Origin of the sequence: Clostridium polyendosporum, from assembly GCF_018332455.1 — a bacterium.
In the GTDB taxonomy this organism is placed as follows: Bacteria; Bacillota; Clostridia; order Clostridiales; family Clostridiaceae; genus Clostridium_AY; species Clostridium_AY polyendosporum.
Genome location: NZ_BOPZ01000019.1, coordinates 1 through 57,671, shown reverse-complemented (window position 1 = coordinate 57,671; position 57,671 = coordinate 1). Strand labels below are relative to the sequence as shown.

Below are 57,671 nucleotides of genomic sequence, written 5' to 3'. Positions count from 1 at the left end.
CACATTATAAAAGCTAGAACTGATTTCTTTGATCACTTCCATGAAATAATGGTACAAACAGGACCACCTATTATAGTTAATCCAGAAGAACGTGACCCTAAAAAAAGAAGACACGTTCATTTTGTTGAAGGTGAAACTACTTGTAATGACGGTCATAGGCATGAATTCATTTTTGCTACACTTATCGAAGCTCCAACTTTTGAAGAGAAAGACTGCTAGAAATCCTTATAATAATTAATACAACTCATTAAATTAAAAACACTTATTTTCTCAAAAAGTAGATATGATAGTTTACCCTAGCCCTAATTGTTACCAATAAGAGTGAAAGGGGTCGTTCCCCTTTCATTCTTATTTTCTATCATTTCATGAAGTGAAATCTAGCTAAAACTTAGAAGATCATACCCCATTTTATTTTTCTACCAGTTCGTTATATCATAAAATATTAAGGTTTATACAAATGTACTATAAGTTTTCCAAAGCAAATAAAAAAACATTATAGCAACTATTATATAAAGTAATGGGATAAGTAGTTTCCCCATTATATTAATTCTACTTTCCTTACTACATTCATTAATTACAATATCATCCTGTACTTTATCATCCCCTACCTTTTTCACAGTTTTCACTCCTTTTTAATATCTTTTCATAATAATCAGTAGAATATTTTAATGTTTTTACTGATATACACGGACTTTTACCCACAGATGTCTCTCCTGTAAGCATAAGTCCAGTAACGCCACTTAATATAAGATAAAAAATATCATTAAGTTCATTCACTGTTGGCTTTTGCCCATTTTTTAAAGAATCAAAAATATGTGTAGCTACTATAAAATCTTTTCTACTATGTTTAATACTCTGTGCAATACGATGTTGAAATATAGGTACTTTGTAAAGGTTTGTTTCAGGAACTAAATCTCCTCTTCCGAGGACAATTCCTTCTACGTCTTCTAATATCTCCTTAATATTTTTTGCACCTTCTTCCGTTTCAATTTTTGCCCAAAGCTTTGGACAGTACCTCCTATCTGAAGAAATTAATTCTCTTTCTATAAAGTTTTTAACTTGAATAATATTTTTTTTATAGCCTACGTAAGAATAAAGAATTATATCAACAGAGTTTTTAATAGAAAAAAGAATATCATTTCTATCCTTTTCTGTTATTGATAATTGGCTTCTATCAATACCTGGTATGTTGCACCCCTTCTCAGCCCTTATGTATCCACCTATCACAACTGTTGTTTCTAATATATTGCCCTGTACCTTTTTAACATTAAACTTCATTGTGCCATCCTTCATATATATAAGTGTTATTTTATGTTTTAAAAGCTGCTCTTTTTTTATCGTGAGAGGTATAAGTTTTTCGTCCCTATTTACCCACAACTTTAAAATATCCTCATATACATCTTCAGCGCAAAAATATACCCTTTCTTTTTCTTTTACTTTAAAGTATTCTTTAAGCTTACCTGAAACTCTTATCTTACTTCCTTGTATATCCGCAATTATCTTCACTTGTGGATATGTTTCTTTTACATAGTTTATAATTTTACTTGCAGTATGATGAGGAATATGTGAAAAATTAATTCTTATAGAATTAGCACCACTTTCAATAATTTTATTTAGTGTTTCTTCAGTTAAGGTTTTAGGCCCTATAGTTGCTATGACTAACATAACATACTCCTTATGTATTAATATAATTATTGATATTAAAAAAAATATAAAAATATGTCTAATGAAATGAGTGTAAATAATAAGCCATAGAGTGAATTCACTCTATGGCTTATCAAGGAGGAATATTATGAATTTGCATTTAACAGCGACATTAAGGCATTAACTATTTTTTCACTTAAATCATTATTATCTAAACTGATCATATACTTCTCAATTGTAATAATAAGACATGGTGCCTTAATATTCTTTATAAGATAAAAATTACTTCCATTAATAATATTAAATTCCTTAAATCCTATGTTAAGCATTTCCTTTTTAAATTGAGATACAAATCTTAATTCAACTTCATTCATGCCAGAAAATATGCTTATAGAATCTTTCTCTCCACTTACTTCATTTAGTGAAACGTAGATATCAATTCTTGTTTGATTAGCTAGAAGAACTTTTTTATATAAATTCTCCCCTAAAAATGGTGTCTGTATTTCCCTGAAGTCTATAACCGCCTGTCCTCTTTTCTTTAATGCTTTAATGACCTTTACGCTAATCATCCTGTTTGTGATATCAATACCATATTTCAAGATGAGCGCCTCCTAAAAGTGCTACAGTTTCATTTAGTGTATTATATATTATTCATTATCTTCAAAAAAGTTCTATATTATTTTACTAAGTCATAATATATGAAAGAAGAAATTGTGCATAAAACAAAGAGGTGTAACTTATGAGTAAACGGATATTAATCATTTTTGTAGTCTTATTCTCTATCATACTTTCTGGCTGCAACGATGCCCAATACATAAACTTTAAGAAAAAACCTAATAAATTTTATTATACAGAAGAACTTTATAAGATTGTATCTTCAAAAGATTTTACTCTTTCAGCCTTTGATACTAATGTTTATAGAGAAGAAAATCCTAAAGGTAAGGATAAAGATATTGTAATTAATTTTATAAAATGTCTTTCTAAGGATAATTTTATAGATAAGCCTTCTAATCTTCCTGAAAAACCTGTATATAAATTATTTATTAGTTCTTCTGAAACAAAATTTGTTATAAATATATATGAAAATAACATAGTTTCTATATTTCCATGGGATGGTATGTTCTCTGAGGACTTTATAAACACAGAAAATATTCCTCAAGCATATAAGCTGTATTTATTCTGTAAATATGTTTTCAAACAGTAAAGTTATAAGATTAGTATTAACACGTAGTATTTTGTTTTCTAAATAAAATTTAATAGGCATAGAACCTATGGAATTTGAGCCAAATTCCACTTTGTAAAATGACAGTAAATAAACATAAAAAGGGCCTTATCCAAAAAGTACTTCACACGTTTTTGGACAGCCCTTTAATTATTTTGCTTTTAATAGTTTCATTAAATCAACTATTCTTCTATTCAATAAAGGATGTACTTCATATGGAGCAATCTCAGCCAATGGTTGTAAAACAAACATTCTCTCCTCTATTCTCGGATGTGGAAGAATGATCTCTTCATCGGCAGTTATAAGATTATCATATAATAACACATCTAGATCAATGGTTCTTGGTCCCCACTTTATAAGTCTTTCTCTCTTAAGATCCTTTTCTACTTGTAAAAGATATCTTAAAAGCTCTTTTGGAGTTAAAAGAGTTCTTACCTCAATGACACCATTTAAAAATTCTTCCTGTTCTATGTATCCCCAAGGTTCTGTAGTAATAAAACTTGATACCTTTACTATCTTAGTATGCTCTGAAGCTTTAATTTCTTCTATGGCATCCATAAGATTCTTCTTTTTATCTCCCATATTTGAACCAAGACCGATAAATACTTTGTGCCATTTTCTATAAACTTCTATACCTGCATACTCTAGGTGTCTTCCTATTGGAGCCCAAGGCTTTTTAAGTAATACCTTCACTCCTTGAACCAGTGGATATTCTTTTAATATAAAATTAGCTACCTTCTCTGCAGCCATTTCAATAAGATCATAGCTTTCCTTTGTAAATTCTTTTTCTACTTTATGACAAAGCTCCCCATAGTGAACAGATTTAGTTAAGTCACCAGTAATTCCAGCTTCTCTTAAATCCAATTCTAACTCTAGAGAAAGGATGAATTTTTGTCCTAAACTCTTTTCTTCCTGAAATACTCCATGATTTGCAAAAATCTCTAGATCTTTTACATATATTTTATCCAAAACTACCATCCTACTTTCTTCTCACTATAGCATCAGTCATTATGCAGGCTCTCTTATTTTCCTTAATATCATGAACTCTTACAAAATCACAACCCTTCATAATGCCTATGACAGTAGTTGCTAAAGTGCCTTCTCCCCTTTCTTCTACAGGAAGATTTAAGGCATTTCCAATCATTCTTTTTTTTGATGTTGCTAAAAGTACCGGATAGCCTAACTCTTGAAGCTTTTCAAGATTATTCATAACCTCAAGATTTTGTTCATGAGTCTTTGCAAAACCTATACCTGGATCTAAAATAATATTTTCCTTTTTAACCCCTGCATTAAGAGCAATCTGAATTGATTCATTAAGGTCGTTTTTCATATCTTCAATAATATCTGTATACTCAGTATTATCTCTATTATGCATTAAACAACATGGCACATCATACTTAGCAGCGACTTTAGCTATATACGTATCTTTCTTAAAGCCCCATACGTCGTTTATTAGATTGGCACCTGCTTCTATTGCATGCTCTGCTACCTTTCCTTTATATGTATCAATAGAAATAGGAATATCAAATTTCTCTCTTATGGCCTTTATTATAGGAACTACTCTATGTATTTCCTCTTCTTCACTTACAGGCATATGACCTGGTCTTGTAGATTCACCACCTATATCTATTATATCTACTCCCTGCTCAATCATTTCACGCACATGATCTACAGCTTTTTCTAATGAGTTAAACTTTCCACCATCTGAAAAAGAATCTGGGGTTACATTTAATATTCCCATTACATAAGTTCTTTCCCCTATAATAAATTCTCTACTACCTATCTTCATTTCCTAAACTCTCCTAAAACATTACTTTTTATTATCTTAACTAGAGTTTTAACTCCATGTATTTAATATGTAAGATTAAGATTTTTCTCATCCTCACTCCAGTTGCAAAGTGAGGATGCTTTACATGTAAAACACTTTCTTGAAAGCTTATCACTATCATAAATAATATTATTTATGATATCGTCATTAGCCTTTCTATGTGAAATTATGCCATCCAAGATAATTTTCTTTTCTTCTGCAGTAAACCCACTGTCATCCAGAAGCTCCTTTGATAACTCAGCAGAAGCTTGCTCATGAGGTATGCCTTTTTCATATTGGATCCATCTTCCAACATCATGAAGTAGTGCTATAGCATAGACTACTTCTTTGGAGATTTTTAATCCCTGCTCCAAAACCATAATATAGGCAATTCTTGCTACATCTAAAAAATGCTCCATATTATGTCTACAAAAAATTCTATCCACTTCACAGCTCTCTATTTTTTCTAAATATTTTCTATATATAGGATTATGTAAAATTCTATTTACTCTTTCCATACTTCACCTTTTTAAAATTACTGATTTATAAGACTTAATACCTCAGCTCTTAAATCTTTATCCTCTAAAAACTTTCCTCTATAAGTAGTAGTTATAGTTTTGCTTCCTGGTTTTTTAACACCTCTCATAGTCATACACATATGCTCTGCTTCTATAACAACCATAACACCTTGTGCTTCTAAGTATTCTGCTAAGGCATCAGCAATTTCCTTTGTTAATCTTTCCTGTAATTGTGGCTTTTTAGAATAAACTTCTACTGTTCTTGCTAGCTTTGAAAGTCCAGCAACCTTTCCATTTGGTATATACGCTATATGCGCTTTACCGTAAAAAGGAAGAAAATGATGCTCACACATAGAATAGAAAGTTATGTCCTTTTCTATGACAATATCATTACTTTCAACAGTAAAAGTCTTACTTAAAATCTCTGAGGCATCTTCTCCAAGACCTGAAAAAATTTCTGCATACATTCTTGCAATTCTATCTGGAGTCTCTAAAAGCCCTTCTCTTTCAGGATCTTCACCTACAGCCTCTATTATCATTTTAACCGCTTCTTTAATTTTATTCGTATCTATCATATTATTTTCCCCCTAAAAATTCTCTATAATATTCAACAATTCTCTCAGTTAAACTGCAACTATTCATTATCTTTGAATTAATAGAACTTATTTTCATTATCCCCATAATAGAGTTAGTTAAAAAAGCTCCATCACATTCTAAAAACTCTTCTAAGGTAAATTCTCCTTCACTCACATTGAAATTAGAAATCACCCATTTTCTTATTATACCGTCTAAAAGACCACAACTTACCTTGGGAGTGTAAATTTTCTCTCCTTTAATAAAAAATATGTTTGAACTACTTCCTTCAGTCAAATAGTTTTTTTCATTTAGAAATACTACCTCATCAAAACCATTAAGCTTTGCTTTTTCTTTTTCAATTATATTTTCTATATAATTTACAGACTTTATATAAGATAACATAGAAGTTGAATTTCTTCTAACCTCACTTAAGCCTATCTTAAAACCAAGGTCATACATCTCTTCATTATAAGGAATCTCTCTAGTAGTCATTACAGTATTTTTCTCAGTAACCATTAACTTTAAGGCACAATTTCTTATATTGTATTTTTCTATCTGTTCTAAAATGATTCCTTCTTCTAATTCTCTATTTATTCCAAGTCTTTTTGCTCCTTCATTGAGCCTTTCTATATGTTCTTGTAAAAATAGAGGTTTATCCTTCATAAGTATGGTTTCAAAAACCCCTCTTCCAAAGAAAAAGGAGCTATCTATATGCACCTTATTTGAAAATTCTCCATTTACTATTATTTTCATAATTATAACACCCTCATTAATGCTCTTGCTTTATCTAAGGTTTCATCATACTCCATCTTTTCATCAGACTCTATGGTGACTCCACCTCCAATACCAAAGTACGCCTTTCCATCCTTTTTTACAATAGTTCTTATAACGATATTAAAGTCTGCGTTTCCCCTAAAATCAAAATATCCTATGGAACCTGTATATATATTTCTTTTTACCCGCTCAAGCTCTTCAATTATTTCCATAGCTCTTATTTTTGGTGCTCCAGTAATTGAACCTCCAGGAAAACATTCTCTCATACACTTTACTGTACTACAATCTTTCTTTAGCTCGCCTTCAACAGTGGATACAAGATGGAATACTGTTGCATATTCCTCAAGCGCAAAAAGCTCTTTGACTTTTACTGTATGTGGTTTACAAACTTTACTTAAATCATTTCTTTCAAGATCTACAATCATAAGAAGCTCTGCTTTATCCTTTTCACTGCTTAAGAGTTCCTCTTTATTTCTTTTATCCTCTTCAACAGTTGCTCCTCTCGGCCTTGTTCCCTTTATAGGTCTTGTTTCCACTTTTCCTTGTTTAATTTGAATAAATCTTTCTGGTGAGGAACTTATAACCTCAAAACCATCTAAGTTCAGAAAGGCTGCAAAAGGTGCTTTATTAATAGTTCTTAATCTTTTATATATTTCAAAAGAACTTTCATTATTATAACACCACATTCTCTGAGTTAAATTAGCAATATAAACATCACCATTTTTTATGTATTCCTTCATTCTTGCTACTGCTTCTATGTACTCACTTTCAGTAAAGTTTGAGTAGAATTTATTATTGCTTTCCTTAAAAGTTTCCTCAACAATTCTGCATCCTTTGCCTATAATGTCTTGTATATCTCTTATACTTTCTTCCCTATGTTTAAGCTTTCCAAGCGCTGTTATGTACTGCTTATTATTTAATAAGTCAAATATAATTATATTATCATAAAAAACAAAGTAACTCTCTGGAATTTGAAAATCCTTTTTTGCTGTATTAGGGAGTTCTTCTATATTCCAACCAATATCATAAGAAAAATACCCTATACAGCCCCCTACAAATGGTATATTTTCAAGCTTAGTATCTTCACCTGTTAGGTTTATATTTTTTAAGTGTTCACGCTCTATAAACTCAATCTCTTTTATTTCATACTCTTTTAGAATTCGTTCCAATTCATAAAAGGGATCTGCATCCTTAATAACTTGCTTTTCTATTTCAACTCTATTTTCTATGCTTTTGAAGATAGCAAATGGATTTATTCCTATAAAAGAGTATTTTGAAAGCTTTTCATCTTCCTTTGAGCTATCAAGAAGTATAGTGTTTTTATATTTTTCAAATAACGAATATACTTCAACAGCATTTAATTCAGTAGATATTTCTTTTATAGTAAGCTTCATATTTTAAGCTCTCCTTCTTTTGCATAATTCTATAAAGTTATTTAATATTTGATGTCCACACTCTGTAAGTTCTGCTTCAGGGTGAAACTGCACTCCTTCAATCAAGTATTCTTTATGTCTGATTCCCATAATCACACCATCAGTAGTAGTAGATGTAATTTCAATCTCTTCAGGTAATTTATCCCTACTTATTATTAAGGAATGATACCTTGTAACATTTAGAGGATTTTTTATATCTTTAAATACACCTTTTCCATTATGTGATATCAAGCTCACCTTACCATGTATCGGCTCTTTTCCTCTAGTAATTTCTCCACCAAAGTAATAACCAATACACTGATGCCCTAAGCATATCCCTAATATAGGTATTTTGCCTTTAAAGGTATGTAATATTTTAAGACAAAGTTCTGCATCCTTAGGTGCTTTGGGACCAGGAGATAGTATAATTCCTTTTGGATTAAGTTTTTCTATTTCCTCTATAGTAACTTTATTATTTCTAAAAACTACTACATCTTCTTCCAGCTCCTCTAAATATCTTACAAGATTATAAACAAAGGAATCATAGTTATCTATCATTAAAAACATTTTTTCACCTCTTAAGTTATAATAACTCTAAACCAACTGGAGAAAGTAATCTCTATTTCAAATAATTTCTTAAATTTGAGCTAGATTTTACTTTGTAAAATAGCAGCAAATAAGTTCAATTATAAACTTGTCTATATATAAAGATAAACAACTTCAATCTTTAAACAATTCATGAAAATAGCCTAGATATGCAATGCTTTTTCATGAATTATAATTTTAGTTATGAAGTTGTGTGTCTAGATATATAAGTTCAATCATTAACGAGTTTTAGGGAAAAGTCTCAGCATTCAATACTTTTCCTAAAATTTTTAATTTAATTATGAAATTGTGTATCTACATGTTAAAATTATTATATCAGAAAATAAGCATAAAATAAGTATAAAATTAAAATTCCTAAGGTGTTTTAAATATTTCCAAAAGATATAGTTATATAAATAAACTGATTCACTGTAGATAAAGGAGTGATTACTTTAATTATGAACACTAAATATATTAACGTAGAATTTCATTGTCACACAAATGCTTCAGATGGTACATTTTCCCCCTCTGAAGTGGTAGAAAATGCAAAGAAAAAAAACTTAGAAATCCTAGCGATAACTGACCATGATACCATTGATGGATTAGACGAGGCCTTAAAAAAAGCAACAGAACTAAATATAAGACTTATACCTGGAATAGAACTTTCCTGCACTCACAACGGAGAAAGCATTCATATTTTAGGATACTTTAGAGATGATTCATATAATTCTAATGAACTTAAGGATTTTCTTAAGGAATTGAAAAATTCAAGAATTGAGAGAGCAAAAAAAATTGTAGAAAATTTAGCTAAATACTTCGATATACACTTAGATTGCAATGCGGTCTTAGAAAAAGGTGAAGGTGTTGTAGCAAGACCTCATATAGCCCAAAGCATAATCGAAGCTGGATATTCATATAGCTGGGAGTATATCTTTGACAAAATAATCGGTAATGATAGTCCTGCTTACATTCCATATAAGAAAATATCTGTATCCGAAGGCATTTCACTCCTAAAAAAATATAATGCTGTAGTTATTTTAGCGCATCCAAAGCTAATAAAAAAGACTCCAGTTGAAGATTTCTTAAATTTTGATTTTGATGGTTTAGAGGCTATATACATTCAAAATTTTAAGAAAGATACTGATTACCTAATTAGCCTTTGTAGAAGAAACAACCTTTTAATTACCTGTGGTTCTGATTTTCATGGTGTCCACGAAGGTGATGCTAAACATGGAGATTTAGGAACAATGAGTATTCCTGTTGAAGATTTAAATAAATTTTTAGATTTTTACAATATAAAAGTTTGACAAAAATAGTTTATTCTAATTCTTAAAAATTTATTTTCACAAAAAAGTAAATTTCAACCTCTATTTAGCGATTAGATTTCTACTAAATAGAGGTTTTTTTCTTTAATTATTTATTAAATTTACAAGATGTTTTTCAAATCTTTAACTAGTTCTTACTTTTATCTCAGCCGCGCTACTTATGATGATTATTAATATTTACAAAAATCATTATTTTAAATCATTAACCTTTATTTTCCCTCACTCATCTCCCTAGCTATAGTTGCTTCAGTTATTTTGTCATACTTTTTATCTTCTATATTTTCTTCTTTATTCTTGTCATCTATATACCATCTGCATTTAGTTGTTGGATTATTTATAATGCCTAATATTACTAAAATTGAAAGGATGGTACTTATTATTTCTTTGTAGTTATCTGGTAATATATTTAAACCAAAAGCCTGAAATATCATAGGTATAAGTGCACTTATTGATACCCAAAGACCATAATTTTTTAATCTAGACTTATCCATAATTATTCCTCCTTTGAATATATTTTATATATTATATTCATATTTATAATAAAGGTACGAGCATAAATACTCCCCCTCCCTCCAAAATATATAACTTCATAACTGAATTGATTTGCTATCACTTAACGAAGGGAAAAAGACTACTTTATTGCATAAAAAGAGCCTCTGCATTCGCAAAGGCTCTCAATTTATTTTCTTCCAAATATTTTTTTAAACCAAGGTTGATTTCTTTCCACTTCCTGCGCTTCTTCAAGCTTAGTAAGTTTTGCATAAAGCTCTTTGTAATATTTTTGCTGAGCTTGCTCTAAAGCATCTCTTAACTCCTGATTTTGTTTTTCTAAGCTCTCCATACGATTCATAATACTATCTAGTGCAGGCGTTACTTTACTTTCAACTCCTTGTTCTATAGTACTTGCTAAAAAATTCATAAACTTTTCTACATTATCAGGCTGCATTACAAGATCACTTCCAAGGCTATCCGTATTCGTTACTGCTACTTCTCCCTGTTGTTCTAACACTTTTTTTATTGCCTTATAATTAAGTCCTTGTTCTTTTAGTTCAAAAACTGACTTAAGTGTTACTAAATCTTCATGTGTATAAATACGCTCTTGAAACTCATTTCTTTTTATCTCTAAGCCCACAGCCTTTTCTATGTATCTTAGATTATGCACTTCGCACTTTAAAATCTCGCAAGCCTCTCCTATAGAATACATTTTTTCTCTGCTTTCTATCATATTTCCACGCCCCTTTATTAATTAAATAAAATTTATCATCTTACTAATCAGTGTCTAAAGTTTAGTAGCTTAAAGCCTCCAAAAACTTATTTTCTAATGCCAAACCGTTCAAATTCTGTCAGGTTAATTATAACATGAATAAACATTCAATGGAAGTATTTTCCTAGCATTATTCATAAACCATACACATTATTGTTCTATTTAGGTTATTTCTTTAGAATGCAGCAATTAACAAACTATTAAAATTGTCATATTTCTTTATTTATTCCAATAAAATATATTGAGAATAAATTTTATAAGGTGATATTATGATTCTTATTAAAGACGTGAAAAGAGAGGCAATTGCTAAACTTAGTGGAAAATGGGGGGTAAGCATCGGTGTCCTAGTATTATACATTTTAATTTCAATGGGCCTATCATCGCTTACTAATGTTATTAAGGTATATACAGGATCTACTCCTCTCTATATTGTATTGACGATACTATCAATAATTATTACTACTTTAATAGCTTTTGGTATTATAAACTTCTTTGTTCTTTTGTCTAGAGAAGAAGCTGTCGCTGTTGGAGATTCCTTCTATGGTTTTAAAAATTCTTCTCTAAAAGCTATTGGTGTTATGATACTTTCTCAGATATTCATCTTTTTATGGACTTTATTACTTATTATCCCTGGAATAGTAGCATACTACAAATACGCCTTTGCACTATACATTTTGAGAGACAATCCTGACATGGAAGTTACTGAAGCTATCAAAAAAAGTAAAGAGCTTGTATATGGTTATAAAGGTAAACTCTTATTATTCCAACTCAGCTTTATAGGATGGATACTTCTTTGCATAGTGACCTTCGGTATAGCTGCTCTTTGGGTTGCGCCATATATTAATACAGCAACGGCAGTATTTTATAATAAACTCTTAGAATTAAAAAAGATTTCTTGATGATAAATTATAAAAAAATGATGCAGTTCAGTTGAACTGCATCATTTTTTATGCTTCTATTAGAAATGCGTAGTATCCCTTCATGGTCTCATATATATCAGCCTTAGATGCTACTTCCCATGGTGCATGCATGTTTTGAAGTGCTACACCACAATCTATAACCTGCATATTATACTGTGCAAGAATATAAGCTATAGTACCACCGCCTCCTTGGTCAACCTTTCCAAGTTCTGCAGTTTGCCAAGTAACATTATGTCTATCCATAATAGCTCTTATTTCAGCCATGTATTCTGCATTGGCATCATTAGATCCAGACTTTCCTCTTGCTCCCGTATACTTACTAAACACAACTCCTCTTCCAAAGAACGCAGAATTTTTCTTTTCCATTATTGATGGATAATTAGGATCAAGAGCAGCAGTTACATCAGAAGAAAGCATTTTCGAATTTGAAAGGCATCTCCTCAATTTTAATTCACTATAATCCCCTACCTTATCCATAATTTCAGCCATTGTGTTCTCAAAAAACTTCGAGTGCATTCCAGTAGCACCAACACTTCCAATCTCTTCTTTATCAACTAAAAGTACAACACATGTTTTATCTATTTCTTCAATATTTAGAAGTGCTTCAAAGGAAGTATAAGCACATACCCTATCATCCTGTCCATAGGCCATTATCATACTTTTATCTAAACCATAATCTCTAGCCTTTCCTGCAGGTACAATTTCAAGCTCAGCAGATACAAAGTCTTCTTCCACAATTCCATACTTTTCATTTAATAACATAAGAATGTTAAGTTTTACTTTTTCCTTTGCATCTTTATCTTTAATAGGTATGCTGCCCACTAACACATTAAGATCTTCCCCTTCGATTACCTTATCAGCTTTCTTTCCTAGCTGCTCTCCTGCAAGATGAATTAAAATATCTGAGATTCCTACTACTGGATCACTCTCATCTTCACCTATAACCACATCTACTACAGTGCCATCTTTCTTGACAACAACTCCATGTATAGCAAGTGGAAGTGTAACCCATTGATACTTTTTAACTCCTCCATAATAATGAGTTTCCATAAGAGCTAGTTCTGACTCCTCATATAATGGATTTTGTTTTATATCTAATCTTGGAGAATCTAAATGTGCTCCTAATATTTTAAGTCCCTTTTCAAGAGGTTCCTTACCAATTACAACCAGCATAAGAGCCTTTTCCATGTTATTGATATAAATTTTATCTCCAGCCTTAAGAGTTTCTCCTTTAGCAATTATATCTTCTAAGTTTCTATATCCCTTTTCCCCAGCTATTCTTATTAACTCAGTTACACATTCTCTTTCTGTTTTACATTGTGACATAAAATTTTTATATCTTTCACTAAGTTTAAATACATTCTGTACATCATTACTAGAATACTTTTCCCAAGCATTAGAAATTTTCCTTTTAATCTCATTACCCTGCATAATTAATCCTCCTCATAATCATATATTATATGATTTTCTAATCTACTCTACTGTTCCGCCATCTTAGCCATTCTACTTTCAATAACATTAACAGGAGTAGTATCAGACATTAAACTATATCTATAGTTTGCAGCAGCTGCCTCAATAATAACCGCTATATTTCTACCAGGTCTAATCGGAACAGTAAGTTTTCTAATCGGTACATTAAGAATCTCTTTAAACTCAGCATTTATACCTAATCTATCGTAATCTCCATCATCTTTCCAATGCTCTAAGTGTATTCCTAGCCTTATTTCTTTAGATACTAAAACAGAACTTAGTCCATAAAGAGCTGAAACATCTATTATTCCCATTCCCCTCACTTCAAGCATACCAAAGGTTATAAGCGGAGAAGTACCGATAAGTTCTCCATCTATTTCCTTTATATCTACTGCATCGTCAGTAACTAATCTATGTCCTCTCTTAATAAGTTCAAGAGCTGTTTCACTCTTACCTATTCCGCTTTCACCTGTTATAAGTATTCCTATACCATATACATCTACAAGAACACCATGTAATCTAGTCTCTGGAGCCATTTTATCAGCTAAGTAAATTGTCATTTTACTCATAAATCTTGTTGTTATTGCACGGCTTCTTAAAACCCAAGTTTTACTCTTTGTTGCAGCTTTTATTAGTTCTTCATGAGGTTCAAGATCTCTTGTCATAATTAAGCAGTTAACATTAAAACTAAAAAATTTATTAAGCCTCTTCTTTCTTAAATCCATACCCATATCATCTAAAAAGCTCCATTCTGCCTTTCCGATGACCTGTATTCTTTCTGGTGCAAAATAGTTATAAAAACCAGCTAATTGAAGTCCTGGCCTATTTATATCACTAACTGTAATAGGTACATTACTTTCACCTTCAAGTAAAATCTCTAAATCAAAATCCTTAATAAGTTTCTCTACTGTTACAATACCCATTTAAACCACCCTTTTTAATTCTTTGAAGTCTTAGGCTCAATTGTCTCTAATTGTGCCCTAAAATTATTCTTAATCTTATCTATATATATTCTTCTTAATCTTTCTTGTTCTTTTTTCTCCTCTTCTGTTAATCCTTCTTCTTTATTCTTTTTGTATAAAAAGTTTATTCTAGCAATTAATTCATCTATCTTCATTTCAATTCTCCTTTTCTGAAAATAAAAAATTTAATTTTTATTAAACTATAAAAAGCTTGAACTTTCAATACTCTTCTATAGTTCTAAAGATAAACAGCTTCAATGCTTAATAAAACTTAGCAGGCATCCATCCTATTAAATTTTAACTAGATTTCAGTTTGTGGAATGACAAAAAATCAATTTAGTTATGAAGTTATTTATCTATTTATTGTACTTAAAATTTTTTCTATAAAATATAACTCAAAATTTATTTTACATGGCTATACAACATTTATCAACGAAAAGTTTAGTGCTTTTTCAGCATTATTGCTTACTCTAAAATTTACTTTTTCTATCTTATTATTATTTTTATATATTTCTATCATACTATTTTTATATTTATTTATACTTTTCAACAAAATTCTATAAACAAATGTAAAAATATGACTAATGAAAAAAATTTACAAAGCTGCATATTTTGTTATAATAAATATATGATATTTTACTGGGAATTGGAGGCGATAAAATTTATGAGTAAACTAGAGAAAAGAATTAAACGAAGAAAAGCTATATTGAATTTTTGCTTACGATATTTGAAACCAAATAATAGGGTTATTATAGCATTAAGTCAGAATTTGGACGAGCTTCTTGTAAGATATCAACAAATATTACTTAGAGCACATATTAAAAAGAATACTAATTCGAGATTATGGAGTAGCCAAATTGCATAAAACAAAAAAATGCCTCTTAATCAAAGAGGCATTTTATTACAATATTAAAATAAAAATACTTCCAACATGCCGTCACACTTGTTAATTCATACCTGCATCTCGCAGATGGGTTTCTCTCATCTTACTTCAGCCATCTTCTGCCACATCAGTAAAATACTTTTTACCTGTGGAGTATTCCTACTTGAAGTCCGACATCTATAAAAATATTGAAAATCCTAAAAAATATTGTAGGTTGAATATACAAGCTTCGCGCACATCTCAGAATCTTCTTGGCTTTATTATAGCATACCTATATACAAAATCAATATTATGTTTTTTCCATAAGCATCTATCTTCTAGAGTCCTAAATCATCGAGAACCTCATCCAAATCAACTTTATTATCCTCATCGTAGAATATAGCTATAAATTCACTATATTGATAGTTATTTACATCTACATCAAAAGATACAAATTGAGCCTCTACTTCAAATTCTTCCGTTGTATCTTCTATTATATCATTCACATTATCAATTGCAATATCACTAAGATATGGTATAAAATATTCACTATACCACTCATCACTTTCAGCATCATAGTCACTTTCTTCATTTGAATACGCTTTAGCAGCTTCTATTTCTTCCTTGTCAAAGTCATAGAAGAATCTTGATACAGTGATATTATCCTTGTACTTTAGTTCTTCTACATCGCTTAAATCATTTTCAGTTAAAAACTTTATTAACTCTGATTTTTTCACAACAATTCATCTCCTTACCCAACATAGACAAGTTTCTTTCCTAATGATTTTTAGAAAACAGTAAATCTTTTACAAATCTATTTTACAATTGTTATATACATTAAAATTAATATAATAACTTCTTATATTCTCTCTTAACAGCCTCAAACTCTTCGTCATCTTCAACTAAATTAAGTTCTTGCTGCTCATCCTCTAATTCATCTACTCTGAAAATATAAGCATCATCTTCATTCTGCTCTCCATCAAGAGGTGATAATATTAAATATTCTTGCTCCTCTAAAAATATTCTTGCTACTGCTTCAAAATCTACTTTATTTCCATTTTCATCTTTAAAAGACATTATTTCTTTTTCTTCCATGTTACTCACCCTTCTTTTCTTATTCTGTCACTATAATTATATATTTAATTTAATTTTATTATAACTTATACCTAATAAAATTAATTAAAATATCAATTTTTCAACCAACAAAAAAGGAGAAACTTCGTCCTTAATCAAGTGACAAGGTTCCTCCTGTTATATTATATAAAGCTTATTACAATTTGGCAATTCTAGTTATTTTATTAAACTTAAAAAATTGTCAATAAACTCATCAGCTCTCTTGTAGTCATCTTCTGAGGGAACAAAATAAAACTTAAAACCTTCTACTGTCTTCAACTTTAAACTCTTTAATCTCTCAGTAAGCATTGGAACTCCTTCACCACTCCAGCCATATGAACCAAAAGCAGCAGCTGCCTTACCTCTATTGATTATTGGATTAACAAGCGAAAGTAGGTCCCATGACGGCTTAACAGCATCTTGATTTATAGTTGGAGAACCAATTAAGAAACCTACTGACTTCTCAATAAATTCTACAGATTTTTCTAGTGGTATTGATGTTATTTCATGTACTTCCACTTCAAAGCCTTTACTTTTAATTTTCTCCTTTAGGTATTCAGCTATTTTTTCAGTATTACCATATGCTGAAATATAGAATATTTGAATCTTATTTTCAACTAAATCAACTTTAGCCCACTCTCTATATAAATCAAGATATTTTTGAACATCATTAACATGAACTGGTCCATGACTTGGTGCCATAATATCTATCTTTAAGTCTTTAATCTTATCTAAAGCTTGATTTACAAATTTCTTAAACGGGCCCATGATTACATCAAAATAATACTTCATTTCCTCATAGTAATCATCTGAAAAATTATCTGTTATACTTCCTTGTGGACAATAGTGACACCCTGTGAAATCACAAGTAAACATTACTGACTTATCCTCAATATATGTGAAAATAGTATCTGGCCAATGAAGATTTGGAGCTGATATAAATTTTAACGTAGTTTTTCCTAAACATAAATCTTCCTTAGCTTCAGCCCCATTAAAAGACTTATTTAAAATATTATTTAAGTAATTTAAAGCAGCCTTTGACCCTATAACTTTTGCATCAGGATAATCTTCAATAAGTTTTATTAGAGAACCACTATGGTCAAGTTCCGTATGCTGAACTATTATGTAGTCTACATTTTTATCTCCTATAATATTTCTTACGTTATCTTTAAATTCATCATAAAACCCTGTTTTTACAGTATCCACAATTGCTATCTTCTCATCATCAATAAGATATGAATTATATGTTGTACCTTTTTTAGTTTCCATTATTATGTCGAATATTCTCAGTTCAGGATCTTTAACACCTATCCAATAAATATTATCTTTCAACTTTTCTACTGCCATTATAACCACTCCCAATCATCTTTATTTATAATTAAATTGTATCAAATAAACATATTGTTTACAAATAATTATTTTTATTAAATAATTATACTATTTACGAATGGAAGTATTTAATTGCTGAAACTACAACTAAATATTAATAAGTGAGCTAGGTTCTCCGTTATAAAAAACATACTCATAATGAAGAGCTCTTGTAAGTATTACATAAAGCAATTTTTTATCTAATTCTGTCTCTCTATAAGTTTGTTCATCACAATTAAATATTATAGAACAGTCAAATTCTAATCCTTTTGTTAGATACGAAGGAATAATTATTCTATCTAACTTTATACTACTATCTGCTTCCTTAATTAAAGTCCACTGGTAATCACTATTCTTTTTCATTATATCTCTTATCTTTTTACATTCTTCAAAAGTTCTTCCAATTATGGCTACACTATTTTTACCATCATTAATTACCTTATTAACAATATCATCAATAGTTTTTGCAAAATCCTTAAAATTATTATATTTAATTATCTTAGGTTCTTCTCCGTGTCTTAATACAGGCACTGCAGGTTCTATGTTATTTTCTTGCTTTTTAAGAACCTTATTAGCAAAATTTATAATTTCTACTGTAGAACGATAACTTTGTGTGAGAGGTATATAACTACAGTTGCCACCAAAAACTTCTTCAATAACTTTGTTCCAATTTAAAATTCCCTTATAATAATAAATTCCCTGACCTATATCACCTACAATAGTTAAAGAATTTCCTTGTGAAAACATTGAAATTACATAAAGCTGTAGAAGAGAATAATCTTGAGCTTCATCAACAACAATATGCCTTAACTTTTTATTTTCACTTATTCCTTCTATTTTTACCTTCAAGTACATCATGGCAGCTAAATCATCACTATCTATAATTGATTTTTCATTATTCTCTTTAAATTTATCCTTAATATAAGACCATAAGCTTTTAGGAATTATTCCTCCTGTTACATCTTCATAGATGGTCTGATCTTCAAAAAGCCTCAAGTATAAACCTTTTGTGTCAATTCCTTTCCAATTTTCAAAGTAACTATCAAATTCTTTTTTAGAATTAGTTTTTATTCTGCTTTTTAGATTATCTCTATCATCATAAATTTCTATAAGCTTTTTTCTTCTATCAACAGAATCCTCCATTTGTTTCTTAGTACGAGCCACTTGATACTCATATTGAAAATCAACCTTTTCTAAAATATTAAAGATTTTCTCATTTAGCTTTAATGAAAGATATCTTTTTATTTCATCTTTACGTCTATTAATAGGTAAATGACTTAGATCTTTTGTATAAAGCTTTTTAATATCCTTATCAGTAATCAAGGTATAACCTTCTACCTTGATAGAATCAATTTCTGCAAAATCTCTTTCAAGTACTTTTAAATATCTATCAAGAATTTCTTTAAATACCATAGAGCCTTTAACTTTGCTGCTATTTGTAATATATTTAACCGCATCCTCATCCTTGCTTTCTAAAACCTCTTGAAGTTTCTTATCTTTAGAGTAAACTCTTCCTTTTACTTTAAGATGTTCCATAGCTAATTCATCAAAGGTCTTTTGTTTAACTTCTCCTACCCCTAGATTTGGAAGAACTTCTGAAATATAATCTAAAAATAATTTATTTGGAGCAATAACTAAAATATCTTTTCCTTCTAGTTTATCCTGGTATCTATAAAGTAGATATGCCAACCTATGAAGAGCTACTGTTGTTTTACCAGAGCCAGCAGATCCCTGAACTATAATTGGAATACTTCTCTCTGCTCTAATAATATCATTCTGTTCTTTTTGTATAGTAGCAACAACTTCTTTAAGCTTGCTTCCTGTACTTTGCTCAAGGTTAATTTTCAAAAATTCATCAATAAGAGCGTTTCCTTCTTCTTCTGCTAGATTTGATTTTAAAATAATTTCATTAATCCCCTCATCAAAGATATCTTTAATTTCTTCATTTTTAAATAAAAATTTTCTTTTTAATGATAATTGGCCTTCTATAACTCCAATTGGAGCTTTATAATAAGCTTCACCTTGTGTTCCACTATAATATAAATCTGCTATAGGCGCTCTCCAGTCTATAACAACTTCTTCACCTTGGGATGCATTCCCTAATCCAAACTTACCTATATAGAAACTTTCAGTTTCTCTCCTATACTCTCTAAAATCTATTCTTGCAAAATAAGGTTGATTATACGATTCCTTATAATACTCAAGATTTTTATGTACTATATCATAAAGCTTATTAGAAATCTCAAGTTCCTCACTGTAACTTCCTCTTGCAACCTTTTTTAACTCTCCTATTTTCCTTAAGAGTTTTTCTTCATCTTCACCTTGCTGACTTATTTCATTTTTAATCCACTGTTTAGTTTCTTCTAAATGCTTTCTTTCATAGCGCAAAACTTCTTCTTTTTTCATATATAGTATCCCCTTTTTAGCTACATAAGTTTACAATTTTTAAATTTAGAAACTCATAAGAAATAAAAATCAGGATTTTTTCTAAAATTCATGAAGAATTAACCTTATGTACCATATTATTAAAATTTAATTATATATTTTTTTATAATTTGTTGTCAATAAAACCCAAGTAGTTTTCATATAATTTATTATAGACATTTATTATAATGAGGTGGAACAATGAAAATATTAATTCTAGGAGCAAACGGTCATATAGGAAATTATCTTTCAAGTTACTTAAAGGCTGAACATGAAATTATTCCTTTAAGTAAAGGTGACTTAGACATCAGAGAAAAAGATTCAGTTATAAATATAATAAAAAGCTTTTCGCCAGACATCGTTGTACAAGCAGCTGGTATTTCTAATATTGACTACTGCGAAGATCATGAAACTGAATCCTATAGTGTTAATACCCTTGGTACGCTAAATGTTGCATATGCTTGCAATTCCCTTGATATCCCAATGGTATATATATCTTCTGGTTATGTTTATGGAGACTCTAAAGAAACCCCTTATTTTGAAACAGATAAATGTAATCCTATTAATGTCTATGGTAAATCAAAATTAGCAGGAGAAAAACTAATACGAACTATCTGTAAAAAATACTTCATAATTAGAACCTCTTGGTGTTTTGGTGGTACCAAATGTTATATTAAGAAAATACTTGATAACATTAATTCTCCAGTTTTTTTAACTTCAGATAGTATTGTTAACCCCACATACATCGAAGACTTAGCTCGATGTATATCCCAAATAATTCATTCTGATTTTTATGGTGTTTACAATTGTGTAAATACAGGTTATGTATCAAAACGTGATGTAGTACAGTTTATTTTTGAGTATTTAAGATCTAAAAAAGATGTCTATAGTATACCTTGCGACTTTACAGCTTCTTTAGCTCCAAGACCTAATTTTAGTGCAATGGATACAAAGCTCATATACAACTGCTTTGGCGTAATTATGCCTACATGGCAGGATAGCTTAACAAAATATCTAGATAGTATAATAGTCTTTAAAAATTATAACTAAATAATTGCATAACTTAATTTATAATTAAAGATTAAAATTGTTTATCTTTATCAATAAACCTTATTCCATCAATATAAACATCAGTAAAATATATAATATAGAAATGAGTTAATACCAAATAAAATTTAATAGGAATGGAACCTATTAAATTTGAAACAGATTTCACTTTGTCAAATGGCAACAAATAACACTAACAAGACGTTGAGCCTGCTGAGAATGACGAAAAAAAGGGACTACCATCAAAGGTAAGTCCCTTTCTATATATCATTAACTTAAAATCTATTTAGTATTGAAAAAAGTTTAATTTCTATTCTTTAAGCTGAAAGCTTTTCCTTAAAGTCTTTTCCAGTAGCCTTTGATACAGCCTCTACTAGTGCATATGTTATAGTTCCATCAATTGCATGATGAAGTATTGTACCAATAAATACTGTTATAAGTATAGCCTTTAAATTGAATCCTGGAAAAGGCATAACAGCTATTGCCTCAAGTAATCCGTGAATTGGAGCTGTTACAGCAATAACTTTTGCATAAGAAACTCCTTTTTTTATCATATACGCCCCAAGAAGACCAACAAAAATATGCATAGCTGCTCTAGCAACAACAAATAGTGGTGTTCCTGCAACAACAAATCCTATTGCTGAGCCTATTCCAACAACAACAGCAACAAAAGGTGAAATTAACATACTTAAAAACATTGGCACATGTGATGCAAGTGTAGCAGTAAAAGGAGGTATGTTAACCCTTAAAAAGCTAAATTGTATTGGTATAAGTATTGCTAAAGCTATTAAAATAGCTGCATAAGTCATTTGTTTAATTGTTGTGTTTCTCATTTTGTGTACCTCCATCTATAGTGTATATACACTAGTTTACACCTAACATTTACATTTGTAAACAAACTTTATACAAACTAATACTTTCCCAATGTTATAATTATTCTAATAAATTATAGGAAGACGCTCTCCACAATTCGGACAATTACTATTTTTAAGAGTATTTCTAACCACATATCCGGTTCTATCTATAACTTTTTCCTTGCACTGGTGGCAATATGTTGAATTATCTATCCCTTGAACGTTTCCAACATATACGTAATTTAAATGCTTCTTTGCTAATTTTTCTGCATTTAAAATAAAATCTATAGAGGTAGGCTCATTAGTCATCTTATAATTTGGATAATATCTACTTAAATGAAGCGGTATATTAATGTTAATTGAAGATAAAAATTTTGATATTTCTTCAATCTCTTGCAGTGATGTATTTTCTCCTTCTACAAGTAAAGTAGTAATCTCTACATGACAGTATTCTGATGCCTTATTAATAGTGTTTAATACAAAGTCTCTTTTTCCATTACATACCTTTGAATAATATGATTCATTCCATCCCTTTAAGTCTATATTCATTGCATCAACAAATGGTAAAAGTTCTAAAAGTGGTTCCTCACTTATATAACCATTTGTTATAATTACGACCTTTGTTTTCTTATTTCTTTCTTTTATAGTTTTTGATGCTTCAAAGATATATTCATACCATATAGAAGGTTCGTTATAAGTAAAAGCAACGCCAATGTTATTCTCCGTTTCATTAATTATACTAACAAGCTTTTCTATCTCTAAATACTCACTTTTCGGTTTATACTGTGAAATAGAATAATTTTGGCAAAAGGAGCACTTAAAGTTACATCCAAAACTACCAATTGATAGAATATTTTTACCTGGATAGAAATGATAAAGAGGCTTCTTTTCAATAGGATCTAATGCAATAGAAGTTACCTCGCCATAGTTTAAAGTATATAACATTCCCTCCTTATTCTGCCTAACACCACATAACCCCATTCCTCCAGGTTGTATTACACAAGTATGTGGACATAACTTACATCCTAAAGTTCCATTTTCTTTCTTTTTATAAAACAGAGCTTCCTTATTCATAGGATCCTTCCTCCTTATGTCTCATCACCTCAAATCGTTCAATAGTATAATCTTCTGTAGGTGAGATATTCCCTTTTCTTAAGGCAATAAAAAGCTGTCTTTCAACAGTATCAACACCTTCAAGATCTGGAAGAAGAAGTCCTCTTCTTGAACCCATGGATACAATAACTCCATATCTTTTGGGATCAAGCTCTTTCTTTGAGGTTTTCTCCGGAGCAGTTAAAACATCTACTGATATATCTATATCCAAAAGCTCTGATTCTCTTAATGGTGAGAACCTTGGATCATCAAAAGCTGCTGCTAACGAATTTTTTATTATTTCCTCACCAATAGATGAAGTTACTGGATATATGGTACCTATACAGCCTCTTAATTCTCCATGTTTCTTAATAGAAACAAATGCTCCTCTTTTTATCTTCTTCATTTCCTCAGGAAGATTATCTGGAACCTCCATAGCTTTTCCATTTAAAAAGTAATAAACTATGCTTTTTCTTGCTAATCTTACATAAGTATCAGAGCTTTCCACTCTTTCGCTATATTTTTTATTCTTTAGATCTAAAAGTTCCCTTAAAGTATCCCTCTGACATTTTGTAATGTTAAATTTCATTACACCGTACCCAACACCAAGGGTACCTTCATAGGATAAAACTTCACCTTTAATTTCATATCCATTCATAGATCCTAACATTATATAAATACTTCTTAATCCACATTCACCAGCTTCTCTTATAAGTTTTCTATCAAGTTCAAAAACTCCTGTTACATTTCCATTAGAAAGAAGACCTAGAAGCTTTTCATCAAATTCTTTTCCATAAGAACTATAACTATATGGACCTTCATCCTTTAATCGGTGAGATAAATCACCTGATGCAATTAAAACTACATTATGATTTCCAACTTCTACAGATTGACGTATTGCCATTCCAAGTTTATATAATTCAATATCTGAAAGCATACCATAAGTAATATGCACGAGTTTAAACTGTTTATATTTCTTAGTTAAAAAGTAAAGAGGCACTATAGCCCCATGATCAAGTTCATATTTTCTTTGAAAACTTTCAAGAAGTTGAGTATTTGCTGGTACTACTGCTACCTTATATTCTGTGGCATATGAAATTATTGAGTTTACTAACTCTAGGTCTATTTTAAATTTCATTTCTACCCCGGTTGCTCTAAATTTTGATAAATCTCCTTCTATACTATCTTCTGCTAAAAGAGCAACAGCATCATTAAACATAGGCCCATGAGGAGTTATTATTATTACTGTATCTGGAGCAACTTTCTTTACTTCTTCTCCAATTTCCATACATGCCTTAAAGGTTTTTTCTATTTTCTTTTCCTCACCTTTACCAACCTCAGGAACAATTATAGGTGGATGAGGCATTAGATAGTATCCAAGGATTTTCCCCATAAAACTCACCTCTTCTTTTTGTAAAAAATTCTAATAAACTATACTACTTTCCTTACTTTATTAATATATTGTCCGAATTCCTATGCTTTATCCATCAGCCTAATAAGCAATGCAGATACTAAATGACGGGAAAATTTAAGATACTAAAATTTGTAGAGAAAACTAGAAAACTAAAAATTACTCAATCTAAGCATAAAAATACTTTTTATGCTTAAATATTTTTATTATAACTAAAAATACTAAAGGTAAGGAGGTGATGTCATGGTAACTTCAATAACAACTAGAGAAGTTGTCCAAGAACTTAATCAATATTTACAAGGGATTTATATGGGCGTTGATGCCTTCGAGAAATATGTTGACAAAACAAAAAGTGAAGAAATCAAAGGAGCTCTTTCAGAAATTCACTCTACTTATAAGCGCCATGCTGGTTTAATAACAAATAGAATTTCTGAGCTAGGAGGAGAACCTATAACTAAGGTTAGCCTTGTTGGAAAACTTAGTGAAATATATGAAGATATAAAAGAGCTCACGGTGAACACAGACTTAGAACTACTGGAAAAAGCCTATGATGCTTGTAAAACAGGATTCATTATGGGCCAAAAATTTTTAAATGAAAGTAAAAATCTTGACCATTCCAGTTATCAGTTAATTAAGGAACTGGTACATGATAGCGAAGAATGTGCTACACGAATATCAGGGCTTTTTGAATTGGTTATAAATAAACATTAAAGGAATTCAGTTTTTCTGAATTCCTTTAATGTTTAATGGTATGATACTAAATTTACTTTTCTTCCTCTTCATCAACAAGCTCGTACATTTCTATGGCTTTATCAACATACATAACTCCATCTAAGTGGTCGATTTCATGACAGAAACATCTTGCCAAAAGTCCTGAAGCTTCATACCTCATGTTCTCACCATTTTCATTTAATGATTCAACTACAACCTTCTTTGGTCTCTCTACAAGTCCTTCATATCCTACATAGCTTAGACATCCTTCATATCCTTCTTCTTTTCCTTCTTGCTTAACTATTTTAGGATTTATTAAAATTAATGGCTTTGAACCATCTCTAAGATCTATAAAAACAACCTTCTTATTTACTGCAATTTGAGGTGCAGCAAGTCCAACACCATCTACTGAATAAAGAGTATCCTTTAAATCTTGTATTAAATCTAATGTTTCTTTATTTATTTCACTAACTGGTTCACAAATCTTTCTTAAATGCTCATCTCCAAGCTGAATGATTTTTCTTATTGCCATAACTTTCTCCCTTCAAATAACTTTTGCTCTTAATATTATTACATAATATAAAGTATTTTTCATTAGAAATTTTGTTCCACATTAAAAAATGCAACTAAATCATTACCTCTCGGCCTCGTTTCTATAAAATACAGTAAACCTGTTTGCAGCACGCAAACAGGCTCTACTTTTAAAAGTGTGGATCTATTTCGTTTTTTTGAATTCTTCTTAAGTCTTTAAGTCTTAAACGAGTTTCATCCATGATTTTATCCCATGATTCACCATCGATTATCATTTTTTTAGCAACTTTGTATGCTTCATCCTTACCTTTAATCATAAGTACACCCCTTTTCCTTTGTTTAAGAATATATAAGCTCTTGAAAATAAGCCTTATTTTTTAATACTTTTTTAAAAGTCTTATTTTAATAAGAACTTATATATCTCTACATTTTTAGTTTGCAACGGAAAAGAACTATATATTCATTATAAAAACTAAGTACTTAGGATACTAAAAGTTAGTAATGTTATGATATTTATTAAAGCTCTTTTTCAAAACAAACTAGATCTAACACTCTTCCAAACTTTTCTCCTACACCTTTAAAATGTGCACACTTTTCATAACCACATTTTTGAAAAAGAACCTTACTTTGCTGATTTTCATCTGCAACTACAGCAAGAAGAACCTTTATATCTGAATTTCTTGCTTCTTCTTCGATAAAGTTAAGAGCTTTTGTTCCTATGCCCTTTCCACTTAACTGTGGTGAAAGGTATATTGTAACTTCTCCACTTCTTCTGAAGGCACCTCTATTTTTAAATGGTACAGTCAAGATATATCCTATTAACGTATCCTCATGAAAAATTCCAAAGGTTTTATACCTCTTATCTGGATGAAATAATATACCCTTCATCTCATCATAACTAATATCATCTATATGAAAGGTTACAGTTGTATTTCTCACATAATAATTATATATCTCTCTTGCAGCCTCAATATAATCTTCTGTAAATGGTATAAATTTTATATCCATATTACATTATTCTCCTAAAACCATTCTAGCAATCTCTACTGATTCCTTAGCATCTCTTGCATAAAAATCAGCTTTAATCATTTCTGCATATTCTTTATTGAGTACTGCACCTCCAACCATGAATTTACAATTGTGTCCCTTTTCTCTTAAAAGAGCAATAGTTTCCTCCATACTCCTTACAGTAGTAGTCATAAGCGCACTTAATCCCACCAATTGTACATCATGCTTTTCTACTGCTTCTAATACTTTTTCCTTTGATACATCTTTTCCTAAATCAATTACATCATATCCATAGTTTTCCAACATAGCCTTGACAATATTCTTTCCAATATCATGAATATCACCCTTAACAGTAGCTAATACTATCTTGCCTTTAGATATACTTTCACTTGAAGAACCTGCAAGTTTTGCTTTAATAACATCAAAAGCCTTCTTTACTGTTTCTGCAGACTGAATAAGTTGCGGTAAGAAAACCTCTCCCTTTGCAAACTTATCTCCTACATAGTCCAAAGCAGGAACAATATACTCATTTATTACTTCAGTTTCTTTCTTTTCCTTTAAAAGTTCCTCTGTAGCCTTAGCTGCTTCTTCTTTTATACCTTTTACAATTATGTCATAAAGGCCTAATGTCATTCTCTCTGTTACATTGCCTAAAGCTTTTGCCTTTTCCCCACTAAAATCCGCAATATAATTATTAGAACCTATATCCTCACCACTTAGCACCTTAAAAGCTTTAACTGAATCCATCATATCCTTATCTAATGGATTTATTATTGGAAGAGTTAATCCTGCTGTCATTGCCATTGTTAAGAAAGTTCTATTTATAAGATCTCTTCTAGGTAATCCAAAGGAAATGTTAGATACTCCTAAAACTGTATTTACTCCTATTTGCTCTCTAAGATATGTTATTGCCTTAAGAGTTTCAAAAGTTTGGTCTTGGCTAGTAGATGCTGTTAAGGTTAAACAATCTATGTAAATATCTTCCTTGCTTATTCCATACTCTTCGGCTCTTTTGATAATCTTCTCTGCAATTTCAATTCTTTCTTCTTTGCTAGTAGGAAGTCCTCTTTCATCTAAAGTTAGTCCTACCACTGCAGCACCATACTTCTTAACTAAAGGAAGTAAGGAATCTAATATTTTATCCTCTCCATTTACTGAATTTAGAATAGCCTTTCCATTGTATACTCTAAGTGCTGCCTCAACAACCTTCGGATCAGTAGAGTCAACTTGAAGAGGAATTGGAGATATAGATTGAACCTCCTTTATAACCTTAATTATCATTTCTTCTTCATTGATTTCAGGAAGCCCAACATTAACATCTAATATATCTGCTCCTGCTTCAATTTGAGAAATGGCTTCTCTTAATATATAATCTAAATTTTCGTTCTTAAGTGCTTCTTTAAAAAGTTTTTTACCTGTAGGATTTATTCTCTCACCTATTACTCTAACGCCATCAATAATTACAGCCTTTGAATAAGAACATATTGCACTTATCGGTTCTACAACAGATATTACTGGCTTTAAGTCCTTAAGCTTTTGGCTTAATTCTTTAATAAAACTCTCATCAGTACCGCAGCATCCACCTACTATTCTTACACCTTTTTCACAGAAACCTTTTACTTCTTTTGCAAAAATTTCTTTTGAAATATCAAATACGGTTTCTCCATTAACTACCTTAGGCAATCCTGCATTGGGTTGAACCATAACAGGAATCTTACTATATTTTAATACTTCTTCTACAATTGGTCTTAATTCTATTGGGCCTAAGGAACAGTTGATTCCTAGTGCATCTACTCCTAACCCTTGAAGCGTTAAAGTCATTGATAGAGGATCGCATCCTGCAAATGTTCTACCAGTACTTTCAAAAGACATAGTACAGAAAACAGGAAGTTTTGTATTTTCCTTTGCAGCTAGCACTGCTGCTCTTGTTTCTCCTAAATCTGTCATGGTTTCTATAAGAATTAAATCAGCACCATATTTTTCGCCTAATGTCATAACAGTTTTAAAATATTCATAGGCTTCTTCAAATTTTAGTGTACCCATAGGTTCTAGTAATTGTCCTAATGGTCCTACATCTAACGCTGTTAATACCTCTGCACTGCCTATAGCTTCTTTTGCATTTTCAACTGCAGCCTTTATTATTTCTTCAAGAGAATAACTACAATTTTTTAATTTAAGCCCGTTTGCACCAAAGGTATTAGTTGTTATAACCTTAGCACCTGCTTCTATATATTTTTTATGTATCTCAATAATATTACTTGTTTCCTCAATGTTTAGAACCTCTGGAAGAGCTCCTCTTTTAAGCCCTCTATTTTGAAGCATTGTGCCCATAGCTCCATCGAAAATCAATATGTTATCTTTTAAATACTTTTTAATGTCCACAACTTCCACCTACTCTCCTAAAATTACAATCTTTAAATTTAGAACATATTGCACAAGTTTTTCTTTTTTTTGCTATCTCTCCCTCTACAACTCCCATTATTGCAGTCACAGACTTTCTAGGGAGCATTATATTATCATTAGTTACTGTAAGACCAATAGCTGCATTACAATTTAATGTTCTTATTAGCTGCCCTTGAACATCTATGGGAAGATCTCCATAGCCAGGACTATACCTCCAATTTAAGTTTTTTCCTTTACTTTGCACTTCTTTTCTTAAATTAGCTTCCAATATATCGCATACCTCTTCTACTGCTTGAGTGCTGCAAGCATCTAAAACAAGAGCTCTAGCTAAATCTACTTTTTCATAGTATCTTATCTTTCTATCCACTTCACTACCTAATGTTACAGCCATTACTACAGAGCACATACTATCTTTTAAGTGATCATAAATATCCTTTCCTGTAAGAACCAAGGAGCTATTTTTCAACTCAACAGCTCCTTCTTTCTTATTTAACTCAAAGAAGTTATATACGAATCTAGGCTTCACAATGATTTTTATTTCTTCTATACATTCATCTATGAGTTTTTCTGTTCTATCATCAATCTTCTGCTGCTTGTAGCCTAGATATCTCAAAACTTCATTTCTATCTATTGTTAAATTAAAATTATTCATTATCCTCACCATATATATTTAGATTAAAACCTTTTTCTAAAACATATTTTGCATATTCCTTAGCTCCAAATAATGAAAGATCTCTATAATTACCACACTGAAGATCATTTGCAGCAGGTACTTCTTCTGCTTCTAATACTTTCTTTAATCCTTTTTCAAGAGCCTTTTTAACTTCCTGTGGTTCTCTATCGCCCCAAAGAATTAGATAAAATCCTGTTCTACATCCCATTGGTGAAATATCAATTATTCCATCGATCTCATCTCTTAAGAAACCAGCAAGAAGATGTTCTAGCCCATGTAACGCCCCTGTAGGTATGCTCTCCTTATTTGGTTGTGTAAATCTTAAGTCAAACTTTGATACCTTATCTCCTATTATCCCTTCTAATGTACAGCATTTTCTAATATAAGGTGCTATTACCTTTCTATGATCTAATTCGAAACTCTCTACCTTTTTCATAAAATTCCCTCCATTTATACTGATTTTTCACTATTTACGCAATTTAAAATCGTACTTATACTTTCCGTAATTTTTCTAGCTACATACGGATTATTCATAGTGTATAAGTGAATTCCCCTAACACCAGTTGAAATTAAATCCACAATCTGCTCAATAGCATAAGCTATTCCAGCATCTCTTAGAGCCTCTGGGTTATTTTCATATTTATTCATTATTTTAATGAATTTTTTTGGCAATTCAACACCACAAAGAGATATTATTTTTTCTATCTGCTTTTTATTTGTAATTGGCATAATACCAGCTTGCACCGGAACAGCAATCCCTCTTTGATTAGCTTTATTCAAAAAATTATAGAATAAACTATTATCAAAGAAAAGTTGTGATATTAAAAAATCTGCTCCACAATCTACCTTATACTTTAAAGCATCAATATCCTTTGATAAATTCTCACATTGAATATGACCTTCTGGATAACAAGCTGCTCCTATACAAAAACCTTTTCTATCTTTAATATGCTCAACTAATTCATACGCATAATTATATTCCCCAATATTTTGTACTTGATCACTAATATCTCCTCTCAACGCCAATACATTTTCTACATTGCACTCCTTTAAATCATTAAGAATATTTTCTATGTGAGCTTTTGTAGAATTTATACAAGTAAGATGAGCTAAAGCTTCAATATTATACTTATTTTTTACTAATGATGAAAGTTCCTTTGTTCTGTTATCTATTAAACTTCCTCCTGCTCCATAAGTTACACTTATATAATCTGGCTTAAGATCCCCAAGTGCTTCTAAGGTACTATAAATAGTATTAACTGATGAAGTGCTTTTAGGAGGAAAAATTTCAAAAGAAAAAACTACATTTTTGGTATTAAAAAAATCTTTGATATACATATAAAGCCCCCTTATATTTTCATTAAATCCTGAATGTACATTCAATGTAACTCAACAACTACATCATGACCTCACTGTACAAAAAGTTTCCCCATGTATAATAGACTATATTAAATTATCTTTAAAATAGACTTACTATAGTTTTTTTTATAAAAAAAAACCTGAAGGATATTCCTTCAGGGCACAAGCCACTAAATATCCTTATCTCTCAGCATTAGCTGCAGGATTTAGCACCTTTACGATTTCTCATAAGGTTGCTGGGTTTCACCGGGCCAGTCCCTCCACCTCTCTAGATAAGTTCCGTATTCATTTAGATAAATTATACAACATAACATGTTATATGTAAATACTGTGTTTAATTTTATTTAAATTAATAAAAATATTTTAAAGCTATCTTTAATATTGATATAATTATATTATACTTATACATGTTTTTACCTATTTTACAATTCTATGAAAATTCAATATTTAACTTATTTTCTAATTTTCTAAGATTATTTTAAATTAGACTTATTTATTTTATATTAACAACACTAATAAAAAGGAGATGGCTAATGAGAATACAAGATGAAATTAAGATTGTAATAGAAGAGAAATTAGATAAACGTACAAAATTACTTATAAGCTTAATAGTTATTTTAGGATTCTTAGTTGTAATTAATATAACAAGTATCCTTGGAAAAACTGTAAATAGTTCCTCCTCTGAGGATAAGTTTACAAGTATACTATCTGATTCTTATCAAACACCTATACAAGTTTTAAAAACTTATAATGATGATAAGTTCTTATATGCAATGTATAGAAAAGATTCTAAATATGGATTAACTGTTTTTGAGAAACATAAATTTCTTCATAGTAGATTTATACCTTCAAAAAATATAGAGAACTCTAATAATTCAAAAATAGGATATATAGTTATAAATGACGAAAAAGCCTCAAAAGTAGTTTTTTTTGGTGACCTTGAAAAATCTACTTCTTCATTTATAGATGTAAGCTATAATGAAAAAAGCTTAAGAGCAAACCTTGATTATGATGATAATAAAAGGATTATAAAAGTTTTTACCTTTGAAAAAGATTCTTCTTCGGAAGCAGAAATAAAAGTTTTAGATAAGAATAATAATAATTTGACAGAATCATTGAAATAAAATTTAATAAACACACATCTTGTTAATCTTTAAACAGATAAAACAATATCTTGCTTGCAAAATATCTATATTTTACTTTAAACACCAATACTATACTTCTATTGTGAATTAATAACTTCGATTATTTAAAATGGGATGTCTTAATGATAAGAGACATCCCATCTTATTCTTTATTACTGTATTATTAATTTAAATTCAAGCGTAACCCTTGGTTTTAATAAATAATTACATTAAAATTTTCTTAAAACAACATAGAATTTCATTTAATATGATTATGTAAAAGCTAAAAAATTAATATAACCTACATTGTTCTACCAGGTATTATAGCATCGACTATCCCTATAACTATTGAAGCTATTATAGCTCCTAATAATGTTACTCTCATTCCTGGAACTATAAATTGTGCTGCATATAATATTATTACTGAAATAACAAAACCTTTAAATCCTTTTCCAAAAGGTGATGCATCAACTCCCATTACTCTTTCTACTGCATAATCTATTAAACTTATTACCAATGCTGCTAATATATATGACCATAATCCTACTATGCTAAAACCTGGTGTTAAATATGATGTTATAGCTAATACTATTATAGTTACTATAAACCTTACTATAGCTCCAAGTATGCTACCATCATTTGAAACTCTTTTATCTTCGTGACCCATAACTTGACTACCTCCTTAAATTTAAATGTTTTATATATAGATGATACTTGATAATGTTATATTTTTTAATACAACATTTGTAGATAGTTTGTGCTAAAAGTCAAAAAATATAATATAAATTGAAAAATACTTTTAATTTAAGCAAAAAAACACCTTATGTAAAATATCTTAAAAGAAAAGAAGAAAATAAAGCTGAGTAGACATCAAGTCTACTCAGCTTTATTCAGATTTCACTTCTCGAAATGACAGTAAATAGATGAGTGTTATAATATGCTTTGATTTATTATGATAAAACACCAATCAAAATAATAGGTTACTAAGTAATGTAGTGTTTGTCTTACTCTTCTTCTTTTTCCTCATCTTCTCTTAAAAAAGGAAGCAAGAACAACAAGGGTAGTGGATTGTAATAATAATTATAATATGGATAATTATAATATGGATAATTATAGTATGGATAATTATAGTATGGATAGTATTGACGATCTTCTTCATCTCTATTATAACTTAATTTAGCTTTATCTTTCATTTCATAAGCCTTCATCATTGGATGCCCCTTCATCATTGGGCAAGTATGCATCATTGGACATACATGCATCATCGGATATGACTGCATCATCATTGGATTATATGCATTTGACATATAACAAGGCTGCTTATGCTTCTCATGTTTTTTAGATGTTTTATCATCGCAATGTTCATGTCTACACCAGTCATTACTATAGTCATTACTATAGTCATTATTATAGTACATAAACCCCTCCATCAACATTAAATACACTATTAGTATATTAGAAAAGAGCAAAACTGCTACACTTCTTTTTTTGAAGGTTACTGAAAATTAAAGACTACTGCCCGTATCTATACACAAATTTTATAGTGTTGCCTATCTCCACTATATGTTCTTTGTCAGACCATAATACAAAATAATTGTATTTATTATCGTGTATTTTTATTTCAGTAGGGTATCTAATAATTAATTCACTCTGCCTATTCATTAGTTGAGATTGATCATTTGAAGGACTAATAAGCCTAGCCTCTTGCCCATCAATACTCAGTTTACTAATCCTTGGAGAAGTTCCATAGGGTTTTAGATTACTGTTTATTTCATATTCTGCTACTTTATCAATAGAAGTAGCATCTCCTAATATAGCACCAACTTGAAAAAATCCATCACTTCCCTCATATCTATTGGAATACTTAGGATTAATTCTCCAATTACTTGGATATCTTAATGATATCTTATAAATATTACTAGAATAACTGTTCCAAGAATCATCTACTTTCTTTATTGCATTAACTTCTTGATAATAAAATAAAAAACTTAAAAAAACTATTCCTAATAGAATAACAAATACTCTTTTTTTCAAGTTTATCACTCTCCTAGTACATTATCTGAAAATCTTGACTATAAGTTTTGAAAGAAAAATCCACACTTTATTTAAAAAACTATAAAAATAGAGTTTTTTTATTCATATGAATTTTAATTCTGTTTATTTATTAAAAGTATTTGTTAATCTTTTTATTTAATTCTCTAATGTTAAAATTAATTTATATTTTTTATTATATAAATTCCTATTAAACAAAAAATAGCTTCACTTTATTGAGAATTAATGAAATCCTAACCCTCAATTAGTTAAAGCTACATATAAATCTTTTGATCAATAAATAAAACTTACTAGGCATAGAACATATTCACTTTTACCCAAATTTCACTTTATGAAATGGAATTAAATAAAAGTGAGTAACTTACTAAAGTCTTAATAATAATATTAAAATGGATAATAAACTTAAACAAGTACTTATTAAACATATATAGGATACAACTTGTCTCGTAGTCAACCCTTTTTGTTGAAGCCTGTAGTGAATTTGACTTCTGTCTGCTTGATATACAGGTTTTCCTTCTGCAAATCTTTTAAATATTACAAAAATGTTATCAAATATAGGTACCCCAAGAGCTAAAAATGGTATTAATAAGGATATTACAGTTGCTTGTTTAAAAGCTCCATCTAACGCTATAATAGACAGCATAAATCCTAAAAAATTTGCTCCAGAGTCTCCCATAAAAATTTTTGCTGGATGGCGATTATACTTTAAAAAAGCAAGAATAGCCCCCACTAAAAGTATAGACATAATAGCTGAATCACTTTGATTTTTTGCAAGTGCTACTACAAAAAGTGTAGCAGCAGATATAGCAGAAATGCCCCCAGCAAGTCCATCCATTCCATCAGACCAATTTATTACTGTAGTAACTCCAAATATCCAAGTAATACTTAGTATAAACTGCAGGACTGGTGGCAATAACACATATTGTCCATTAAAAGGATTTGTTATTCCTAAAAACACAATTCCAGCTTTGTAGATAATAACTGCTGCCAGTATTTGAATAAATGCTCTTGGCATTATTGGAAATTCTTTTCCTCTTGTTTTGAAAAAGTCATCTGCAAGTCCTATTAATAATATTAATAAAGAAGAAAAGAATACTGCTAAGCTTTCAATTCTAGAATTATGAACAAATATGAAAAAATTAACAAAAAACCCTATAAACATCCCTATTCCGCCAATTAAAGGAATTGGTTCTTTGTGTTTTTTTCGTTCAGTTGGCTTATCTGTAAATCCGAATTTATTAGCAATTCTCATCAATGAAGGTATAATTAAAAATACTACTAGAAATGAAATGATCATTGGGTAAATATAGTTAAACATAATTTTTCTCCTTTTCAACGTCAAGAGACAACATGTATATTATAAAATATGCACTAAAATATTTAAAGACTATTATTATTATTATCTCTAAAAATATTTAAGATACCTAACATCAACATGCTAAATTTTATCATAAAAATATTTACAAATAATCATATTTTTTATACATTTCTGAAAATAAAACCAGGCACCGAGCCTTATGAGCTCTAGTTAGATTTTACTTTGTGAAATGGTAACAAATAAAAAAGGGCCAAACTTAGGCCCCCAATTATCCAATATTTACTTTTGCTTTAACTCCATTATCCTCAAGACCACGTTTTAATGAATATGATAGAGTTGAAATTATTTGTCTTCTCACTTCTTCCTCAATTTGCTGTTTAATTAGTGGGCTGCTTGCTAAAATTGTAGCTGCTGCCTTTCCTTTATTCTTTTCTAGAACTTCTTTATGGTTTAGAAGTTCAATATCGATGGTAACTTTAATCATATTTACTCCCCCTAAACAATTGTATTACTATATATATGTTTAAGAAGGTAAAACAATTATATGTATATTTTAACCTTTATATTATTTTTGTTTTGATAAAACTGTGAAAATGTGACAAGGAATTAGTCCATCAGCCTTTTTTTCGTGCTTTCCAATTAATTCTCTAGTAATTTTATTAATCATCTCAAATTCTTCTTCAGTTAAATAAACAGTTCTAGTGAGAATTGAAACATTATTACTTTGATGACCTTCACTTATTCTTCCACTTACAGATTCAATGACTTCAGACCTTGAAGTATCATAATAATCATTTATAAGATTTAGTACTTCTGATTTATAAACCTGTTTTGCCTGATCTGTTATATTTTCTCCAACAATATCATACCTATCAGCAGTAAGATAATAGTACTTAGCAATTATTCCTTTAATCTCTTTAGTTCTTATAAGTTCTATAATTCCTGCCCTCTCAAGTTTCTTAATATGATAGTGAATCTTTGCAGGAACTTCACCTAAATTATCTGCAATTTCTTTAACAGTAGCAGCCTCCATATTGTTTCTAAGGAAAGTAATAATCCTTAACCTATATGGATCAGAATAGGCCTTAATTTGTTCTAATGTAGTTAACTTAATAACGTCCTTCAAAACTGCTCCCCCCAATATTTTTCCATTTTTCCTTCTCCGTAAACCTATCTACTCTTTCCTTCTTATGATTTAGAATGTTTTTTAAAATTATGTTTTCTTAAATCTTAGACTATTCTGTCCTAAATTTTAATCTAGTAAAATACCTATATTTTTTCATATAATCCTATAAAACCTTTTTAAGTATTATATCATAATAAGCTCAAATTACAAACAATTTATTAAAATTTATTATTAATTATTAATAATAAGTCAAAAAAAACCCCTTTTTATACAACTTTTATATTATGGCAATCATACTTATAAAAATTCCAAAACAGACAAAAAATATTATAGGTAGCTTGACTTTATAAATTCCAAGCTACCTCTTCATACAACTTATCCTCTTTGTTCAATCATAGACTTCACTTTCATAAGTCTTGTTAATGCCCCTCTTTCATTTTCATCAAGCTTCATTCTTATATATTTTATGGTTTCCTGAAGTTGAGGAATCGTCATATATTCAAGAGCATTGACTCTCCTCCTGGTCTTTTCAATCTCATCAGCCATAAGCTGACAACTCTTTTCAACCTCTGCAAGTTCTAATAACTTTGGAAGAATTCCATAAAGCTTTGATATAGTATCATCTAACTCTGAAGATGTACTAAAAAAACCGTAAGGGTAGATACTTCCCTCTTCTCCCTCTAACTGTCGTTTAAAGTTCATCACAGGAACATTAACACTCATAATATTTTTCTTTCCAACCTCAACAGATATCTGTTCCTTTGGATAAGCTATTGCTTCTTCAAGAAATTCTGAACTCATAACTGCCCTTGCCATAACAAAATCCTTCAAAGAACTTTGAAGATCCTCTTCAACTTGTTTTCGTAACTCATTGTTGTGTTTTACAAGTATTATAAATTGTCTCATAAGTTCATCTTGTTTATCCTTTAAAAGTTTATGACCTCTTGTAGCAGTAGATAATCTTTTTTTGAGCTTAGTTAGTTCCATTCTGGTTGGATTTACACTCAATCTTGCCATGTGCTATTCTTCCTCTCCAGCTCCCATATACTTCTCAAGATATTCATCTCTAATTCTCTTAAGTTCCGTTCTTGGAAGTATTTTTAGAAGCTTCCATCCAAGATTTAGGGTTTCTTCAGCAATTCTGTTTGTAGCAAAGCCTTGAGATACATACTGCTTTTCGAAAGCTTCAGCGAACTTAGCATACTTCTTATCAGTATCTGAGAGAGCAGATTCTCCTAAAATTGCTGCAAGCTCTTTCGCTTGTTTACCTTGAGCATAAGCTGAAAATAATTGATTCATAGTATCAGCATGATCTTCCCTAGTCTTCCCCTTTCCTATACCTTTATCCTTAAGTCTTGAAAGGGATGGTAAAACATCTATTGGGGGCATAATCCCTTTCTTATAAAGTTCCCTTGAAAGAATAATTTGCCCTTCTGTAATGTATCCAGTAAGATCTGGAATTGGATGAGTTTTATCATCTTCTGGCATTGTAAGTATAGGAATCTGTGTTATTGAACCTTCTTTTCCTTTTATTCTTCCAGCTCTTTCATAAAGTGTTGAAAGATCTGTGTATAGATATCCTGGGTAACCTCTTCTACCTGGAACTTCTTTTCTAGCTGCTGAAACTTCTCTTAAAGCTTCACAATAGTTAGTTATATCTGTCATTATAACAAGAACATGCATATCCTTTTCATAAGCAAGGAACTCAGCCGTAGTCAATGCCATTCTTGGTGTTGCAATTCTTTCAATTGCAGGATCTGATGCAAGATTAATGAAGAGAACAGATCTATCAATTGCACCTGTTTCTGTAAATTCTTCAATGAAAAATTCTGCTTCTTCAAAGGTAATACCTATAGCCGCAAATATAACAGCAAACTTAGAATCTGAATTAAGAACCTTTGCTTGTCTTGCAATTTGAGCAGCAAGCTGAGCATGCGGAAGTCCTGAACCCGAAAATACTGGAAGCTTTTGCCCTCTAACAAGAGTGTTAAGCCCATCAATAGCTGACACTCCTGTTTGAATAAACTCTGAAGGATAATTTCTAGCAACTGGATTTATAGGTTGTCCATTTATATCTAATCTGTTTTCTGGAATTATCCTTGGACCATTGTCCTTTGGTCTTCCTATACCATCAAATACTCTTCCCAACATATCTTCTGAAACTCCAAGTTCAAGAGGCCTACCTAAAAATTTTGCTTTTGTTCCTTTAAGGTTTATCCCTGCAGAACCTTCAAAAAGCTGAACCATTGCTTTACTTCCATTTACCTCAAGAACCTTACCTCTTCTTATTTCACCTGTTTGTAGTTCTATTTCAACAAGTTCGTCATATTTAACTCCTTCAACGCCTTCTACAACCATCAAAGGTCCTACAACTTCAGTAACTGTCCTATATTCCCTAAGCATCTAGAACCCCTCCTTCGCTGATTAGTTTATCAACTTCCTTCTTAAGCTCCACTGAAATTTCATTTATCTTGCTTATTTCAGTTTCTGGAACATACTTACTTCTTGCAATCTTATCTCTAACAGGTAAGTTAAGAATCTTTTCTAAATACACACCAGCCTCAAGTCCTCTGCTTGCTTCTTCCTCAAATTGAAGAACGAGCTTAAGTATCTTGTATTGTTTATCTAAAGATGAATATGTGTCTACCTCATCAAAGGCATTTTGTTGTAAATAGTCTTCCCTTAAGGATTTAGCAACTTCAAGTTTTAATCTATCTCTTTCTGAAAGAGCATCTATCCCTACAAGCCTAACTATTTCTTCTAAATTTGCTTCTTCTTGAAGTAGTGCCATTGCATCTGTTCTCAAAGACGACCAACCGGGTGCAACCTGCTCATCCATCCATACGCCCATCTTTTCTAGATAAAGTGAATACGAATCTAACCAGTTAATTGATGGAAAGTGTCTCTTATATGCAAGCTGAGCATCTAATCCCCAAAACACCTTTACTATTCTTAAAGTACCCTGAGTAACTGGTTCTGAAAGGTCTCCTCCTGGAGGTGATACTGCACCTATAGCAGTAACTGCCCCCTGTCTACCCTCTGAACCTAGACATATAACCTTTCCTGCTCTCTCATAGTAGTCAGCAAGTCTTGATCCTAAATATGCTGGATATCCTTCATCTCCTGGCATTTCTTCAAGCCTTCCTGACATTTCTCTTAATGCTTCAGCCCATCGTGATGTTGAATCAGCCATTATTGATACTGAATATCCCATATCTCTAAAATATTCAGCTATTGTTATTCCTGTATATATTGATGCTTCTCTCGCTGCAACTGGCATATTTGAAGTATTAGCTATAAGTACAGTTCTCTTCATTAAACTTTCCCCTGTTTTAGGGTCCTTTAGCTCAGGAAACTCATTAAGAACGTCTGTCATTTCGTTGCCACGTTCTCCACATCCAACATAAACTACTATTTCAGCATCTCCCCATTTAGCTATTTGGTGCTGAACGACAGTTTTTCCAGCTCCAAATGGTCCTGGAACTGAAGCGGTACCACCTTTTGCTACTGGGAAGAAAGTATCAATTACTCTCTGTCCAGTAGTCATTGGTTCAACGGGGTTAAGCTTTCTTGAATAAGGTCTCCCTTTTCTTACAGGCCATTTCTGTACAAGAGTTAACTCCTTAACTCCCTTTGAGGTTTCTATAACACAAACTATTTCGTCAATAGTGACTTCTCCACCTTTTATTTGCTTTATAGTTCCTTCTATTCCGTATGGAACTATAATTTTATGAAGTACTACTGTTGTCTCCTGAACTGTTCCTATTACATCACCAGTTAAAACTTTATCTCCAACTTTAACTACTGGTGTAAAAGCCCACCTCTTATTTCTATTTAATGGCTTTACAGAGACCCCTTTTATTAAGTAAGGACTATTTGCCGCCTCCATGAATGCATTAAGCGGCCTTTGAATTCCATCAAACATTGACTCTATAAGTCCTGGTCCAAGCTCTACTGATAGAGGCTCTCCAGTAGTAATAACAGGATCTCCAGGCCCTATTCCTGATGTTTCTTCATATACTTGAATAGATGCCTTATTACCTCTCATTTCAATTATTTCTCCAATAAGGCCCTTATCTCCAACCCTAACAACATCATATAGATTAGCTTCATCCATGCCTTCAGCAACCACTAAAGGTCCAGAAACCTTTATTATCTTTCCGATTTTCAAGTTACCAACCTGCCTTCCTATAAAATATTAACGCCAACTGCTTTTTCAACATTATCACTGATTCTTTTCATTCCTATATTTAGAGTTCCTTGATTACTTGGAATTAATATTACAGCAGGAAGTGTCTGTCTATTGTACCTTTCTATAGTCTCCTCTATCTCCTTTGCAACATGCTCTGTCACAAAAATAACTGCGTAATTCCTCATTGCTAATCTATCTATAGTCTTTCGTGCTTCTTCATGTTCTACTACTGGAAAGACATCTAGACCAAGAGCTTTAAAAGCTAGAACAGAATCCTTATCTCCTACAACTCCTATCTTCTTATACATAACAATCACGCAGCCTTTCTCTAATAACTTCCCCGGCAATATTATTGAGCTTACCAACCATTATAATTCTTATAATCTTAATTTCACTTTCCTTAGCAAAAGTATATGCAATAAGTGGCTCAATACCAAAACTTACATACTTAGCATTTTTCATAAACTCCATGATGTAGTTATCACTTAATTTTTCAAGAATATTCACTGAACCATTCTTTGAATAAGCTTCAATTCCTACTCTTAAAATCTCAGCATAATTTGTATAAAATAACTTCCCAGGAATATTTTCTACTGAGTCACTTAAAAGTGCTAGAAGCTTATCCTTATCTATTGTTCCACCTTTAATAATCACTGAAAGAAAAAACTCTCTGCTTTTATTCTGCTTTTTAATTCTTAAAAGTGTTCTTATATTTGTAAGATCTATCCAACTCTCTATATACTTTTCTAAAAATCTATCTCCAATATTCTTTGATATTTGAACCATTTCCTCAAACATATATTTATCAAAGATTATATCAATTCTTTGAGGGTCTTTATTGGAAGTAAAATCTATTACAACCTCCTCTATACTCTTTCTCATTGTTGCTTCTAAATCTCTGTAGTATTCATTATCCACAGCATATTTAAGCTTTGAAACCTCTACTTTACCAACATGTATAATCATGTTAGAAAAATCCTTATCAAGAAATTTTTCTTTTAACAATACTTTTAAGTTGTGGTAATCGTACTTTATTGCCATTACATCTACTACTTCTTTAACAGGGCTTATGTTGTAAATAAGCTGATACACCCTTTTCAGTTCACCACTTAGAATCATTTCATAATCTTCAGCTCTTTTAACGTTATGCATTACATTTGCATATTCAGTTTCCTGTAACACTCTTAAAACCTCTTGAGCAGATGAAGCGTCAATCATTCTGTCAAACTTAGCTTTATCAAGGAGCCTGGTTTCTAACACCCTAAGTCTTGGAATAACTTGGGCAAACTGCATTTCATTCATCATGCACCCTCCTTAATCGAATAATACCTTTGCTACTTCATACTCCAATTCATCCTTTATTGAGCTGACAAGAGCTTCAAAAGTGTTGTTAATTTCTATTCCATCCTTTTCCAAAATAAAACCACCCTTAAAACTTCTAACTTCTTCACTTAATGAAATTATTCCTTTTTTGCCCTTCTTTAAAAGCTCACTATTTAATTCTATTAGAAAATTGTCTGTTATTAATGTCCTTATCTCCTGATTTACTATAAGCTTCTCATCACCTGAAATATCAAGAGAAAGGGTTCTCTCTTTTATATAATTTAAATAGTCATTCTTTGAAAAAGCACACAACTCTTCTACTGCACTATTAAATACCTTTTCTATTATTTGTTGCTTCACTTCAAGCTTTTTATTTCTAACTTGAAGTTGAGCATTAGAGAGTATTCTTTCTTTTCTAATTTCGGCTTCTCTAATAGCTCTTTCTAAAGTTTCTTTTTCTATTTCTTTAGCCTCATGAATTTTCTTTTGCAAAATCTTATCTCTTTCTTCCTTTGCTATGGTAAGAATCTCTTTCTCCTTAATGTTTGCTTCTTCTAAAATCTTTCCTGTTAAATTATCTATTCCAGCCATTACACTCACTCCAAACTAATTTACAAATAGTACCATGAACAATGAAGCAACAAATCCTAAAACCGCATATGTCTCAACCATAACTGCATAAATAACACCCTTCATAACATCATTGGGTCTCTTAGCAAGTATTTGAACACCTGCAGCTGCAACTTTACCTTGCCATATAGCCGATCTCCATCCTGCTATTCCAACTGGTAAGCAAGCCATAAAATATTTCAATCCTAAACCCAAATCTGGAGCTGAACCTCCAAATATACCAATCTTAGTAAATAACAACAGCGCTATAACAAATCCATATAAACCTTGTGTACCTGGTAAAGCTACTAATATAAATGTCTTACCAAATTTATCTGGATCTTCTGTCATTAGTCCTGCAGCAGATTGTCCAACAATCCCTATACCTTGTGCTGAACCAATACCTGATAGACCAACTGCTAAAGCAGCACCTAATAAAGCCATTATTAACCCATTGCTTGTTGATGAAAAAAATTGAATCCATGAATCCATAATTAAATCCTCCCTTTATTTTATTATCTTTATATATTTGTCTGAAAGCTTAAATGGAGTAAATTTCTTTCCTCCACCTTCATAAAACTTACTAAAAAATTCAAGATATTGTAACCTTGCTGCATGAACATATGATCCTAATGCATTTATTACAAGATTAAATGTGTGTAAACCTAAAAATAAGACTGGTGCCAATACATATTTAATTGGTGAAGGAAACAAATTGATTATTAAATTTAAAGCATTAGCAATAAAACCTGTTGCAAGCCCTAATGCTAGAAGTCTTGAATATGAAACTATATCGCCTAAGTATCCTGTTATGCCATAAACTCCATATATTCCTCCACCAATCTTTCCACCTAAAGTTGGTGAACTTCTACCCTGTGTTAATAGTAGACCAACTATACCAACAACAAATAGTACAGTTCCAATTTTCCCTCCAACCCTCATAAGCATTAAGATTGAACCTATTAAAGTTAAATACCATGTTAATACATCATATATGGCGTCCTTCATATTTCCTGATTTTATTAAGATATACCCCTTAATTCCCAAACCTATAAAGATATGGAATACACCAAATATCAATGATAAAATAAATATTTGTGCTATATCTGTAGTTGTATCTAAAAGCTTTGGAGGGTTAAATCCAAAATAATTAAATAGATCTCCAAACCAGCCTCCATAGAGTGCCCCCCAAAACATTGTTGAAATTCCCGCAAACATAAATAGCTTAAAGATATTTCTTCTTTCTTTATTGTTAACCTTTGAGAGTGCGAATGCGGATACTGCAATCATTATAAGACCATATCCAGCATCAGAAAGCATCATTCCATAGAACATAAAATAAAATACTGCTAAAATTGGCGTTGGATCCACTTCTGTGTAAAGAGGCATACTATACATCTCAAGAATACTCTCAAAAGGAGTTGAGAAGCTATTATTTATTAGTTTTATAGGAACCTGTGATGCTTCCTCTTCATCAACTTTATTGAAGGCTATATAATACTCATTTCCTATAGATTTTTTAACTAAGGCTTCAAGTTCCTTATTGTTTTCAACAGGGTTCCATCCACATATAGTAATAACCTTTTCACTCTTTAAAAAATTATTGGATGCATTAAGTTTTAAAATAAGGTTATTAAAATACTCATATGCAACTAAAAGATGTTCCCTTTCACCATCAAAATTCTTAATACTTTCTTTTATTTCTTTCTCTTTAATTATTAATTGTTTTATTTTAGAATTATAACTTTCTATTATTTCAAATGGAGAAGCCTCATAACTTTGAGAAAAAGTAGAAAAACCAAACTTTTTTAATAGTTCTTGAGCTTTTTCTTCTTCACTATGATGAACTAAAGCAAATATATAAATGTCCTGATTGTCTCTATTTAAAATTTCTACGCAACCGTTCATTATCTGTTTATTAAAATCCCTTACTAATATATCTTCATACTGTTTTGAAGTTGTCCCAAGAAATGGTATTGAAAAATTTAATTCTCTTAAGGATTTTAATGGTGCATCAAAGTTTGTCCAATTAAGAAGTGCACAAATCTCACCTTCTAGTTTAGTTTTCTGATTATGAAGATCATTAAGTATTACTTCCTTCTTCTTTAATTCATCATACACATCATTCCAGCTATTGCTTTCCATAACAGCAGTTAATTGACTCAAGGATATCTCCTTCTTATCCTCTAGGAGTGAAAGAAACGTACTTTTTTGTGGGGCATAAGTTTGAAGAAAATCTAATGCAAATCTTATCTTAGATAAATTCTCTTCATATAATTTATATTTTTCTCCTACTTCATCCTTTGAAAGTCCTTTTAAATCTTCATAATTTTCTACAATATCTTCATTTTGAAGATTTATAAACTGTACACCTTCAAATCCTTGAAGTACTTCTAGAAGTCTTTCCTTATGTGATTCAAAGAGAAGTAATATAAATTTATTCATTTTAACTATTGCCATGAATATTCACAATCCTCTCAACCACTAATTTTATAGCATTACTTATCTTTTCCTTCGGTAAATTACAAATTCTATCAGCTTCTTCATTTCCTTTGTTAATTATTGGTTCAGCTGCTTTATTACCCAAAGTTATTGCTTCATCCATAATACTCTGAGCTTTTGCCTTAGCCCCATCAACTATCCTTCTGTATTCCTCATCAGCTTCTAGATAAGCCTTTGAAATGATTTCCTTACTTTCTGTCTGAGATTTCTTAATAATAAAATTTGCTTCACCTTCTACCTTTTTTACTTTATTAATTGCTTCTAACGCCAAATTATCACCACCTTTTACATTAACTAACTTTAATGGAATTTATTTATTAATACTTAATGTAGTATTAATTACTATATTTCTTATTACTATTATACATCTTCTAGAACTTTTTTCAATTAAAATTATGTAAATAAATTGCACTAATAAAAAAATAATTAAGGTTATCCTTTTATTAACAAGATTAATAAAATAAAATTTAATAGTCATCGAGCCTATTAAAGCTACACAACTTCAATCCTTATACAATTCAGTTATGAAGTTATGTAGCTAGCTTGAGTCAGATTTCACTTCGTGTAAAAAGTTCTTAAATGACATCAAATACAAAAAAGGTAACTTGCTTTAGCAGAAATAAATATAGCGAAAAATAGTTAAGAACACTAATTGTATATAGATACGCAACTGCATACTTATGTAATACTCAGCATTCTTAATTTTTACTCTAGTTTATTAAAGCCTATACAAGTTACCTTTTCTCATATTGTTTTTAGGACACTATACCTTTATAATTTACTTTAGATTATAAAATTATCAGAACTCACATTATCCTTAATTAATTTATTTGTTCATATTCAGTAATACTAATTATATTATTAGGATTTTTTACATCAAATATAAAATAACTTGGTGAAAATTTTATACCGCTATCAGATATATATTTATTTATATCTAATCTGAACTTTTCTATATGATAGTTGTTGCTATCATATTGTTCTTTTATTGAGTCCTTAATTCTTCTTTCCTCATTCTTATCTAAATCTCTGATTAAAAAATCTGGGAGCCATTTTTTCTTATTAAAGCAAAGATAATCATATTTTATAATCTCTTTTAATGCTTCTTGATTTTCACTATTTAGTTTTTCCTCATTAAAATCAAGAAACACCTTGTAGTACTCAACATTGCCTATATTTCTTTTAAAATATCCTTTCTTTTCAAAGAATGAACCTAGCTCGAAGTAAAAATCAAAAGGAGTTTCAAATTTATGATTAAAGAACTTTATTATGTTATTAAATTTTCCAGAATTATAATATTTATCAACCATCTCTTCAGCCTTTTTAAGTTGAAGGAGTTCTTCATAACTAATATCCTTTGATCTTAATATCTCATAAGGAGCATACGGTGAATAAACTATTCCCCATTTTAATGCCTCTTCCCTCATAGAGGACCCTTTTAAAAGCTTTAGAAATCCAAGTTGAATTTCTTCTGGCCCTATAGAGTGAACATCATTAAAGGACTTTTTAAAAGATTGAAAATCCTCTCCTGGAAGTCCTGCAATTAAGTCTAAGTGCTGCTTTATATTACCTCTTTGTGCTATCTTAGATACTCTTCCTTTTATATCATTAAAACTTATATGTCTATTAATATTAGCTAAAACCTCATCATTTGTTGTTTGCACCCCAACTTCAAACTGAAATCTTCCATACGGTGCCTTACTTAAAAGCTCTATCTCATCATCTCTCAATATATCTGCTGATATTTCAAAATGAAAGGTTGTATTAGTATTCTGCTCCATTAGATATTTCCAAATCTCTTTAGCAAAATTATGATTACAGTTGAATGTTCTGTCTACAAATTTTACAAGTCTAACACCTTTATCCATGAAATACTTTAATTCCTTCTTAACTCTTTCTACATTTAAAAATCTAACACCTTCTATTGTAGATGATAAGCAATATTTGCACCTAAAAGGACACCCCCTAGAAGCTTCATAATAGACTATTTTATTCTCTATAGAATTGTCATCCATGGTATAAGGAAATACTAAATTATTCATATCTATTTGAGGTCTAAAACCATTAAATTTAACATCATTCTCTGTTTTATAATATAATCCTCTAATAGTTTCTAATTTTCTTCTTTCCAATTTATACTCAATAAACTCTTTGTAAGTTTCTTCACCTTCACCTGTTATTAAAAATTCTCCTACATGTTCCTTTAAGAAATTTTCACAATCAAAAGAAACTTCTGGGCCACCATAAAGTATCTGAATTTTATCATTTACTAATTTTATAAGCTCTGCAAGCCTATTTATATATTCCATATTCCAAATATAACAAGAAAAAGCTACTACATCTGCCTTTTCCAACATAATTTCCTCTAGAATATTCTCTATTCTATCATTTATTGAAAATTCTCTAATGGTACACTCATAATCTAATTCACTTGTAAATTGCTTTAAGTATCTAACTGCAAGATTACTATGAATGTATTTAGAATTTACCGCTGTTAATAACACTTTCATCTAATGTTCTTCCTCTCTTTTTAGCTTTAATAAAGTATATTTTATCCCAAAACTTAGTTTCTTCTATTTCGAAATAATTTTCAAGTATTTTTTTCAATAGCTCTGTAGTGCATTCATTGATGGGATTAAAATCTTTATAGCTAAAGGTTTTGGTCTTATCTTTAGGCATAAGAACTTTGATGTCAATATTTATTATTTCTTTTGATCTTTTTTCTATGTCCCAAATATAAAGTAATCCCTCATCACCAATATGCTCCCAAACCTCTTTTATTAACTCTCGCCTTTCACTATTTCTCCAAATTTTGCTTAGGGTAAAAAAGAAAACTCCTGTTTTAAAGTCGTTACTTTTCTCTGTATTTAGGATATCTACATAATCAATACATATTTCATCATCTGAATTTTTTGTTAAATTGTATATTACCCCATGATTCTCCTTACCAATATCTAATACATCTCCATCAAATTCTATGTCTTTCATATCTAATATATATTCCATATAGCATCACCCTTATTTCCATATTATTGAAGTTATAATTCTATAAAGAAAAAAGAATTCCTTTAAATTTGGAATTCTTTTTATATAAATATATATAACTTCAATCATTAATAAGTTTTAGTGAAAAATCTCGACATTCAATACTTTTTCTAAAATTCTTAATTTAATTATGAAGTTATGTATCTTTATAGTGACTTATTAATAAATGTGTATCTATAACTTGAGTCAGATTTCACTTCGTGAAATGGCAGCAAATCAAACTAAAAATATTTTTAAAAATATAAAGGTATTCTTGTGACTTATAAATTCAATCACAAAATTGTTTACCTACATGTTCCTCATAAAAATTTAAAAGGTATCCTGCAGTGGATATTTGAGCCTGCTTTAATATTACTCTGGAAATTTCAAAATATCTCTCTTCCCTATCTTCTATTTGATTGAACCTATAATAAGCATTATTAGCTACTTCTGCATTATTTTTCATAAAGTCCTTAAGTTTTGTTTGTCTTAACGTTCCTGAATTTTCAGAAAAGTCATAATGATTAAAAAGCTTTAGTCTAATCCAAGATTCAAAACCTTTGTGACTTTTTAGAAGTCTGTTGTTCACATGATGGGGTACTGTAGCATCTTGAATTAAATGAGCAACAGCTCCTACAAAAAAAAGAGCTTTATTTAAATTTTCTCTTTTTATATTTCTAATAGCTTCCCTATTGTATCTTACACCTTCATCTAGAGCATTGGAGAAGCCATATAATCCTCTTTCCTCTGAATAGTGAAAAAAATGATTTATGCTTTTAAAATCCTGATCAGCCCAGACAGCACCTTCATTCAATGGCTTAATATTTTCTTTAAAGAACTGAGCGGCATCCTCATAACCATCATTATTAAGAATGTGAATTGCCTGCATATTAATATACTTATGCACTATACAACTAGTTTTTACCACAACCTTTTTAATCGGATTAACCGTAACCATAACTCCTCTTACAAAATTCCCATAAGTTTGTTCAATCTTCTTTTTCATTGGTTCTATCAACCCCTATTTAATCTTATCATTTATTATTAAAATTACTACTAATCCTATTATTACACAAATAGCAAAAATCATAATCTCCTTTGGAATATTAATAGTACTTTTATTTATATCAGACTTTACCTCAAAAATACATTTTTTTGTCTCATCAAGAATTAAAAGTGAGTTTTTTGAAAACTTCATTTCATTAATCTTATCACCTTTCTCAAGCTTAAGTTGTTTAGTTAATATTCCATTATTAGTAATGTTATAAATAATTCCATTACTACTATCATAAAAAAACATAGAATCCTTTGCTGCCAATGCTCCTGCTTTATCTACTACAAGTCCTGCTAAAGAAGAAACAGAGCTGTGTTGATAAAATGGGGCACTAGGATTTGTAGTTGGATGTTCTTCTAAAATAAAGGATACCTTTTCTTCACCTTCTTTTCTAAACCTTGGTGAATTTATAGGATCTCCTCCACTATAATCTGGCCAACCATACCATAATCCATATTTAAGTTCATAAATATAATCCTTATCCCCAGGAACCGGTCTAAGTCCTCTGTTCTCCATGCCACCTACTACTGCATATATTTTACCTTTTGAATTCATATCCCATCCTTCAATATTCCTTATCCCCCAACAAAACGACTCTCCTTTTTTACTTAAAGTGTTAACCCTTATAACCGAAGCATTACCTGGAAAATGAGCTGGGATTCTCTCGCCACTAGTATTTATAGTGCCATAAGGAACAAAAGCACCCGTTGAATTATTATTGAAGTTCTTTCCTTTTAAAACAATAGTCTTTGGAGTTAAATCATGAATAGGACTATTATTCATCCAAAGATTATCTGGCCCAACAACGCCGGAATTAGTGGCAGATCCAATAGATATATATAAATAATTTTCCTTAGCAAGAATCTTGCTATATTTATAATCGCCAAAGTTAGGTAGATTGTCCATAATAATCTCATGCTTTTTATTCTTTAAGTTATATGAATAAAGCTTTGTGGAGGAAATATAGTATAACTTTTGTTTATTATATATTATTGTTGTTATAGATAAATCTTTATCCTTAAATAATGTGAGACTTTTTCCGTAATTGTCTATTACCTGCACTTCAGTACTTGTAGCAATATAATAGTTTCCCATATCATCAACATCAAAACTTCTGCATCCTTCAATTCCTTTATATTTTACTTCCGCTGTAATTTTTTCTATTAATGGAGTTATATTGTATCTCATGGCATTTTTATAAAGAAAAAAAGATGATACTAAAACTACTACAACTATAATAATAATTTTTATTAAGTTTCTCATATCTCCCTCCGTATCAAAGATAATCAATTCCCTGGTTAAAAAAGCATATAGATACATAACTTCATAACTGAATTTATAATTCAATTATACAAGTTTATAGAATTTATTAATTATTGAATTGAATTATCTTATTATTACAGTTATTCTATCTAATATATATTTTAAAATATATTAAAAAATGAATATCCTAAATACTATTACTATTCTCCTTTAAAATTAAAGGCCTACCAAGAATATTTGTCCATATAATTGAATAACTTTTAATATTGATGGTAGGGAGAGTGAGTAGTGTGATTGAAAACAATTTTTATAGAAATTCCATTATATTAACAGCATCCAATCTGACCACAGGTATCTTAGGTTTTATTTTCTCAATATATCTCTCTAAAGTTTTAGGTCCAGAGGGTATGGCCCTTTATGGACTTGTAATGCCAATATATAACCTATTTATTTGCCTTATGACAGCAGGAGTTGTAGCTGCAATCTCTAAGATTTCCGCTATATATTCTACTAATAATGACTATGGTAATCTTTTTAAAACTATGAGAACAGTAGCTTTTTTTAATTTTATATGGTCAACTCTTGTAGGTATACTAGTTTTCTTTTTTTCTTCTTCCATAGGTACATACTGGGTAAAGGATGAAAGAACTATAAATGCTATAAAAATCACTTGTCCCTCTATGATATTTATAGCATTATCAAATATACTTAAGGGATATTTTTATGGCACTTCAAAAATAGCTATTCCTGCTTTTGTAGATATATTGGAAAAGGGAGTGAGAATCTTTGTTATAGCTTTTTTAATATACTTTTTTAATGCTACTTCCTTATCTTCACTAGTAACAGTTGCTTATATAGCATTATGTATTGGGGAATTTCAAAGTTTAGCTCTTCTTTATATATATTATAGGCGTCTTTCAAAAAAAATAAGAATTATACCAAAGAAAAAAGAGGGACGAGCTCAACTTCTTTTTGATGTATTACTAATATCACTTCCTCTTTGCATCACCGGTTTTCTTACGAGTATATTTTATACTACTTCAGCTCTTGTTGTACCTAGAAGATTGATTGCGGCTGGCTTTGAATATAGTACAGCACTTGCTATGATTGGTAAATATGCTGGTATGGCTTTAACAATAGTAACTTTTCCAATGGTGATAATAACTTCCTTAAATACTTTGCTTATACCTGATCTCTCTCAAACTATGAATAAAAAGGATTATTATTCTGCTGCAGTTCGAATAAGAGGAATTTTAAAACTTGTATTCTTGCTTGGTATTTGCACTACAATAATTTGCGTATTAATTCCTTCTTCCTTAGGACAAATGTTTTTTAACAGAACTGATCTTGGAGCTTATATAAAGGCTGCCTCTTTCGGAGCACCAATTTACTTTACCTCCTTAACAATGTTTGGAATATTAAATGGCTTAAGTAAGCAAACAATAATTTTACGTAATTCTATAATAACTGAAATCGTAGAGCTAATTTCCTTATATACTTTAACTTCCATTCCTTCAATAAATGTTTTTGGATACGCTATAACTGCTGTAATTGTTTCATCCCTAAGTTTGGCATTGAACCTTTATGAGGTTAACAAATCTATTAACCTCAATATTTCTTTAAGTGTTGTTATTATTTATATCTTGTTTGGATTTCTATTCTTCTATATACTTTCAATATTTTCTTCACTTATAGTAGGATTGAGTTTAGTTGTAAAAAATTTAATAATTATAATCCTATGCTTCTCAATATTTACTCTAGTAGCATTAAAATTAAAAATTGAATAAAAAGAGAGCTATCCAAAAAATCCTTTGGATAGCTTCCTTTTTGTCCTCACACTTTAACCTTTTATAAAATTTAACACTGTATATAATTTCCTATTATTAATAAGAATTAATATGCAAATATTATTTATAGTTACTATTAATAGTAAGGAGGTTTTCTATGTTGAAACTATCACCAAAACTTTACAGAACATTTATACGACCAAAATGGTTCACCAACTTATTTATTAATAATATGATCAAAAAAGAGTTTAATTTTACTAATAAAAGTGTACTGGATTTTGGCTGTGGAGTTGGCTGCAGCTGCTCTATTTTTGAGCCGATAAGATATTTGGGAATAGATTGCGACATGAATAGAATTGTCTATGCAAGACGCTTAAATCCTAACTACAAGTTTGAAGTTATAAGAAGTAATGATAAATTACCTATAGCAGATAATTCAGTAGATTATATAATAATTTCATCAGTTCTACATCATATTCCTACCGAATACATTAGAAATTACGCGAAGGAGTTTCATAGAATCTTGAACCCACATGGTAGTATTCTAGTCATTGAACCTGTTTTTATTAAAGGTTCTTCTATCAACAATCGATTTATGGCTTATTTTGATAAAGGAAAATATATTAGACATCAACTTGAATACTTTCAAATGTTTAATTCATGTAATTTTAAAACTAGAGAATTAAAAAAATATACTCAATTACTCTTTTATAATAAAATATTTTTTGAAGCTCAGCCAATTAATAATTTTAAACTATCTTTATAGTTCATATAAAATAAAAAAGGGGGCTGTTCAAAAAAGTTATTTAATCAACTCACTTTTTGTATGCATATAAATGAAAAAGGGGCTTTACCCAAAAAGTACTTATACTTTTTTTGGTCAGCCCTATCTTCATTGTCAATTCTTAATTGCTTGTTATCTTAAGTTTTTCTTCATAAATCCTGGTAATAACCTAAGAGCCTTAGGTGAAAGTCCTTCTAATTCCTTTTTTCTTACTCCTCCAATATATATCATTACATAAATATAAACAAATGCTCCAACTACAATAGTTAATAAAAGTGGAACTACATTTATAAATCTTCCTGTACCAATAATATATGAAGTTGTTCCAAAAAATAAAGTCTTTGATGCATAAATGAATATAGCCATTACTAAAGAACTTATTATTGGCTTTAATGCTAGTGTTATTAAAGAAAATTTTATTTTTAAGACTCTACATACTCTCGTGTGATTTAAAATCATCGGCACTAGAAAACATAAAACTCCACCTACTACTGCACCCCTTATATTTATATCTCTATATCCTATTAGAATGTAGTTGCTAGTTATTTTAAAAATTATACCAATTAAAAGAGATATTACTACAAAATAAAATTGATTTATACTTTGAAGTACAGTATTTTGTATCTGTACTACTGCCATAAAAATTACTACTATTGAGCCGTACAACATAAGTTCATATCCTTGGGGTATACCAAATAATACTTTGTATATTTCTGAACTTAAAACTGCTAACCCAAAGGCTGCGGGTACAGTAACAGTGTAAGTCATTCTTATTGCAAATAATATCTTTTCTCTTATAGTATTCTTATCCTTTAGTACTAAAGCCTTAGATATTGCAGGCATTACTGCTGTCCCTAATGCAGTAATAATTATTAATGGTACATAAAGTAAAGTTTTATAGAAACCTAAAATACCATAAAGCTCATCTGCTTGGCTTGTACTAAATCCTGCATAAATGAGTCTTGCATTTACATTAAACATATCTACTACAGCGCCAAAGTTCTGAAGACCTGCACTTAAAGCAATTGGAAATCCATAAGTTATAAGTCTTTTTATTATTACTTTTCCTCTTAATCTTTTTAATGATGTATCTGTATTTTTAATACCTGATTCAATTTTTTTAGATACAGTTATAAAAATTAAATAATAAATAGCAATTAGTGCACCTATAGACGTACCAAGTGTTGCCCCTGCACTTCCATATTCTATCCCATACTTCATAAGATAAAAAGCAAATATCAAACTTAATGCAACATTTACAAGCTGTTCAAGAACTTGTGATACTGCTAAGGGTGTCATAAGATTTCTTCCTTGAAAGTATCCCCTATAGGAACAAAGTACTGAAGTTAGAGCTATAGCTGGTGCTAAAACTATTAGTCCGATATAAATATTGGGATTTTCACTTTTATAAGCTATAAACTTAGCACTTACTATAAGTAATACTGTTAATAATGTTCCAAAAACTAATAATAAAGTTCTTGAAAGCCTAAAAGTTCTTAAAGCATCTCTATGATTTCCCATAGCTTCAAGCTCAGAAACATATTTAGCTATAGCTGTTTGCATACCAAGATTTAACACTGCATAAAGAAAAACAAATATCTCATAAGTTTTTTGATATATACCATATCCACCAGTACCAATTAACCCTTGAAGAAGAGGCACATATAGCAAAGACAAAAGCTTTGCTAATATGCCTGCAAGAGAAAGTATGGCAAACCCTCTAGTAGTTGACTGCTCTTTCATATTTATCTCCCATCAAAATATAAACTTAAAAACATCTTTTTTAATTTTCTTAAACATAGGAGGTAATGTCTCTGCTATAGTTTTATTCTTTAAATAATTAAATTTCTCTGGAACATCTTTAAAAATAACTTTATATGCATAAAGAAATTGATAGTTTAATCCAAACTTGTTATCAAAGAAAGAATTCATCTTCTTATCTCCATACTTTGGATCACCTATAATCGGATGTCCTAAATATGCTAAATGTGCTCTAAGTTGGTGACTTCTTCCTGTTATAAGCTCAATCTCTACTAATGAGAATGCTCCGTTACTCTGTAGCGTTTTCACTTCCATTGAAATCTTCTTTGTATTAGGTCCTTTAGTTTCAAAAACATTGGATATATTATTTTCATCGTCCTTAGCTATATATGCTTCGTATACTTTATCTTTTATTCTTCCCTTAACTAATGCGATATAATATTTTTTTATTTTTCTTTCTCTTATAAGCTCATTTAAAAGTTTAAGTGATTCAAAGTTTTTACCATAAAAAACCACACCAGAAGTATTTCTATCCAACCTATTACATGGAGCTGGAGTAAAGGTAACTTCCTGTTCTGGAACATAATCTCCTTTTCTATGAAGATATGATAGAACATAATCTGTAAGAGTTGGTTCTCCATTTTTCTTATCAGAGTGAACCAATACTCCCGGCCACTTCTCTACCAACACCATATTTTCATCCTCATAGGTTATCATTAAAGAGCTTGAGTCAACCATTTGGAATTTTTCATTTTTTTCTTGCTTTGATTGAATATATCTTATCTCTACAATGTCACCTTCTTGAAGAGAATACTTTTCTTTTTCCTTCTTTCCATTAATCCTTATATCTCCTTTTCTTAACGCTTTAAAAATAGCGCTTAAAGGTACATCCTTTAAAAGCTTTCTTAGAAATTTGTCAAGTCTCTGACCTGCTTCATTTGTTCCTATTTCTATTCTCACAAAATCCACTCCTAAATTTTTATTACATTGTAATAGATTATTATTACATTGTAATAGATTAATATTATTTTGTTATCTTGTCAAATAATTATAAGCTGTTAGACACTGTACCGCTACCCCTATATGTAAACAATGCTCATCTATATCAAATAAGGCATTATGAATAGGTGCATTTACTGTTTTATCGTTATTTCCACATCCTAACAAAAAGAAACCAGCTGGTCTTTCATTTGCAAAATAAGCAAAACTTTCAACCCACATTCTTGGATTCTCTTGTAAATCCACATTTTCTTCTCCTAAAATCATCTTTGATGCTTCTCTAATTGTGTCTACCATGTGGTCATCATTATACAAACAAGGATAACTTTCTTCAATTTCTACTTCATAATTCCCTCTCATTGCAGTGCAAACACCTTTTACTATTTCTTCTAACCTTCTTTTTGTATGTTCTCTATCTTCAGAGGACATAGTTCTCATAATTCCTTTTAAAACAACCTCGTCTGGAATAATATTTTGTGCAGTTCCACCTTGAATGCTTCCAATTGTTATAACTGCAGGATTAAAAGGAGATATCTCTCTGCTTACAATAGTTTGCAGAGATAATACTACTTGAGAAGCCATAACTACTGGATCCACAGTAGTGTTTGGAGCTGCTCCATGTCCTCCTTTACCCTTTATTTTAATAGTGAAAGGATTCGAAGCTGCATTTACCACTCCATTTTTAACCTTTATCTTTCCAGCTTCTAGATCTTCTGTCACATGTAATCCTGCTACAGCATCTACCCTTGGATCTTCTAGAACTCCTTCTGAAATCATCAATCTTGATCCTCCAGTGGTTTCTTCTGCTGGTTCAAATAAAAGCTTAACTTTTCCTTTTAACAAATGCTTATTTTTATTTAAAAGCTTTGCTGCACCTAATAATATTGTTGTATGAGCATCATGTCCACAAGCATGCATCTTTCCTTCAATTTTTGATCTATACTCACATACCTTTTTGTCTTGTATAGGAAGCGCATCTATGTCTGCTCTTAAAGCAATTACTTTTCCTTCTGAAGCCCCCTCAGCAGTACCTTCAATAATACCACAAACGCCCGTTTTAGCTACAGCCATATATGGAATACCCTCACTTTTCAAAAAACTCTTTATTTTTTCTGAGGTTTTCCACTCCTCAAATCCAAGCTCAGGATTTTCATGTAAATCCCTTCTAATTTTTATAAGTTCCTCATTAATCTTTAATGCTTCTTTTAAAAAATCAATATTCATAAATAACACCTCTTAACTATAAAATGCTTAATTATTCTTATAACTACTTTATACTTTGTATAACGATTTTACTATACCCTCTCTACCTAACTATTTTTCAAATTTTATAACATCAGTATATGTAAATTATTTTTCCTCAATACTCTCTGTTTTTATTATAAAGTACCATTAAAATAAAAACATATGTTTAAACT

At 30.3% G+C, this 57,671-nt stretch carries 61 protein-coding genes and 1 riboswitch (1 of these 62 running past the window's edge); of the genes, 10 read left to right on the top strand and 51 right to left on the bottom strand.

Translation table 11 applies throughout. From position 1 onward, the window contains the following. Positions 1 to 219, top strand: partial view of a YmaF family protein gene (locus CPJCM30710_RS11360; RefSeq protein ID WP_212904293.1) — the 3' portion only. 141 nt of this gene lie to the left of the window's left edge; 219 of the gene's 360 nt are visible here — the last part of the coding sequence; its start codon lies beyond the left edge, outside the window; the stop codon is at positions 217 to 219. A 230-nt stretch (positions 220 to 449) separates the two neighbouring features. On the opposite strand, the gene CPJCM30710_RS11355 is transcribed toward CPJCM30710_RS11360, so the two are convergent. The 3 genes from CPJCM30710_RS11355 to CPJCM30710_RS11345 all read right to left on the bottom strand — a co-directional run bounded on the left by CPJCM30710_RS11355 (position 450) and on the right by CPJCM30710_RS11345 (position 2,243). Beyond that, positions 450 to 617 carry a hypothetical protein gene (locus CPJCM30710_RS11355; protein WP_212904292.1) on the bottom strand — a complete coding sequence of 56 codons (168 nt, stop codon included), beginning with the start codon at positions 615 to 617 and terminating at the stop codon, positions 450 to 452. After that, positions 598 to 1,665, bottom strand: coding sequence for a pyruvate kinase (locus CPJCM30710_RS11350; RefSeq protein ID WP_212904291.1), 1,068 nt, complete (start codon positions 1,663 to 1,665; stop codon positions 598 to 600). Before CPJCM30710_RS11350 ends, CPJCM30710_RS11355 begins: the two co-directional genes overlap by 20 nt. Positions 1,666 to 1,790: 125 nt before the next feature. After that, on the bottom strand, positions 1,791 to 2,243 hold the full coding sequence (locus CPJCM30710_RS11345; protein WP_212904290.1) for a hypothetical protein: 453 nt from the start codon (positions 2,241 to 2,243) through the stop codon (positions 1,791 to 1,793). Positions 2,244 to 2,383: 140 nt separating this feature from the next. On the opposite strand from CPJCM30710_RS11345, the gene CPJCM30710_RS11340 reads away from it, so the two are divergent. Further along, on the top strand, positions 2,384 to 2,848 hold the full coding sequence (locus tag CPJCM30710_RS11340; protein ID WP_212904289.1) for a DUF4883 family protein: 465 nt from the start codon (positions 2,384 to 2,386) through the stop codon (positions 2,846 to 2,848). 168 nt (positions 2,849 to 3,016) lie between these two features. Here CPJCM30710_RS11340 and folK read toward each other — a convergent pair whose 3' ends face one another. The 7 genes from folK to CPJCM30710_RS11305 form a co-directional block, all read right to left on the bottom strand. Next, the gene (folK, locus tag CPJCM30710_RS11335) at positions 3,017 to 3,835 is read right to left on the bottom strand and encodes a 2-amino-4-hydroxy-6-hydroxymethyldihydropteridine diphosphokinase (protein ID WP_212904288.1); all 819 of its coding nucleotides are present in this window, start codon (positions 3,833 to 3,835) and stop codon (positions 3,017 to 3,019) included. 10 nt (positions 3,836 to 3,845) lie between these two features. Continuing rightward, positions 3,846 to 4,655 (bottom strand): dihydropteroate synthase, encoded by an 810-nt coding sequence (gene folP, locus CPJCM30710_RS11330; protein WP_212904287.1) that lies wholly within the window; start codon positions 4,653 to 4,655, stop codon positions 3,846 to 3,848. Between the two features lie 62 nt (positions 4,656 to 4,717). Beyond that, positions 4,718 to 5,191, bottom strand: coding sequence for an HD domain-containing protein (locus CPJCM30710_RS11325; protein ID WP_212904286.1), 474 nt, complete (start codon positions 5,189 to 5,191; stop codon positions 4,718 to 4,720). Positions 5,192 to 5,208: 17 nt separating this feature from the next. Beyond that, on the bottom strand, positions 5,209 to 5,766 hold the full coding sequence (gene folE, locus CPJCM30710_RS11320) for a GTP cyclohydrolase I FolE (protein WP_212904285.1): 558 nt from the start codon (positions 5,764 to 5,766) through the stop codon (positions 5,209 to 5,211). Between the two features lies 1 nt (position 5,767). After that, positions 5,768 to 6,520, bottom strand: a complete 753-nt coding sequence (locus CPJCM30710_RS11315; protein ID WP_212904284.1) for an aminotransferase class IV — start codon at positions 6,518 to 6,520, stop codon at positions 5,768 to 5,770. A 2-nt stretch (positions 6,521 to 6,522) separates the two neighbouring features. Beyond that, positions 6,523 to 7,935, bottom strand: coding sequence for an aminodeoxychorismate synthase component I (gene pabB / locus CPJCM30710_RS11310; RefSeq protein WP_212904283.1), 1,413 nt, complete (start codon positions 7,933 to 7,935; stop codon positions 6,523 to 6,525). Between the two features lie 3 nt (positions 7,936 to 7,938). Continuing rightward, positions 7,939 to 8,520 carry an anthranilate synthase component II gene (locus CPJCM30710_RS11305; protein WP_212904282.1) on the bottom strand — a complete coding sequence of 194 codons (582 nt, stop codon included), beginning with the start codon at positions 8,518 to 8,520 and terminating at the stop codon, positions 7,939 to 7,941. Positions 8,521 to 8,996: 476 nt separating this feature from the next. On the opposite strand from CPJCM30710_RS11305, the gene CPJCM30710_RS11300 reads away from it, so the two are divergent. Further along, a complete protein-coding gene (locus tag CPJCM30710_RS11300; RefSeq protein WP_212904281.1) occupies positions 8,997 to 9,845 on the top strand; it encodes a PHP domain-containing protein in 849 nt (282 codons plus the stop codon). A gap of 227 nt (positions 9,846 to 10,072) precedes the next feature. On the opposite strand, the gene CPJCM30710_RS11295 is transcribed toward CPJCM30710_RS11300, so the two are convergent. Then, entirely contained in the window at positions 10,073 to 10,354 is a 282-nt protein-coding gene (locus tag CPJCM30710_RS11295; RefSeq protein ID WP_212904280.1) for a phage holin, read from the bottom strand. Between the two features lie 188 nt (positions 10,355 to 10,542). Continuing rightward, positions 10,543 to 11,088 (bottom strand): MerR family transcriptional regulator, encoded by a 546-nt coding sequence (locus CPJCM30710_RS11290; protein ID WP_212904279.1) that lies wholly within the window; start codon positions 11,086 to 11,088, stop codon positions 10,543 to 10,545. 308 nt (positions 11,089 to 11,396) lie between these two features. Here CPJCM30710_RS11290 and CPJCM30710_RS11285 point away from each other — a divergent pair, with 308 nt between their 5' ends. After that, positions 11,397 to 12,026, top strand: coding sequence for a DUF975 family protein (locus tag CPJCM30710_RS11285; protein ID WP_212904278.1), 630 nt, complete (start codon positions 11,397 to 11,399; stop codon positions 12,024 to 12,026). Positions 12,027 to 12,074: 48 nt separating this feature from the next. On the opposite strand, the gene CPJCM30710_RS11280 is transcribed toward CPJCM30710_RS11285, so the two are convergent. Genes CPJCM30710_RS11280 through CPJCM30710_RS11270 form a run of 3 tightly spaced genes read right to left on the bottom strand, consistent with a single transcriptional unit; the run spans position 12,075 to position 14,634 of the window. Next, the gene (locus tag CPJCM30710_RS11280) at positions 12,075 to 13,478 is read right to left on the bottom strand and encodes an aminopeptidase (protein ID WP_212904277.1); all 1,404 of its coding nucleotides are present in this window, start codon (positions 13,476 to 13,478) and stop codon (positions 12,075 to 12,077) included. Positions 13,479 to 13,525: 47 nt separating this feature from the next. Then, entirely contained in the window at positions 13,526 to 14,440 is a 915-nt protein-coding gene (hprK, locus tag CPJCM30710_RS11275; protein ID WP_212904276.1) for an HPr(Ser) kinase/phosphatase, read from the bottom strand. A gap of 14 nt (positions 14,441 to 14,454) precedes the next feature. Then, positions 14,455 to 14,634: a DUF896 domain-containing protein gene (locus CPJCM30710_RS11270; protein ID WP_212904275.1), complete on the bottom strand. Its 180-nt coding sequence runs from the start codon at positions 14,632 to 14,634 to the stop codon at positions 14,455 to 14,457. Positions 14,635 to 15,143: 509 nt separating this feature from the next. Here CPJCM30710_RS11270 and CPJCM30710_RS11265 point away from each other — a divergent pair. After that, a complete protein-coding gene (locus CPJCM30710_RS11265; RefSeq protein WP_212904274.1) occupies positions 15,144 to 15,344 on the top strand; it encodes a Spo0E family sporulation regulatory protein-aspartic acid phosphatase in 201 nt (66 codons plus the stop codon). Between the two features lie 335 nt (positions 15,345 to 15,679). Here the strand turns inward: CPJCM30710_RS11265 and CPJCM30710_RS11255 are convergent, their stop codons facing one another. From CPJCM30710_RS11255 to helD, 4 genes are all read right to left on the bottom strand, one after another. Then, on the bottom strand, positions 15,680 to 16,078 hold the full coding sequence (locus CPJCM30710_RS11255; RefSeq protein ID WP_212904273.1) for a hypothetical protein: 399 nt from the start codon (positions 16,076 to 16,078) through the stop codon (positions 15,680 to 15,682). Positions 16,079 to 16,184: 106 nt separating this feature from the next. Further along, entirely contained in the window at positions 16,185 to 16,436 is a 252-nt protein-coding gene (locus CPJCM30710_RS11250) for a DUF1292 domain-containing protein (protein ID WP_212904272.1), read from the bottom strand. A 195-nt stretch (positions 16,437 to 16,631) separates the two neighbouring features. Beyond that, positions 16,632 to 17,801, bottom strand: coding sequence for an FprA family A-type flavoprotein (locus CPJCM30710_RS11245; RefSeq protein WP_212904271.1), 1,170 nt, complete (start codon positions 17,799 to 17,801; stop codon positions 16,632 to 16,634). A 129-nt stretch (positions 17,802 to 17,930) separates the two neighbouring features. Beyond that, the gene (gene helD / locus CPJCM30710_RS11240) at positions 17,931 to 20,228 is read right to left on the bottom strand and encodes an RNA polymerase recycling motor HelD (RefSeq protein ID WP_212904270.1); all 2,298 of its coding nucleotides are present in this window, start codon (positions 20,226 to 20,228) and stop codon (positions 17,931 to 17,933) included. A gap of 219 nt (positions 20,229 to 20,447) precedes the next feature. Between helD and CPJCM30710_RS11235 the strand changes: the two genes are divergently transcribed. Further along, positions 20,448 to 21,296 (top strand): SDR family oxidoreductase, encoded by an 849-nt coding sequence (locus tag CPJCM30710_RS11235; protein WP_212904269.1) that lies wholly within the window; start codon positions 20,448 to 20,450, stop codon positions 21,294 to 21,296. A 314-nt stretch (positions 21,297 to 21,610) separates the two neighbouring features. On the opposite strand, the gene CPJCM30710_RS11230 is transcribed toward CPJCM30710_RS11235, so the two are convergent. The 3 genes from CPJCM30710_RS11230 to amrA form a co-directional block, all read right to left on the bottom strand. Next, the gene (locus CPJCM30710_RS11230) at positions 21,611 to 22,126 is read right to left on the bottom strand and encodes an ECF transporter S component (RefSeq protein ID WP_212904268.1); all 516 of its coding nucleotides are present in this window, start codon (positions 22,124 to 22,126) and stop codon (positions 21,611 to 21,613) included. 105 nt (positions 22,127 to 22,231) lie between these two features. Next, positions 22,232 to 23,221 carry an AmmeMemoRadiSam system radical SAM enzyme gene (amrS, locus tag CPJCM30710_RS11225; protein WP_212904267.1) on the bottom strand — a complete coding sequence of 330 codons (990 nt, stop codon included), beginning with the start codon at positions 23,219 to 23,221 and terminating at the stop codon, positions 22,232 to 22,234. Next, positions 23,214 to 24,632, bottom strand: a complete 1,419-nt coding sequence (gene amrA / locus CPJCM30710_RS11220) for an AmmeMemoRadiSam system protein A (RefSeq protein ID WP_212904266.1) — start codon at positions 24,630 to 24,632, stop codon at positions 23,214 to 23,216. Before amrA ends, amrS begins: the two co-directional genes overlap by 8 nt. Before the next feature lie 261 nt (positions 24,633 to 24,893). Here amrA and CPJCM30710_RS11215 point away from each other — a divergent pair, with 261 nt between their 5' ends. Beyond that, positions 24,894 to 25,361 carry a DUF2383 domain-containing protein gene (locus CPJCM30710_RS11215; protein WP_212904265.1) on the top strand — a complete coding sequence of 156 codons (468 nt, stop codon included), beginning with the start codon at positions 24,894 to 24,896 and terminating at the stop codon, positions 25,359 to 25,361. A gap of 52 nt (positions 25,362 to 25,413) precedes the next feature. Here the strand turns inward: CPJCM30710_RS11215 and def are convergent, their stop codons facing one another. The 7 genes from def to metF form a co-directional block, all read right to left on the bottom strand. Further along, on the bottom strand, positions 25,414 to 25,893 hold the full coding sequence (gene def / locus CPJCM30710_RS11210) for a peptide deformylase (RefSeq protein WP_212904264.1): 480 nt from the start codon (positions 25,891 to 25,893) through the stop codon (positions 25,414 to 25,416). Between the two features lie 169 nt (positions 25,894 to 26,062). Continuing rightward, positions 26,063 to 26,209, bottom strand: a complete 147-nt coding sequence (locus CPJCM30710_RS11205; protein ID WP_212904263.1) for a hypothetical protein — start codon at positions 26,207 to 26,209, stop codon at positions 26,063 to 26,065. Positions 26,210 to 26,408: 199 nt separating this feature from the next. Further along, positions 26,409 to 26,900, bottom strand: coding sequence for a GNAT family N-acetyltransferase (locus CPJCM30710_RS11200; protein WP_212904262.1), 492 nt, complete (start codon positions 26,898 to 26,900; stop codon positions 26,409 to 26,411). Positions 26,901 to 26,906: 6 nt separating this feature from the next. After that, positions 26,907 to 29,282, bottom strand: a complete 2,376-nt coding sequence (locus CPJCM30710_RS11195; protein ID WP_212904261.1) for a homocysteine S-methyltransferase family protein — start codon at positions 29,280 to 29,282, stop codon at positions 26,907 to 26,909. Next, a complete protein-coding gene (locus tag CPJCM30710_RS11190; RefSeq protein WP_212904260.1) occupies positions 29,272 to 29,955 on the bottom strand; it encodes a vitamin B12 dependent-methionine synthase activation domain-containing protein in 684 nt (227 codons plus the stop codon). Before CPJCM30710_RS11190 ends, CPJCM30710_RS11195 begins: the two co-directional genes overlap by 11 nt. Continuing rightward, on the bottom strand, positions 29,948 to 30,412 hold the full coding sequence (locus CPJCM30710_RS11185) for an S-ribosylhomocysteine lyase (RefSeq protein WP_212904259.1): 465 nt from the start codon (positions 30,410 to 30,412) through the stop codon (positions 29,948 to 29,950). Before CPJCM30710_RS11185 ends, CPJCM30710_RS11190 begins: the two co-directional genes overlap by 8 nt. A 14-nt stretch (positions 30,413 to 30,426) precedes the next feature. Then, positions 30,427 to 31,314, bottom strand: coding sequence for a methylenetetrahydrofolate reductase [NAD(P)H] (gene metF / locus CPJCM30710_RS11180; protein ID WP_212904258.1), 888 nt, complete (start codon positions 31,312 to 31,314; stop codon positions 30,427 to 30,429). A 198-nt stretch (positions 31,315 to 31,512) separates the two neighbouring features. Continuing rightward, positions 31,513 to 31,614: riboswitch (SAM riboswitch) on the bottom strand. A 254-nt stretch (positions 31,615 to 31,868) separates the two neighbouring features. Here metF and CPJCM30710_RS11175 point away from each other — a divergent pair. After that, positions 31,869 to 32,459, top strand: a complete 591-nt coding sequence (locus CPJCM30710_RS11175) for a hypothetical protein (protein ID WP_212904257.1) — start codon at positions 31,869 to 31,871, stop codon at positions 32,457 to 32,459. A gap of 301 nt (positions 32,460 to 32,760) precedes the next feature. On the opposite strand, the gene CPJCM30710_RS11170 is transcribed toward CPJCM30710_RS11175, so the two are convergent. The 19 genes from CPJCM30710_RS11170 to CPJCM30710_RS11080 form a co-directional block, all read right to left on the bottom strand. Beyond that, the gene (locus CPJCM30710_RS11170) at positions 32,761 to 33,126 is read right to left on the bottom strand and encodes a phage holin family protein (protein ID WP_212904256.1); all 366 of its coding nucleotides are present in this window, start codon (positions 33,124 to 33,126) and stop codon (positions 32,761 to 32,763) included. A gap of 337 nt (positions 33,127 to 33,463) precedes the next feature. Next, positions 33,464 to 33,877, bottom strand: coding sequence for a hypothetical protein (locus tag CPJCM30710_RS11165; RefSeq protein WP_212904255.1), 414 nt, complete (start codon positions 33,875 to 33,877; stop codon positions 33,464 to 33,466). A gap of 94 nt (positions 33,878 to 33,971) precedes the next feature. After that, positions 33,972 to 34,493 (bottom strand): peptidase M56, encoded by a 522-nt coding sequence (locus tag CPJCM30710_RS11160; RefSeq protein WP_212904254.1) that lies wholly within the window; start codon positions 34,491 to 34,493, stop codon positions 33,972 to 33,974. Between the two features lie 382 nt (positions 34,494 to 34,875). Beyond that, the gene (locus CPJCM30710_RS11155) at positions 34,876 to 35,829 is read right to left on the bottom strand and encodes an MraY family glycosyltransferase (protein ID WP_212904253.1); all 954 of its coding nucleotides are present in this window, start codon (positions 35,827 to 35,829) and stop codon (positions 34,876 to 34,878) included. Between the two features lie 268 nt (positions 35,830 to 36,097). Then, positions 36,098 to 36,313, bottom strand: coding sequence for a hypothetical protein (locus CPJCM30710_RS11150; protein ID WP_212904252.1), 216 nt, complete (start codon positions 36,311 to 36,313; stop codon positions 36,098 to 36,100). Positions 36,314 to 36,394: 81 nt separating this feature from the next. Then, a complete protein-coding gene (locus CPJCM30710_RS11145) occupies positions 36,395 to 36,955 on the bottom strand; it encodes an ArsR/SmtB family transcription factor (RefSeq protein WP_212904251.1) in 561 nt (186 codons plus the stop codon). A 375-nt stretch (positions 36,956 to 37,330) separates the two neighbouring features. Then, positions 37,331 to 37,972: a V-type ATP synthase subunit D gene (locus tag CPJCM30710_RS11140; RefSeq protein ID WP_212904250.1), complete on the bottom strand. Its 642-nt coding sequence runs from the start codon at positions 37,970 to 37,972 to the stop codon at positions 37,331 to 37,333. Between the two features lie 3 nt (positions 37,973 to 37,975). Continuing rightward, positions 37,976 to 39,358, bottom strand: a complete 1,383-nt coding sequence (locus tag CPJCM30710_RS11135; protein ID WP_212904249.1) for a V-type ATP synthase subunit B — start codon at positions 39,356 to 39,358, stop codon at positions 37,976 to 37,978. After that, positions 39,351 to 41,126: a V-type ATP synthase subunit A gene (locus CPJCM30710_RS11130; RefSeq protein ID WP_212904248.1), complete on the bottom strand. Its 1,776-nt coding sequence runs from the start codon at positions 41,124 to 41,126 to the stop codon at positions 39,351 to 39,353. Before CPJCM30710_RS11130 ends, CPJCM30710_RS11135 begins: the two co-directional genes overlap by 8 nt. A gap of 17 nt (positions 41,127 to 41,143) precedes the next feature. Further along, a complete protein-coding gene (locus CPJCM30710_RS11125; protein ID WP_212904247.1) occupies positions 41,144 to 41,455 on the bottom strand; it encodes a V-type ATP synthase subunit F in 312 nt (103 codons plus the stop codon). Then, the gene (locus tag CPJCM30710_RS11120; RefSeq protein WP_212904246.1) at positions 41,448 to 42,449 is read right to left on the bottom strand and encodes a V-type ATP synthase subunit C; all 1,002 of its coding nucleotides are present in this window, start codon (positions 42,447 to 42,449) and stop codon (positions 41,448 to 41,450) included. Before CPJCM30710_RS11120 ends, CPJCM30710_RS11125 begins: the two co-directional genes overlap by 8 nt. A 12-nt stretch (positions 42,450 to 42,461) precedes the next feature. Continuing rightward, complete coding sequence (locus CPJCM30710_RS11115; RefSeq protein WP_212904245.1) at positions 42,462 to 43,061, bottom strand: V-type ATP synthase subunit E; 600 nt, start codon at positions 43,059 to 43,061, stop codon at positions 42,462 to 42,464. Positions 43,062 to 43,076: 15 nt separating this feature from the next. After that, positions 43,077 to 43,571, bottom strand: a complete 495-nt coding sequence (locus CPJCM30710_RS11110) for a V-type ATP synthase subunit K (RefSeq protein WP_212904244.1) — start codon at positions 43,569 to 43,571, stop codon at positions 43,077 to 43,079. Between the two features lie 15 nt (positions 43,572 to 43,586). Continuing rightward, positions 43,587 to 45,539 (bottom strand): V-type ATP synthase subunit I, encoded by a 1,953-nt coding sequence (locus CPJCM30710_RS11105; protein WP_212904243.1) that lies wholly within the window; start codon positions 45,537 to 45,539, stop codon positions 43,587 to 43,589. Then, the gene (locus CPJCM30710_RS11100) at positions 45,526 to 45,852 is read right to left on the bottom strand and encodes an ATPase (protein WP_212904242.1); all 327 of its coding nucleotides are present in this window, start codon (positions 45,850 to 45,852) and stop codon (positions 45,526 to 45,528) included. Before CPJCM30710_RS11100 ends, CPJCM30710_RS11105 begins: the two co-directional genes overlap by 14 nt. Positions 45,853 to 46,402: 550 nt before the next feature. Further along, positions 46,403 to 48,091 carry a B12-binding domain-containing radical SAM protein gene (locus CPJCM30710_RS11095; RefSeq protein ID WP_212904241.1) on the bottom strand — a complete coding sequence of 563 codons (1,689 nt, stop codon included), beginning with the start codon at positions 48,089 to 48,091 and terminating at the stop codon, positions 46,403 to 46,405. Then, a complete protein-coding gene (locus CPJCM30710_RS11090) occupies positions 48,060 to 48,587 on the bottom strand; it encodes a hypothetical protein (RefSeq protein ID WP_212904240.1) in 528 nt (175 codons plus the stop codon). The genes CPJCM30710_RS11095 and CPJCM30710_RS11090 overlap by 32 nt, the downstream gene beginning before the upstream one ends. A gap of 307 nt (positions 48,588 to 48,894) precedes the next feature. Next, positions 48,895 to 49,611, bottom strand: a complete 717-nt coding sequence (locus CPJCM30710_RS11085; protein WP_212904239.1) for a zinc dependent phospholipase C family protein — start codon at positions 49,609 to 49,611, stop codon at positions 48,895 to 48,897. Positions 49,612 to 49,626: 15 nt separating this feature from the next. Beyond that, on the bottom strand, positions 49,627 to 50,922 hold the full coding sequence (locus CPJCM30710_RS11080) for a hypothetical protein (protein WP_212904238.1): 1,296 nt from the start codon (positions 50,920 to 50,922) through the stop codon (positions 49,627 to 49,629). Positions 50,923 to 51,212: 290 nt separating this feature from the next. Here CPJCM30710_RS11080 and spoVB point away from each other — a divergent pair, with 290 nt between their 5' ends. Then, positions 51,213 to 52,709 (top strand): stage V sporulation protein B, encoded by a 1,497-nt coding sequence (gene spoVB / locus CPJCM30710_RS11075; protein ID WP_212904237.1) that lies wholly within the window; start codon positions 51,213 to 51,215, stop codon positions 52,707 to 52,709. 157 nt (positions 52,710 to 52,866) lie between these two features. Continuing rightward, the gene (locus tag CPJCM30710_RS11070; protein ID WP_246503521.1) at positions 52,867 to 53,475 is read left to right on the top strand and encodes a class I SAM-dependent methyltransferase; all 609 of its coding nucleotides are present in this window, start codon (positions 52,867 to 52,869) and stop codon (positions 53,473 to 53,475) included. Positions 53,476 to 53,625: 150 nt separating this feature from the next. Here CPJCM30710_RS11070 and CPJCM30710_RS11065 read toward each other — a convergent pair whose 3' ends face one another. From CPJCM30710_RS11065 to CPJCM30710_RS11055, 3 genes are all read right to left on the bottom strand, one after another. Continuing rightward, positions 53,626 to 55,236, bottom strand: coding sequence for a putative polysaccharide biosynthesis protein (locus CPJCM30710_RS11065; protein ID WP_212904236.1), 1,611 nt, complete (start codon positions 55,234 to 55,236; stop codon positions 53,626 to 53,628). 12 nt (positions 55,237 to 55,248) lie between these two features. After that, the gene (locus tag CPJCM30710_RS11060) at positions 55,249 to 56,214 is read right to left on the bottom strand and encodes an RluA family pseudouridine synthase (protein WP_212904235.1); all 966 of its coding nucleotides are present in this window, start codon (positions 56,212 to 56,214) and stop codon (positions 55,249 to 55,251) included. A 72-nt stretch (positions 56,215 to 56,286) separates the two neighbouring features. Then, positions 56,287 to 57,477: a M20 metallopeptidase family protein gene (locus tag CPJCM30710_RS11055; protein WP_212904234.1), complete on the bottom strand. Its 1,191-nt coding sequence runs from the start codon at positions 57,475 to 57,477 to the stop codon at positions 56,287 to 56,289. Positions 57,478 to 57,671: the final 194 nt, after the last annotated feature.

Bases quoted from the DNA above. Each gene is read 5' to 3' on its own strand.
- CPJCM30710_RS11350 (WP_212904291.1), bottom strand. From the start codon at position 1,665: ATGTTAGTCATAGCAACTATAGGGCCTAAAACCTTAACTGAAGAAACA.
- CPJCM30710_RS11340 (WP_212904289.1), top strand. From the start codon at position 2,384: ATGAGTAAACGGATATTAATCATTTTTGTAGTCTTATTCTCTATCATA.
- folP (WP_212904287.1), bottom strand. From the start codon at position 4,655: ATGAAGATAGGTAGTAGAGAATTTATTATAGGGGAAAGAACTTATGTA.
- CPJCM30710_RS11325 (WP_212904286.1), bottom strand. From the start codon at position 5,191: ATGGAAAGAGTAAATAGAATTTTACATAATCCTATATATAGAAAATAT.
- folE (WP_212904285.1), bottom strand. From the start codon at position 5,766: ATGATAGATACGAATAAAATTAAAGAAGCGGTTAAAATGATAATAGAG.
- CPJCM30710_RS11315 (WP_212904284.1), bottom strand. From the start codon at position 6,520: ATGAAAATAATAGTAAATGGAGAATTTTCAAATAAGGTGCATATAGAT.
- pabB (WP_212904283.1), bottom strand. From the start codon at position 7,935: ATGAAGCTTACTATAAAAGAAATATCTACTGAATTAAATGCTGTTGAA.
- CPJCM30710_RS11305 (WP_212904282.1), bottom strand. From the start codon at position 8,520: ATGTTTTTAATGATAGATAACTATGATTCCTTTGTTTATAATCTTGTA.
- CPJCM30710_RS11300 (WP_212904281.1), top strand. From the start codon at position 8,997: ATGAACACTAAATATATTAACGTAGAATTTCATTGTCACACAAATGCT.
- CPJCM30710_RS11295 (WP_212904280.1), bottom strand. From the start codon at position 10,354: ATGGATAAGTCTAGATTAAAAAATTATGGTCTTTGGGTATCAATAAGT.
- CPJCM30710_RS11290 (WP_212904279.1), bottom strand. From the start codon at position 11,088: ATGATAGAAAGCAGAGAAAAAATGTATTCTATAGGAGAGGCTTGCGAG.
- CPJCM30710_RS11285 (WP_212904278.1), top strand. From the start codon at position 11,397: ATGATTCTTATTAAAGACGTGAAAAGAGAGGCAATTGCTAAACTTAGT.
- CPJCM30710_RS11280 (WP_212904277.1), bottom strand. From the start codon at position 13,478: ATGCAGGGTAATGAGATTAAAAGGAAAATTTCTAATGCTTGGGAAAAG.
- hprK (WP_212904276.1), bottom strand. From the start codon at position 14,440: ATGGGTATTGTAACAGTAGAGAAACTTATTAAGGATTTTGATTTAGAG.
- CPJCM30710_RS11270 (WP_212904275.1), bottom strand. From the start codon at position 14,634: ATGAAGATAGATGAATTAATTGCTAGAATAAACTTTTTATACAAAAAG.
- CPJCM30710_RS11265 (WP_212904274.1), top strand. From the start codon at position 15,144: ATGAGTAAACTAGAGAAAAGAATTAAACGAAGAAAAGCTATATTGAAT.
- CPJCM30710_RS11250 (WP_212904272.1), bottom strand. From the start codon at position 16,436: ATGGAAGAAAAAGAAATAATGTCTTTTAAAGATGAAAATGGAAATAAA.
- CPJCM30710_RS11245 (WP_212904271.1), bottom strand. From the start codon at position 17,801: ATGGCAGTAGAAAAGTTGAAAGATAATATTTATTGGATAGGTGTTAAA.
- helD (WP_212904270.1), bottom strand. From the start codon at position 20,228: ATGAAAAAAGAAGAAGTTTTGCGCTATGAAAGAAAGCATTTAGAAGAA.
- CPJCM30710_RS11235 (WP_212904269.1), top strand. From the start codon at position 20,448: ATGAAAATATTAATTCTAGGAGCAAACGGTCATATAGGAAATTATCTT.
- CPJCM30710_RS11230 (WP_212904268.1), bottom strand. From the start codon at position 22,126: ATGAGAAACACAACAATTAAACAAATGACTTATGCAGCTATTTTAATA.
- amrS (WP_212904267.1), bottom strand. From the start codon at position 23,221: ATGAATAAGGAAGCTCTGTTTTATAAAAAGAAAGAAAATGGAACTTTA.
- amrA (WP_212904266.1), bottom strand. From the start codon at position 24,632: ATGGGGAAAATCCTTGGATACTATCTAATGCCTCATCCACCTATAATT.
- CPJCM30710_RS11215 (WP_212904265.1), top strand. From the start codon at position 24,894: ATGGTAACTTCAATAACAACTAGAGAAGTTGTCCAAGAACTTAATCAA.
- def (WP_212904264.1), bottom strand. From the start codon at position 25,893: ATGGCAATAAGAAAAATCATTCAGCTTGGAGATGAGCATTTAAGAAAG.
- CPJCM30710_RS11205 (WP_212904263.1), bottom strand. From the start codon at position 26,209: ATGATTAAAGGTAAGGATGAAGCATACAAAGTTGCTAAAAAAATGATA.
- CPJCM30710_RS11200 (WP_212904262.1), bottom strand. From the start codon at position 26,900: ATGGATATAAAATTTATACCATTTACAGAAGATTATATTGAGGCTGCA.
- CPJCM30710_RS11190 (WP_212904260.1), bottom strand. From the start codon at position 29,955: ATGAATAATTTTAATTTAACAATAGATAGAAATGAAGTTTTGAGATAT.
- CPJCM30710_RS11185 (WP_212904259.1), bottom strand. From the start codon at position 30,412: ATGAAAAAGGTAGAGAGTTTCGAATTAGATCATAGAAAGGTAATAGCA.
- metF (WP_212904258.1), bottom strand. From the start codon at position 31,314: ATGTATATCAAAGATTTTTTTAATACCAAAAATGTAGTTTTTTCTTTT.
- CPJCM30710_RS11175 (WP_212904257.1), top strand. From the start codon at position 31,869: ATGAGAATACAAGATGAAATTAAGATTGTAATAGAAGAGAAATTAGAT.
- CPJCM30710_RS11170 (WP_212904256.1), bottom strand. From the start codon at position 33,126: ATGGGTCACGAAGATAAAAGAGTTTCAAATGATGGTAGCATACTTGGA.
- CPJCM30710_RS11165 (WP_212904255.1), bottom strand. From the start codon at position 33,877: ATGTACTATAATAATGACTATAGTAATGACTATAGTAATGACTGGTGT.
- CPJCM30710_RS11155 (WP_212904253.1), bottom strand. From the start codon at position 35,829: ATGTTTAACTATATTTACCCAATGATCATTTCATTTCTAGTAGTATTT.
- CPJCM30710_RS11150 (WP_212904252.1), bottom strand. From the start codon at position 36,313: ATGATTAAAGTTACCATCGATATTGAACTTCTAAACCATAAAGAAGTT.
- CPJCM30710_RS11140 (WP_212904250.1), bottom strand. From the start codon at position 37,972: ATGGCAAGATTGAGTGTAAATCCAACCAGAATGGAACTAACTAAGCTC.
- CPJCM30710_RS11135 (WP_212904249.1), bottom strand. From the start codon at position 39,358: ATGCTTAGGGAATATAGGACAGTTACTGAAGTTGTAGGACCTTTGATG.
- CPJCM30710_RS11125 (WP_212904247.1), bottom strand. From the start codon at position 41,455: ATGTATAAGAAGATAGGAGTTGTAGGAGATAAGGATTCTGTTCTAGCT.
- CPJCM30710_RS11120 (WP_212904246.1), bottom strand. From the start codon at position 42,449: ATGAATGAAATGCAGTTTGCCCAAGTTATTCCAAGACTTAGGGTGTTA.
- CPJCM30710_RS11115 (WP_212904245.1), bottom strand. From the start codon at position 43,061: ATGGCTGGAATAGATAATTTAACAGGAAAGATTTTAGAAGAAGCAAAC.
- CPJCM30710_RS11110 (WP_212904244.1), bottom strand. From the start codon at position 43,571: ATGGATTCATGGATTCAATTTTTTTCATCAACAAGCAATGGGTTAATA.
- CPJCM30710_RS11105 (WP_212904243.1), bottom strand. From the start codon at position 45,539: ATGGCAATAGTTAAAATGAATAAATTTATATTACTTCTCTTTGAATCA.
- CPJCM30710_RS11095 (WP_212904241.1), bottom strand. From the start codon at position 48,091: ATGAAAGTGTTATTAACAGCGGTAAATTCTAAATACATTCATAGTAAT.
- CPJCM30710_RS11090 (WP_212904240.1), bottom strand. From the start codon at position 48,587: ATGGAATATATATTAGATATGAAAGACATAGAATTTGATGGAGATGTA.
- CPJCM30710_RS11085 (WP_212904239.1), bottom strand. From the start codon at position 49,611: ATGAAAAAGAAGATTGAACAAACTTATGGGAATTTTGTAAGAGGAGTT.
- CPJCM30710_RS11080 (WP_212904238.1), bottom strand. From the start codon at position 50,922: ATGAGAAACTTAATAAAAATTATTATTATAGTTGTAGTAGTTTTAGTA.
- CPJCM30710_RS11070 (WP_246503521.1), top strand. From the start codon at position 52,867: ATGTTGAAACTATCACCAAAACTTTACAGAACATTTATACGACCAAAA.
- CPJCM30710_RS11065 (WP_212904236.1), bottom strand. From the start codon at position 55,236: ATGAAAGAGCAGTCAACTACTAGAGGGTTTGCCATACTTTCTCTTGCA.
- CPJCM30710_RS11055 (WP_212904234.1), bottom strand. From the start codon at position 57,477: ATGAATATTGATTTTTTAAAAGAAGCATTAAAGATTAATGAGGAACTT.